The sequence below is a fragment of the Microbacterium meiriae genome (assembly GCF_040702565.1).
Classification (GTDB): domain Bacteria; phylum Actinomycetota; class Actinomycetes; order Actinomycetales; family Microbacteriaceae; genus Microbacterium; species Microbacterium meiriae.
In genome coordinates this window covers 784321-839781 of record NZ_JBFBLJ010000001.1, presented here as the reverse complement: position 1 = coordinate 839781, position 55461 = coordinate 784321, and the positions used below count along the sequence as shown (strand labels likewise).

The window sequence follows — 55461 nt, the reverse complement described above, 5'->3', positions numbered from 1 at the left end:
GGACACTGATGATCGAACTGCGCACCCCTGCCGAGATCGATGAGATGCGCGCGGCAGGCCGGTTCGTCGCCGAGACGCTGGCGACCCTGCGCGACGAGACGAAGGTCGGCACCAACCTCCTGGCGATCGACCGCCGGGCCCACGACATGATCCGCAAGGCGGGCGCCGAGTCCTGCTACATCGACTACCACCCGTCGTTCGGCGCGAGCCCGTTCGGCAAGGTCATCTGCACCTCGGTGAACGACGCGGTGCTGCACGGTCTCCCCCATGACTACGCACTCAAGGACGGCGACCTCGTCACCCTCGACTTCGCCGTCTCGGTCGACGGCTGGGTCGCGGATTCCGCGGTCTCCTTCGTCGTAGGCACGCCGCGGGATGAGGACCTGCGTCTCATCGACACCACCGAGCGCGCGCTGACCGCGGCGATCGAGACCTCGGTGGTCGGGCACCGCATCGGTGACATCTCCGCTGCCATCGCAGAGATCGCGCACGGCGAGGGGTACTCCATCAACACCGACTTCGGCGGGCATGGCGTGGGCCGCACGATGCACGGCGACCCTCACGTCGCGAACGACGGCCGCGCGGGCCGCGGGTTCCCGCTCCGCGCCGGCCTCGTGCTCGCGCTGGAGCCCTGGTTCCTCGCGACCACGGACGAGCTGGTCACCGACCCCGACGGGTGGACGCTGCGCAGCGCGGACGGGTCCCGAGGGGCGCACTCCGAGCACACCATCGCGATCACCGATGACGGGCCGATCATCCTGACGGATCGCTCGTTCCTCGGGGTGGACTGACCTCGGCCGCCGGGTCGGCGCGTTCCCAGGATGCGACCGGCCCCGGCACGACGGTGAACAGCGGGTGCGCCTTCGGGAGCGCCACATCCCCGTGCCGCTGAAGCACCTCAGGACTGCGCTCGGCGAGCTTCGCACGCAGGTGCTCCCATTCCCGCGCGAGCTGCCCCGCGGTGACCGGCATCGTCGGAACGGCAGGCTCCCGGCGCCGAATGCGCGTGCGGTCGAAACGGTAGCCGCGGGCGTCCGCCTCGTCGGCGACAGCGACGAGGTACGCGCCCACCGCGGCCAGCGGATCCGCTGCCTCCCGGAAGCGCTCGAGCTGCGGGTGTCGCTGATACCCCTTCGTGGCGTCGGCGAGCACCGCCTGCGCGAGCAGCGTCTCCCGCCAGCAGGCGACGAGACCCTGACGGTCGAGGTACTCAGGGTGCAGCGACCAGATCCTCATACGCGGCGGTAGCGGAACACATCGGTGAGATGGGGGAGGTCGAACTCCGCCTTCCCGCGCGTCTCGTCCGCGCCGTCCAGCACCGCCTCCAGGGCCGCCACCATCCCTGCACGCTCCGCGTCGTCAGCCACGAGGAGACTGCTCACCGTGCCCCAGCGTCGGAGGTAGACCTCGCGGCTGATCCGCTCCGTCCAGCGCACCTCCTCGTGGGCTTCCAGGACGAAGCCGGGGATGTCGGTCGCCGATGCGGAGGTGTCGTCGTCCGCGCCGACCGCGGGATGCGCCACCCGATGGCAGGCGAGATCCCACGCACAGGCGGGGTCGGCGCGATTCCAGAGCAGCCCGAGCGTCCCGTCGGCGACGAGTGCGCGGGCGATCTCGGCCGCCGCCGTATCCCGGTCGAACCAGTGGAACGCCTGCGCGACGCTGACGACATCGACGGAACCGTCCGGCACGGGGATGCTCTCCGCGGTCCCTGGCCGCGCCTCGACCGTCGGCAGCATCCGGGCGAGGACGGCGAGCATCGGCGCGGAAGGCTCGACGGCGATCACCCGCGCCGCACGCTCGACGAGCAGGCTGGTGAACTTGCCGGTGCCGGCGCCGAGGTCGAGCGCCGTGGCCACCGGCGCCGGAACGATGATGTCGGCCGCACGCTTTGGGAAGCCCGGTCGGTAGCGGTCGTACTCCTCGCCGATGCCTTCGAACGATCGCGCGCGTGTCACATCCACCATGTCTCGACGCTAACAGCAGTCGTTGCCGCAGACGGTCGCGGTGCGGTCAGTCGTCGGTCGGCGCGTCCGGAAGCAGATCGGGGCGGCGCAGCCGCGTGCGGACGAGCTGCTGCTCGCGCCGCCATGCCGCGATCGCCCCGTGGTTGCCGCTGAGGAGCACATCCGGTACCGCACGGTCACGCCAGACGGAGGGCTTGGTGTACGACGGGTACTCGAGGAGGCCGTCCTCGTGCGACTCCTCGACTAGGCTCTCCGGATTGCCGACGACCCCGGGGATGAGACGGCCGATGGCCTCGATCATCGCCATCGTCGCGACCTCGCCGCCGTTGAGCACGTAGTCTCCGAGGCTCAGCAGCCGGACCTCGCCACGCTCGGCGGCGTACTCGAAGACGCGCTCGTCGATGCCCTCGTAGCGCCCGCAGCCGAACACGAGGTGGTCGCGCCCCGCGAGCTCCCGCGCGGTCGCCTGGGTGAAGACCTCGCCCGCCGGCGACGGGAAGATGATGGTCGGCGGCGCGGCGGTATCCGCGGTGAGCTCGTCGAGGGCGAGCCCCCACGGCTCGGGCTTCATGACCATGCCCGCTCCTCCGCCGTACGGAGTGTCGTCGACGGTGCGATGGCGGTCGTGCGTCCAGTCGCGAAGATCATGCACCTGGAGGTCGAGCAGACCCGAGCCGCGGGCCTTGCCGAGCAGGGAGAGCGTCAGTCCGTCGAAGTACGAGGGGAAGATGGAGACGACGTCGATGCGCACGGGGGAACCGTATCAGCGGTCACTCGGCAGCGTCGGAGGCGGTGGTCTCGTCCTCCGACTCGGGAAGCTCCTCGAAGAGCCCGGCGGGAGGGGTGACGATGACCCGTCCGGCCGCGACGTCGACGGTGGGGACGATGGCCTCGACGAACGGGACCATCACCTCGTCCGTGCTCCCGCCCGACGACGGCTTCACGATCAGGAGGTCATGCGCCGGCAGGTGCTCGACGCGGACCACGCGGCCGACGACGACCTCGTCCCGCACGACGTCCAGGCCGACGAGCTGGTGGTCGAACCAGGCGTTGTCCTCGGTCTCGTCCTCGTCCTGGTCCATCCAGAGGATGGCGCGGACGAGGCTCTCGGCGGCGGTGCGATCGTCCACGTCCTCGAAGAAGACGACGGGGTTGCCGTTCATCACGCGGTATTCGCGGACGACGATCTCCTTGCCGTGCCACGAAGATGCCTCTGGCACCTGCAACGTGAACGCGGCCCCGGGGACGAAGCGCCGCTCCGGATTGTCGGTGTAGAGCTCGAGCTTCAGCGCGCCCTTGAGCCCGTGAGCCTTGACCAGGCGCCCGACGCGCAGTTGGTTACGGCCTTGGGTGCGGTCCTGCGACACCACGTCAGTCGTCCGCGACATCGACGCGGACACGACGCCCGTCGGCGAGTGCACTCACGAGGGTGCGCAGGGCCTTGGCCGTGCGGCCGCCGCGCCCGATCACGCGTCCACGGTCGTCGGGGTGCACACGCACCTCGAGCAGGTCGCCACGGGGCGACGAGGATTCGTGGATGCGCACATCTTCGGGGTGATCGACGATCCCCTTGACGATGTGTTCGAGCGCGGCGGCGAGCACGATGGATTACTCGGCGTCGGCGGCGGAAGCCTCAGCGGCCTCCGCGTCGGCGTCAGCGGCGGGGGCCTCCGCAGCGGGGGCCTCCTCCTTCTTCTCCGCCTTGGGCTTCACGACGGACTTCTTGGAGGCGTCGACCTCGAAGGCGGCCTTCGGCTCGGCGACCTTGAGGGTGGACTTGGCGTCCTTGTCGCCCTTGAAGGTGCCCCAGTCGCCCGTGATCTTGAGGATGGCGGTGACCTGCTCGGTCGGCTGCGCGCCGACGGAGAGCCAGTACTGCGCACGCTCGGAGTCGACCTCGATGAAGGAGGGCTCCTCGGTGGGGTGGTACTTGCCGATCTCCTCGATCACACGACCGTCGCGCTTGGTGCGCGAGTCGGCGACGACGATGCGGTAGTACGGCGCGCGGATCTTGCCCATGCGCTTGAGACGAATCTTGACAGCCACGATTCTCCTGAATGGTGTGGAAGGAAACGAACCGGTCGCCTGGAGCGTGGGGTGCACACCCGGCGGAAGCTCAAATGAGGAGGACGAGTGCTGGATAGAGGGTCGAGCACGTCGTCCGACCCTCTATTCTGCCAGATGCGCGCGCCGGGCGCGAAACCCGGCGACACGGCGTTGCGGAGTCGGCCCCGGCCCGTGTCAGACTGTCCCCGTGCAGCTCGACTTCGCCGCTTCGGCCCGCTCCACCGTCGGTCTCGAGTGGGAGATCATGCTCGCCGATCCCGAGACCGGTGATCTCGTCGGTCGCGCACCGGAGCTCCTCGCCGCACTGGAGGCGGAGAGCGAGGACGAGCGCCACACCGTCACCGGCGAGCTGCTCACGAACACCATCGAGGTGACCAGCGGGATCGGCGATTCCGTCGCGCACGCCATCGATGACATCGCGAACGCGATCGCGGCGGTGCGGTCGGCCACCGATCCGGCCGGCATCGAGCTGCTCTCCGCCGGAAGCCACCCCTTCGCCCAGTGGTACGACCAGTCGGTGACAGACAAGACCCGCTATCACAGCCTCATCGAGCGCACCCAGTGGTGGGGGCGCAACATGATGATCTGGGGTATCCACGTGCACGTGGGCGTCGACGAGCAGCGCAAGGTCTTCCCCATCATCAACGCACTGTCGGCGTATCTTCCCCATCTCCAGGCTCTGTCGGCGTCCAGTCCGTTCTGGGCCGGGGAGCGCACGGGGTACGCCTCCAACCGCGCGCTCGTCTTCCAGCAGCTGCCGACGGCGGGCTTGCCCTGGCCGCTCCGGGACTGGTCGGAGTTCGAGCGGTATCTGGACGACATGGTCCGCACCGGCGTGATGGCCGATGCCACCGAGGTGCGCTGGGACATCCGCCCCGCTCCGCGCTGGGGCACGATCGAGGTCCGCGCGTGCGACGGCCTCTCGACGCTCTCCGAGATGGCCGCGGTGGCCGCGCTCGTACAGGTCCTCGTCGAGCACTTCTCCCGACTTCTCGACGAAGGCGCGGCACTCCCCGATCTTCCGGCCTGGTTCCACCGCGAGAACAAGTGGCGCGCGGCCCGATACGGCCTGGACGCGCGCGTCATCGTCGACACGATCGGCACGCAGCGCCCCGTTCGCGAGCACCTGACCGAGAAGATCGAGGAACTGGCCCCGGTCGCCGTCGAGCTCGGGTGCGTCCGGGAGTTCGGCAGCATCGCGTCGATCCTCGACGGCGGGGCGAGCTATGCGCGTCAGCTCGCGGTCGCCGACGCCACGGACGGCGATCTCCGCGCCGTGGTCCAGCACCTCATCCGGGAGTTCCGGACCGGACCGCAGTCGTCGATCGAAGGCGAGTGACGCGGACGCGACTCAGTCCTCGACGAGTCGACGTGCGAGACCCTCGTCGAGCACCACATCCGTGATCAGCTCGGCGGCTATCGCCGCCCGCAGACTCGCGAGCTTGGGCACACCCGAAACGACGCACACGCGACGCGGCACCCGCCGGAGCCGGTCGAGTCCCGGCCCCGTCGCCCGCGCGTTGAGCCGGATGTCGCGCCAGGAGCCGTCGGCACGGAAGAAGACCGTCGCCACGTCGCCGATCGCATGGTCCTCCCGCAGACTGCGGTAGTCCTCCCGCCCGAGGTAACCGCCGACGTAGACGCGGCTGGGCACCTCCGCCGCCGGAGACCCGAGGCTGAACACGGCGATGTCCATCTTCGCCTGCAGATCGAGCACGCGGCGGGTGCTGCGCTCGCGCCACATAGCCTCCCGGGTGGCGGGGTCGTCGAAAAAGGCGGGCACGGGGAACTGCTGCACCTGCGCACCGAACGCGCTCCCGAAGCGCTGCAGGATGTCGCTGGAGTACTCCACACCGCTGGTCTGGGTGTTCCCGGCGCCGTTGAGCTGCACGAACGTCGTATTGTGCGTCTCCTTCTGGGTGAGACCGCGACTGACCGCGCTGATCGTCGATCCCCACGCCACGCCGACGATCATGTTGGAGTCGACGAACTGGGACAGGAGGCGTCCTGCGGTCAGCGCCACGCGCTCCAGTCGCTCGACCTCGCTCACGATCTCCGCCATCGGCACGACGTGCGCCACCACGCGGTGCCGATCCCGGATGCGCTGCTCGAGCATTCCCAGACGCTCCAGGGGGGAGTTGATCCGGATGTCGACGAGGCCGCTCTCCCGCGCGAAGCTGAGCAACCGTGACACGGACGACCGGGAGGTGCCGAGCTCCTGCGCGATGACCTCCATGGTCTTGTCCTGCATGTAGTACAGCTGCGCGGCCGTGAGCGCGGCGATCAGCTTCCCGTCGCGCGACGGTGCTCCGGATCCCGCCATGATGACCTCCTCTCCCTCGATCCTTGCACATATGTGCAGCCAGCTTGCGCGCGGCGTCACGGAGGTCGATGCTGGTGGCAAGCAAGGAAGAGAGGGTCGATGATGATCGATTCCACCCACACGTCCCCGGAGCGGGACGCGGTCCGCGCGCTCCGGGAATCCGGGCGCACCAGCGTGCTCGTCATCGGCGGCGGCATCAACGGCATCTCGACGTTCCGTGATCTGGCCCTGCAGGGTGTGGACGTCGTCCTGGTCGAACGCGGCGACTTCGCCTCCGGTGCCTCCGCGGCCTCGAGCCACATGATCCACGGCGGCATCCGCTACCTCGAGAACGGCGAGTTCCGCCTCGTCCGGGAGTCGGTGGAAGAGCGCAACGGCCTGCTCAAGATCGCCCCGCACTACGTCAAGCCGCTGCAGACGACGATCCCGATCTACTCCACGTTCTCGGGGATCCTCTCCGCTCCCCTCCGGTTCCTCACGCACAAGAGCGGGAAGCCGAAGGAGCGCGGCGCCTTCCTCATCAAGGTCGGCCTCACCATCTACGACACGTTCTCCCGCGACGGCGGCACCGTGCCCCGCCACCGCTTCCTCGGACGCAAGAAGTCCCTTGCCGAGCTGCCGTCGATGGACCCGAAGATCAAGTACACGGCCACGTACTACGACGCCTCGATGCACGATCCGGAGCGCCTGGCGCTCGACGTGCTGCAGGACGGCCGCGCGAGCCACCCGGGTGCGGTGGCTCTCAACTACGTCGAGGCGATCGGCCGCGACGGCGAGCAGATCACCCTCCGTGACCGCGAGAGCGGCACCGAGTTCACCGTGACCGCGGATGTCGTCGTGAACGCCTCCGGCCCGTGGACCGACCTCACGAACGACGCGCTCGGCACCGACACCCATTTCATGGGCGGCACCAAGGGCTCGCACATCGTGCTCGACCACCCGGAGCTGCTCGAGGCGACGCGAGGTCGCGAGATCTTCTTCGAGCACTCCGACGGCCGTATCGTGCTGATCTACCCGCTCAAGGGGCGCGTCCTCGTGGGCACCACCGACATCGACGCCGACCCGCGCGAGGTGCCGGTGTGCACGGAGGAGGAGATCGACTACTTCTTCGACCTCATCCACCACGTGTTCCCGTCGATCTCGGTGACCCGCGAGCAGATCGTCTACAACTTCTCCGGCATCCGGCCGCTCCCCCGCCACGAGGACACCGCTCCCGGATTCGTCTCGCGCGACTACCGCGTCGAGGTCGACCGCAAGGGCGCCGTCCCGCTGGTGAGCCTCGTGGGCGGCAAGTGGACCACGTTCCGCGCCCTGGGAGAGTCGCTCTCCGACACCGTGCTCGGCCTCCTCGGCCGCACGCGCACCGTCTCCACCGCCGGACGCGCGATCGGCGGCGGACGCGAGTTCCCGCGCACCGAGAAGGCGAAGCGGATCTGGATCCAGGAGAACCTCGCCGGCGCGGGCGCTCGGGCCGATCAGCTCCTCGCCCGTTACGGCACCGGAGCGGCGGCCGTCTGGGCGTTCGTCGAGCAGGGAGACGACGCCCCCCTCGCCGGCGGCGACCTGTCGACCCGTGAGCTGGAGTGGATGGTCAACGAGGAGATGGTCGCCCGTCTCGAGGACGTCATCCTCCGCCGCACCAGCATCGCCTTCACCGGTGGAGCGCAGGCAGAAGTCCTCGACGAGATCGCCGACGCCCTGGCACCGCTCCTCGGATGGGACCGAGAGCGTCACGACGCCGAGGTGGAGCAGACGCGCCTGCTGCTGAACGAGCGACACGGACTCGACATCCCGTCCCGCACCCGCGGCTGACGGGGCCCCGACCACCGCGCCCTCCTCGCGGTGCTACCCCATAAGGGGTCGGGGCAGAGGGGCCCCGACCCGCAAGAAAGGTCAACGAAGACATGACTGACGTCAATCTCGGTCTCTACTTCCTCTCGGAGCTCGTCGGCACAGCGATGCTGGTCCTGCTCGGCTGCGGTGTGGTGGCGAACGTCGCCCTGGCGAAGAACAAGGGCTTCGGCGGCGGCTTCCTGATGGTCAACTGGGGATGGGGTCTCGCGGTGTTCGCGGGTGTGCTCGTCTCGGCGTACTCCGGTGCCATCCTGAACCCGGCCGTCGGTATCGGCCTCTGGGTGCAGAACCTGCTGGATCCCGCCAAGGGCATCGACTTCACGATGTTCCTCACCGCGACCGGGGCGGAACTCCTCGGCGCGATCATCGGTGCCATCGTCGTCTGGCTCGCCTACAAGCAGCACTTCGACCAGGAGCCGGAGGCCGCCAACAAGCTCGGCGTCTTCTCCACCGGCCCCGCCATCCGCTCGTACGGCTGGAACCTCGTCACGGAGATCATCGGCACCTTCGTCCTCGTCTTCGTCATCTTCGCGTTCGCGGACTACGGCGACATCGAGGTCGGCACGCCCGGTGGCCTCGGCCCGCTCACCGCTCTTCCGGTCGCCCTGCTGGTGGTCGCGATCGGTGCATCGCTCGGTGGTCCGACCGGATACGCCATCAACCCGGCGCGTGACCTCGGTCCCCGCATCGCCCACGCGATCCTCCCGATCCAGGGCAAGGGTTCCAGCGACTGGTCCTACTCGTGGGTGCCCGTCGTCGGTCCGCTCATCGGTGGTGTCATCGCCGCCCTCGCCGCCCCCGGCCTTCTCAGCCTCGCCGGCTGATCCCCCTCAACCGCTCGGGAATTCAAAGGAGAACACATGGCTGACTACATCATCGCGATCGACCAGGGCACCACGTCGAGCCGCGCGATCATCTTCGACAAGAAGGGCAGCATCGTCGCCACCGGTCAGAAGGAGCACGAGCAGATCCTTCCCAAGGCCGGATGGGTCGAGCACGACGCCGCCGAGATCTGGCGCAATGTCCAGGAGGTGATCGGTCTGGCCCTCGGTCGCGCCGATCTCACCCGCCACGACATCGCCGCCGTGGGCATCACGAATCAGCGCGAGACCGCGGTCGTGTGGGACAAGACCACGGGCAAGCCGGTCTACAACGCCATCGTCTGGCAGGACACCCGCACGCAGGAGATCGTCAACCGCCTCGCGGGCGACGAGGGCGTCGACCGGTTCAAGTCGATCGTCGGGCTCCCCCTGGCGACGTACTTCTCCGGCACCAAGATCACCTGGATCCTGGAGAACGTCGAAGGCGCCCGCGAGAAGGCCGAGGCCGGAGACCTGCTCTTCGGCACGACCGACTCCTGGGTCCTGTGGAACCTCACGGGCGGCATCGACGGCGGCGTGCACGCGACCGACGTCACCAACGCCTCGCGCACGATGTTCATGGACCTCGAGACGCTGGAATGGCGCGACGACATCCTCGAGGCGTTCGGCGTGCCGCGCTCGATGATGCCGGAGATCCGCTCCTCCTCCGAGGTCTACGGTGCCGCCGAGAGCTCGTCGCTGTTGCGCGAGACGCCGATCGCCGGCATCCTCGGCGACCAGCAGGCGGCGACGTTCGGGCAGGCCGCCTTCCAGAAGGGCGAGAGCAAGAACACCTACGGCACGGGCTGCTTCCTCATCTTCAACACGGGCGAAGAGATCGTCCGCTCGAAGAACGGACTGCTCACCACCGTCGGCTACAAGCTCGGCGACCAGCCCACGCACTACGCGCTGGAGGGGTCGATCGCCGTCACCGGCTCGCTCATCCAGTGGCTGCGCGACCAGCTCGGCATCATCTCCTCCGCCCCTGAGGTCGAGGAGCTGGCCGAGAAGGTCGAGGACAACGGCGGCGTGTACATCGTCCCCGCGTTCTCGGGTCTCTTCGCGCCGTACTGGCGTCCGGACGCCCGCGGCGCGATCGTCGGCCTCACCCGCTACGCGAACAAGAACCACATCGCGCGCGCCGCCCTGGAGGCCGTGGCCTTCCAGACCCGTGACGTGCTCGACGCGGTCAACGCGGACGCCGGAGTGGATCTCAGCGAGCTCAAGGTCGACGGCGGCATGGTCGCCAACGACGCGCTCATGCAGTTCCAGGCCGACATCCTCGGTGTCCCGGTCGTGCGTCCGGTCGTGGCGGAGACCACGGCGCTCGGTGCGGCCTACGCGGCCGGTCTCGCGGTCGGCTTCTGGAGCGGTCTCGACGACCTGTCCGCGAACTGGCAGGAGGACCGCCGCTGGGAGCCCTCGCTCGACGCGGATGAGCGCGACCGTCAGCTGCGCCTGTGGCGCAAGGCCGTCACCAAGTCGATGGACTGGGTCGACGACGACGTGCGCTGATCACCGCATGACGAGGCGGGTCCGGGTTCTTCCCGGGCCCGCTTCGTCGTCTCCGGGCCGCCATCCGGTTCACCTGCACGATCCGAATACGGTTGCCCGCCCGTTCCAGCGGTTCCGTCGTGCACCCGTTCCCTGGTCGTGCAGACCGATCAGGGTCTCAGGAGGCTGCCGCGACGATGTCGAGGAACGCGCGCGCGGCGCTGCGCGGTGCCGCGGCGTCCCAGGCCAGGTGCTCGACACGGACCGGGCCATCCTGGACCGCCACCGTGTCGACGACCTCCCGATACCCCTGCACCACCCCGGGCGCGAGCAGGGTGACGGCGAGGCCCGCAGCGACCAGACCGATCAGACTCGCGGCCGTGTCGGATTCGAAAGCCACATCACGCCGCACCCGCGCGGCCAGGAATGCCGCGTCGGTCTGCGCTCGCCCCGACGTGCCGGCGGGGAAGTCGGCGAACGCGGAGTCCGCGAGGTCGCTCAGCTGCACCTCCCTCGCCCGGCCCAGCTCATGCCCGCGGGGCACCACGGCCACCAGCGGTTCCCGGGACAGCGCGCGGGAGGCGACCCCCTCGGGCTCCACGCCCTCCCGGAGCCCGAGGAATGCGGCGTCGAGATCGCCCTGACGAATCGCCGCCACGAGCGCATCGCTGTTCCCCTCACGGAGCTCCACGCGGATGGCTGGATGCGCGGCGCGATAGGCCACGAGGAGCGCCGGGACGTCGACAGCGCTCACCGTGGGGATGACGCCCAGTCGCAGCGTGCCCACCACCTTCCCGCTCGCCGCCGCCGCATCCTCCCGGGCCTGGTCTGCGGCGCGGACCGCCAGACGCGCGGGGCGGAGGAACGCCTCTCCGGCCTCGGTCGCGCGGACGCTGCGACTGGTGCGCGCGAACAGCCGCACGCCCAACTCGCGTTCGAGAGCGGCGACCTGGTGGCTGAGCGCCGACTGCGTGACATGACAGCGCTCCGCCGCGCGGGTGAACGAACCGGTGTCCGCCACAGCGACGACATACCGCAGATGCTGGAGCTCCATCCACTCATGATCTCGCTTCATAGATCGTGTGACAAGAATGCGTTGGACTCATACCCCGGGTGCGCGCACCCTGGAGACATGAACCGCCTCACCCTCACCCTCGTCACAGCTCTCGCCCCTGCGACGTGGGGTACGACGTACCTGGTGACGACGGAGCTGCTCCCCGCCGGACATCCGCTCCTCGCTGGCCTCCTCCGCTCGCTTCCTGCGGGTCTCCTCGCGGTGCTGCTGGCCCGCCGTCTGCCGCACGGGTCCTGGAGGGGCAAGGTGCTCGTGCTCGGGGCCCTGAACATCGGCGCGTTCTTCCCGCTGCTGTTCCTTGCGGCCGAACGCCTCCCCGGTGGGGTTGCCGCCGCCGTCGCCGGAGCGCAGCCGCTGATCGTGCTAGGGCTCGGAGCGATCGTGCTCGGGGAACGTGTCCGACCGGTATCCGCCGCCGCCGCCGTCGCCGGGGCAGCGGGGGTCGCCCTCGTCGTCCTCGGCCCTGCCGCCGCGCTGGACTTCTGGGGCCTCGTCGCGGCTCTCGGCGGCGTGACCGCCACCGGCCTCGGGATGATCCTCACCAAGCGCTGGGGCCGCCCCTCCGGCGTCGGTCCCGTGGCCTACGCGGGGTGGCAGCTCACGGCGGGAGGGCTGTTGCTCCTCCCCCTCACCTTCGTGGTCGAGGGCCCGCCTCCTGCCCTCGACGCGGGTGCGCTCCTCGGCTACCTCTGGCTCGCGACAGCGGGAGGGATCATCGCCTACACGCTCTGGTTCCGCGGTATCCAGCGCCTGCCCGTGATCGTGCCGGGCCTCCTCGCACTGCTCTCGCCGATCGTCGCGACGCTGCTCGGCGTGCTCATCGCCGGCGAGAGCTTCACCATGGTCCAGGTGGCGGGCATCCTGATCACGCTCGCCGCCCTCGTCGGCGGGCAGTTCGCGGCGCGGCCGCGAGGAACGCCGGCGACCGCGGTCAATCCCTCGGCCGCGCCCGTCGCCGTGCGCTGAGGTCCCGGCCGCTCAGCCCTTGCCGAACAGCTTCTGGATCTCGGCGAGGTCGGCCTCAGACGGTGTCTCCGCTCCCCCGCCGAGGCCGAAGCCCGAGCCGGTGGGTGCCGTGGAAGCCGCGAGGCCGGCGTTCTCCGCAGCGCGCTTCGCCGGGTTGCCGGAGCGGGAGCGGTTTCCGCCGCCGCCCTTGCCCTTCTTGCCGCGCTTCGACGAGGCCCCGGGCTTGCCCATTCCGGGCACCGGACCCATGCCCGGGATGTTCGGCGTGCCGCCACGAGCGACGGTCTTCATCATCTTCGCGGCCTGCTCGAAGCGCTGCACGAGCTGGTTGACGTCGGTGACGGTCATGCCGGAGCCGCGCGCGATGCGCAGACGACGGGAACCGTTGAGGATCTTGGGGTTGCGACGCTCGACCGGCGTCATGGAGCGGATGATGGCCTCGGTGCGGTCGATCTCGCGCTCGTCGAAGTCCTCGAGCTGCTGCTTCATCTGCCCCATACCCGGGAGCATCCCGAGCATCTTCTTCATCGAGCCCATCTTCTTCATCTGCTGAAGCTGCTCGAGGAAGTCCTCCAGCGTGAAGGCCTCGTTCGCGAGCTTCTCGGCGACCTTGCGCGCCTCGTCCTCGTCGAACGCCTGCTGCGCCTGCTCGATGAGGGTGAGGATGTCACCGAGGTCGAGGATGCGGCTGGCCATACGATCGGGGTGGAACGGCTCGAGGTCCTCCAGCCGCTCGCCCGTCGAGGCGAAGATGATCGGACGCCCCGTGACCGAGGCGACCGAGAGCGCCGCTCCGCCTCGGGCGTCGCCGTCGAGCTTCGAGAGGACGACGCCGGTGAAGTCCACTCCCTCCTGGAAGGCCTTGGCGGTGTTGACCGCGTCCTGACCGATCATCGCGTCGATGACGAAGAGCACCTCGTCCGGGTCGACGGCCTTGCGGATGTCGGCGGCCTGCTTCATGAGCTCGGCGTCGACGCCGAGGCGGCCGGCGGTGTCGATGATGACCACGTCGTGCTGCTGGCGGCGGGCGTGCTCGACGCCGTCGCGCGACACCTTGACGGGATCGCCGACGCCGTTGCCCGGCTCGGGCGCGTACACCGTGGCTCCGGCCTGCTCGGCGACCACCTGGAGCTGGTTCACCGCGTTCGGGCGCTGGAGGTCGGCGGCGACGAGGAGGGGCGTGTGCCCTTCGCCCTCGAGCTGCTTGGCCAGCTTGCCGGCGAACGTCGTCTTTCCCGAGCCCTGAAGACCGGCGAGCATGATCACGGTCGGCGCGGTCTTGGCGAACTGCAGGCGCCGCTGCTCTCCGCCGAGGATCTGGACCAGCTCCTCGTTGACGATCTGCACCACCTGCTGCGCGGGGTTCAGCGCCTTGTTGACCTCGTCGCCGAGAGCGCGCTCGCGCACCTTGGCGGTGAAGTCCTTGACGACCGCGAGCGCGACGTCGGCGTCGAGCAGAGCACGACGGATCTCGCGCACCGTGCCGTCGACGTCGGCGGCGGTGAGCTTTCCCTTCGTGCGCAGGTTGCGGAAGGTGTCGGTAAGCCGATCGGAGAGCGTGCCAAAGGTAGCCATGGTGCCTACGATTCTACGCGAGCGGAGCCTCCACGCTCAGCGCGGCACGGAGCAGTGTCTTGGCCCGCTGGTGACGCCCCCGGACCGTGGACGCGGGGACCCCGAGCAGTGCGGCCGCATCGGTCAGGCTGAATCCGTCCCAGTGCACCAGGCGGATGACCTCCGCGAGGTCGGGATCCAGGCGGGCGATGGCGTCGCGCACCTCCGCGCCCCCGTCCGCCGGCGGTGCCTGCAGCCGGGATCCCTCTCCCTCTCCCCGCACCCGTTCGTGCAGGGCGCGCCGACGCCTCTCACCGCGGGCGTGGTTGAGCAGGGTCTTGCGAGCGACTCCGAACAGCCACATCCGCGCCCGTTCGGGGTCGTCGGGCAGATGCCGGACGCGCCGCCAGGCGACGACCATCGTCTCGCCGAGCAGGTCGCCGGCGTCATCCGCCCCGACCCGACGCGCGAGGTAGGCCAGGAGATCCGGGGCGCACGCCTCGAACGCGCCGATCAGCGCCGCGTCGTCGGCACGGCTGCTCACTCGCCGCTCCAGGCTTCGTCGTCGCAATGCACCTGGGAGTGGGAGTCGGCTCCGGGGATCGGACCGAACCCGTGCTCCTCGAGTTCGGCGTGGAGCGCCTCGTTCAACGCGCCCTCATGAGCCATCCAGGCGCGGGTGTCCGCCGCATTCTGATCCGTCGTCGGAACACCCGCGGCCTCGTCGCCCTGCTCGAGCATCCGCAGTTGGCCGTCCACGTAGGGCGCGGCCTCCGCCTCCACATCCGCCGAGGCGAACCATTGATCGATCACACGATCGACATCGGCCTGGATCAGCGGGTTGTGCGTGTCCAGGCGGCTGAAGCGGATCTCGCACTCTCCCCAGGTCGGCGCGGTGAACCGGTAGCTCCGCGCGGGATCCTCGAGGCCGTCGCCCCAGAGCCAGTCGGAGGAGGCGGTGGCCACCCCGGCGCCGCCCACCAGGACCACCGCCGTGACCGCGGCGATCACACCGCGCGACCGGAGGCGGGGCCGAGCGCGCCCACGGGACGCGTCGATCATCGCCCGCAGCTCGTGTCCAGCGACGGCGGGGGTGGGCGGCGCCGAGCCGTCCAGCAGGTCGTCCAGCGGATCCGTGGTCATGGTGTCCTCCTCGTCAGGGATGCCTTCATCACTGACGTGTCCGGCCGACACCGATCCGTCCGCGCGTCACTCCCCCCAGGGCAGATCGTGCACGCGGGCGAGCGCCTCGCGGAGCACGGACTCCGGTGTGCCGCGGCCTGCCCCCTCCTCGGCCCAGACGCGCAGGGCGGACAGGACGGCGGCCGCCTGCGCCGCTCCCAGCACGTCCGCACGCATCACATCGATACCCGCCGCGCACGCCGCACGGGAGACCGCGGCGGCGAGGCGGGCCAGACGGACACCCGTCTCCCGCACCAGCTCCACCTCGAGCGCCATGGCCTCCGCATTCCGCAGCGCCAACGCCAACGGATCCGGGGCGAAATCGTCCACGATCCCCTGCAGGATCCCGCGCACCCGCGCCCCCGTGGCCTCGCGGCCGAGGTCGTCCAGCGCGGCGATCGCGACGCCGATGCGCTCGTCGATGCCGGACCACAGCACGTCGCTCTTCGACGTGAAGTAGTTGAAGAAGCTCGAACGGCTGACCCCCGCCCGCTGGGTAATGTCGGCGATGGAGGCGGCCTCGTACCCGCGCTCCAGGAAGAGCTCGCAGGCGGCCTCGGCGAGGGTCTCGCGCGAGGAAGCCTTCGGGCGGCCGGCGCGACCAGTCCGGTTCATGACTTCACGGTACCGCGCGGGACGCCGCGGCCCGGACGAGGATGTATTGTTGGACGCAATCCATGTATTCGAGGGAAGCGACGACGCATGCTCGACATCCTCACTCCCGGCTTCATGCCGACCCCCGTCCCCTATGAAGAGGGCTGGGCCCTGCAGCGCCGCGTGCACGCGGACGTGGTCTCCGGCGCCCGCCCGGACACCCTCATCCTGCTCGAGCACGCGGCCGTGTACACCGCGGGGAAGCGCACGGAGGACCACGAGCGCCCCCAGGACGGGACCCCGGTCATCGACGTCGACCGGGGCGGGAAGATCACCTGGCATGGGCCGGGGCAACTCGTCGGCTACCCGATCTTCCGGCTGCCGGAGCCGATGGACGTGGTCGCGCACGTGCGGCGTCTGGAGCGGATCCTCATCGAGGTGCTGCGCCCGTTCGGAGTCGACGGTCACCAGGTCGAGGGGCGGAGCGGGGTGTGGGTGCGTCGACCGCTGTCGGAGGACAAGGTGGCCGCGATCGGCGTGCGCGTGCAGCAGGGCGTCACCATGCACGGTTTCGCCATCAACTGCGACAACAGCCTCGCGCCCTTCCGCGACATCATCCCCTGCGGCATCACCGACGCCGGCGTGACCACGGTGAGCGAGGTGTCTGGCCGCGTGGTCGGCCCGCTCGACCTCGTCGACGCCGTGCAGGACGCCTTCCGCACCGCCCACGCACCCGACCTGACAGGAGTCCCGGCATGACCGCCGCCCCCGAGGGGCGCAAGCTCCTCCGCCTCGAGATCCGCAACGCCGAGACCCCGATCGAGCGCAAGCCCGAGTGGATCAAGACCAAGGCCAAGATGGGGCCGGAGTACTCGGCGCTGCATTCCCTCGTGAAGAGCGAGGACCTGCACACCGTGTGCCAGGAGGCCGGCTGCCCGAACATCTACGAGTGCTGGGAAGACCGCGAGGCGACCTTCCTCATCGGCGGGTCGCAGTGCACGCGCCGCTGCGACTTCTGCCAGATCGACACCGGCAAGCCCGCGGACTACGACACCGACGAGCCACGACGCGTCGCCGAGAGCGTGCAGCGGATGAACCTCCGCTACGCGACCGTGACGAGCGTGGCCCGCGACGATCTCCCCGACACCGGAGCCTGGCTCAATGCCGAGACGGTGCGGAAGATCCACGAGCTCAACCCGAACACCGGAGTGGAGCTGCTGGCGAACGAGCACAACGCCGACCCCGCCTTCCTCGGCCAGATCTTCGATGCACGCCCCGAGGTGTTCGCGCACAACGTGGAGACCGTGCCCCGCATCTTCAAGCGCATCCGCCCCGCGTTCCGCTACGAGCGCTCGCTGAACGTGCTCACGCAGGCTCGCGATGCCGGGCTCATCACGAAGTCGAACCTCATCCTCGGCATGGGCGAGGAGCCGGAGGAGGTCGTCCAGGCGCTGCAGGACCTCCACGACGCCGGCTGCGACATCATCACCATCACCCAGTACCTCCGCCCGACGCCGCGGCACCTTCCGGTCTCCCGGTGGGTGAAGCCCGCCGAGTTCGTCGAGTTCAAGGAAGAGGCGGAGCGGATCGGCTTCCTCGGGGTGCTCGCCGGACCTCTCGTGCGCTCCTCGTACCGCGCCGGGCGGCTCTGGGCGCAGTCGATGACCTCGAAGGGACGGGAGGTCCCCGCTCATCTCGCGCACATCGCGGACAGCGCCGACCTCGGGTTCGCGCAGGCCGTCTGACGGGCGGCGGTCAGTCGGCGCTCATCACCGACTGCACGCTGCCGTCGGAACCGAGGTTCACGAGCAGCACGTCGTCGGTGGCGCTGTCATCGAGCGCGTACTCCAGGACGGCGAACGGCTCGGAGCCACCGTGCTCGTCGGCGAGGATCGTCATGCTCATCAGGCGCATCGACCGGATGATGTCCACGGCCGCGTCCCCGGACACGTCGATGAGGACGTCGGGGAGGTCGTCGCCGAACACCTCCTGCTGCTGAAGGATGTACTCGGTCACCTCACTCGTGCGGTCGTCCACCTCGGCGAGCATTCCGCGGCGCGCGGTCGCGTCCACGTTCTCCAGACCGGCGATGAGTCCGGCGGCGATGTCGAGGGCGTCGGCGGAGACGTCGTCCTGGTCCGGAGCCGTCAGGTCCACGGTCACGCTCTGGTCGCCGAGTTCGACCGTCTCCGACCAGAAGATCGAGCCGTCGGGGCCCGACGACAGCAGTCCGAAGTAGTCGTGTTCGATCGCCATAACGCTATGAAACCAGCCTGGTGCTCGGGGCGGAAGCCCTGTGTCAGCCGACCAGCGCCTGCACGAACACGTGCGGCGTGAAACCGGTCAGATCGTCGATGCCCTCGCCCTGTCCGAGGAGTTTGACCGGGATGCCCGTCCGCTCCTGCACGGCGAGCACGAAGCCGCCCTTGGCCGAGCCGTCGAGCTTGGTGAGCACGAGCCCCGTCACGCCCGCGTGCTGCAGGAAGGTCTCCGCCTGCATCACACCGTTCTGTCCCGTCGTGGCGTCGAGGACGAGGAGCACCTCGCTGATCGGGGCCTGCTTCTCGACGACGCGGCGGATCTTGCCCAGCTCGTCCATGAGACCGCCCTTGGTGTGCAGCCGCCCCGCCGTGTCGATGATCGCGATCTCCATACCCTCGCGCTTGGCGTATTCGACGGTCTGGAAGGCGACGGAGGCCGGGTCCTGCCCCTCCTGCTGCGGGCGGACGATCGCCGCTCCCCCGCGCTGGGCCCAGGTGGCGAGCTGGTCGACGGCGGCCGCACGGAAGGTGTCGGCAGCCCCCACCACCACGCTCCGCTGGTAGCCGCGAAGGAACTTCGTGAACTTCCCGATCGTCGTCGTCTTGCCCACGCCGTTCACACCCACGACGAGGACCACGGCGGGCCGCTCGGTGAGCTTCAGAGTGGTGTCGAACTTCGCGAAGTGCTCCTCCAGGGTCTCCCGCAGCATGCGCTGGAGGTCCTTGGGGTCGGTGGTGCGGTACTTCGCGACCTTGTCGCGCAGTTCTTCGACGATGCGCTCGCTGATGTCGGGGCCGAAGTCCGCCGTGATGAGCGCCGTCTCCAGGTCTTCCCACGTCGTCTCGTCGATGGTGGGCTTCACGAACATGCCGCGCAGCGCGCGACCGAGAGACCAGGACTTCTCTGCCATGCGTCCAGCCTACGGGTAGCATCCAGGGATGCACCGCGCGCCGCTCCCGCACCGGGTGTTCCTGCACGGTGCCGGCAGACGCGGCACCACCGCGTGGCCCTCGTACACGCCGGAGTCCGGGACATTCCTCAGCTTCCCTCAGGACTCGACCATCGAGGGTCAGGCCGACGCCCTCGTCGAGGGAGAGCGTGACCGGACGCCGCTCGTGTTCGCGCACTCGATCGGCGCGGTGACCGCCGTCCGCGCCATCGCCGACGGCCTGCGGGTGTCCGGCCTCGTCCTCGTCGAGCCCGCCCTGTACGACATCGCCCGCGGTGAAGCTCCGATCGAGCGGCATATCGCGGTGGTGACGGAGGCACGGGCGAGGGTGACGCAGGGCGACCTCTTCGGCTTCTGGTCCATCCTGCGCCCGCTCATGTTCGGAGGCCCGTCCACCCGGGAGCGCTGGGAGGACGAGCGCGCGGTCGCGCAGCGGTGGGCGACCACGAACCTCCCCTGGGGTCACGGCATCCGGGAGCGTTGTCTCGCCGGCGTGCCGACCCTCGTGGTCACCGGCGGATGGAACGAGGAGTACGAGATCATCGCCAGCAGGCTCGTCGACGTCGGAGCCGACCACATGATGCTCCCCGGCTACGCTCACCGCCCGCAGGACCATCCCGACTTCCCGACTGTGATCACGGGCTTCGAACGCTCCCTCGCGATCTGACCCGGCCCCGTCCGTCCGGTCACAGCTTCGGAGACCGCGGGCGACACGCCGGATCCGACCATCGACACGCCGGATGAGGGCCATGATCTCCGAAGCTGTGCGCGCCGAGGGAGGGCGGCAGGACTCAGACGGCGGCGGCGGCGCGGTCGCCGACGCGCTGACCCACCACGGCCGAGACGCCATCCTGACGCATCGACACGCCGTAGAGCGCGTCGGCGATCTCCATCGTCCGCTTCTGGTGCGTGATGACGAGGAGCTGGGAGCTCTCCCGCAGCTGCTCGAAGACGGTGAGGAGCCGGCCCAGGTTCGCGTCATCGAGGGCGGCCTCGACCTCGTCGAGGATGTAGAACGGGCTGGGACGCGCCTTGAAGATCGCCACCAGGAGCGCCACCGCGGCCAGCGACCGCTCCCCGCCGGACAGCAGCGACAGCCGCTCGATCTTCTTCCCGACGGGGCGGACCGAGACCTCGATCCCCGTCGTCAGCATGTTGTCCGGATCGGTCAGCGAGATGCTGCCGGTGCCGCCGGGGAACAGCAGCGGGAAGACCTGGCCGAACGCCTCCTTGGTGTCCTCGAACGCGCTGGCGAAGATCGTCTGCATGCGCTCGTCGAGGTCGGCGATGATGGTCAGCAGATCCTGCCGGGTCTGCGTCAGGTCCGTGAGCTGCGTGGTGAGGAACGCGTGACGCTGCTCCAGGGCGGCGAACTCCTCCAGTGCCAGCGGGTTGACCCGCCCGAGCTGCGCGAGCTTCCGCTCCGCGTCCGCGAGACGCCGCTGCTGGATGCGGCGGTCGAACGGGATCGCGGTGTCGTCGAGCAGCTCGCCATCGGCCGGCTCCGCCCCGGGATCCCGCGACACGAGCTGGTCCGGCCCATACTCGGCGACGAGCACGTCCTCGTCGAGCGCGAGTTCCGAGGACACGCGCTCCAACAGGCTGTTCAGGTGGAGCTTCTTCTCGTGGATCTGCAGTTCCAGGCCGTGAACGCTCTCCGTGAGCCCGGCCAGACGCTCCCGCAGCGACGACTCCTGGGCGCGCAGCGCGACGAGCTCCTCGTTCTGCGCCGACCGGGCGGCTTCCGCCTCCGCGAGAGCGACGCGGGCTTCGGTCACGGAGCGGTCGAGGGAGTCGAGGATGCGCGGCAGCTCGTCCACGACTCCGGATGCCGCCTCGCGCTGCGCCCGGCGGATGACGGCGCGTCGGGCGGCCTCTGCCGCGGCGTCCCGCTCCTGCTCGCGCTGCCGCTCCAACGCGGTCACCCGGGACTGCGCCGCCCGGACCCGCTCCCGCAGGGTCTCGACCTCCAGACGAGCACGGACCTCGCCCTCGCGGGCGCTCTCCAGTGCCTCCAACAGACCGTCGCGCGCCGAGGCGTCGAGCACCGGACGCGGCGCGGCGACCGCGGAGTCGAGCTCCGCCTTCGCGGCCTCCGCCTTCGCCTCCGCGTCGGCCACGGCGGCCAGCGCCTGGGCGAGTCCGGTCTCCAGGCGATCGCATTCGGCGACAGCGGCCTCGTGACGCACGGTCACCTTGTTGAGCTGCTCCGCGTGCGTCGCGAGGGCGGCGTCGTGCTCGCGCAACGCGCGCAGCGCGTCCTTCGCCTGACGCCGCGTCTCCTCCACGGCCTCGTCGGCGTCGATACGCGCCTCACGGAGGGAGTCGACGACGATCTGGATCTCGGTGAGCCGCTCGGTCGCGGCGTCCCGCTCCGCCGCGAGTTCGAGGCGCGAACGCTCCCCTCCGGAACCCGTGCGCAGGGTCTGAGCGGTGATGACGTCGCCGCCGGTGGTCACGATCGTGGTCGAGGTGTCGCCTCTCGCGTCGAGAATGCGCCGCGCGGCACGCGCCGCATCGAGGTCGTCGGCGATGAGAACGTGCGCCAGGATGCCGAGGATCCCGTCCGGCGCGGTCACCGTCTCCGTCGCGGCGATCACGCCGTCGACGGCCGGGGGTATCGGCTGCTCCCTCGGGGCATCGGCGAGCACGAAGTCGACCACGCCCCGGCGGCGCTCTGCGGCCTCCGCCGCGAGGATGAACGCATCCTCCGCGGAACCGACCAGCACACCCTCGGCCAGCGGACCGAGGACGGCCGCGATCGCGGCTTCGTATCCCGCCCGCACCTGCACGGCATCACCGACGAGACCGCGGACCCCTGGACCCCCCTCGGCGACGATCTCGGCGGCGCCTCCCGACAGCGACAGGGCACTGCTCAGGGCGGCGGCCTTCGCGGTGAGGGCGTCGACCTCGCGCTCGGCGGCATGCAGCCGTTCGCGCAGGCTCTCCCGTTCCGCCTCCGCCGCCGTCGCCGCACGCTGAGCGCTCTCGTAGGCCGCGGCGTACTCGACGGCCGTGCCCTCGGGGGCCTCGGCGTCGCCGATCGCCTCCAGGGCTTCTTCGGCCTCTCGTCGCCGGGCGTGCGCGGCTTCGAGGGCGTTCTCCTGGCGGAGCACGGCGCCGCGGACGGCGGCCAGGGCCGATGCCGCCGCATCGGCGTTCCCGCGGAGCGAGGACAGTCGCATGTCGTACTCGGAGACGAGCGCGCTCTGCTCCGCGATGTCCACGTCGAGCGTGTCGAGCTCGGCGCGGGCGTTCACGACCTCGCGACTCGCCGCAGCCGCGGCGTCCTGCGCATCGCCGAGGCCGGACGAGATCGTCTCGATGTCCTCCTTTGCCTCGTCGATCGTCGCCTGTGTGACGGTCACCGCGGTCACGGCCGCGTCGTCTTCCTCGGACCCGAGAAGCGCGAGGCGCTGGTTGGCGAGAGTGTAGAGCCCGCGCACCCGCTCCTGCACCTGCTCGAGCCCGAAGGCGACGCTGCGCGCCTCGTCGACGGCGATCGAGTTCTGGTTCTTCTCCAGCCGAGCGATCCCGGCGCGCACGGTCTCGGCCTGGTCGGACAGCACCAGGCGCTCGGTGTGCCGCTCCTGCTCGGTCCGGGTGTGGTCGGCGAGGGCTGTGCGCAGCGCAACGACGTCGTCGGCGAAGAGTCGGGCCTTGGCATCGCGGACGACGGCGGCGATGGTCTGCGCCTCGCGCGCGATCTCGGCCTGGCGGCCGAGCGGCTTGAGCTGGCGGCGGATCTCCCCCGCGAGATCGCTCAGACGCGTGAGGTTGGCCTCCATCGCGTCGAGCTTGCGCAGCGTCTTCTCCTTGCGCCGACGGTGCTTGAGGATGCCCGCCGCCTCCTCGATGAAGCCGCGTCGATCCTCCGGCGAGGCCTGGAGCACCGTGTCGAGCCGTCCTTGACCCACGATGACGTGCATCTCGCGGCCGAGGCCGGAGTCGCTGAGCAGCTCTTGCACATCGAGGAGACGGCAGCCCTCCCCATTGATCGCGTATTCGCTGGAGCCGTTGCGGAACAGCGTGCGGCTGATGGTCACCTCGGCGTATTCGATGGGCAGCGCGCCGTCCGCATTGTCGATGGTGAGCTGCACCTCGGCACGCCCGAGGGGGCCGCGGGTCGACGTGCCGGCGAAGATGACGTCCTCCATCTTCCCGCCGCGGAGCGTCTTCGCTCCCTGCTCCCCCATCACCCAGGCGAGGGCGTCGACGACGTTGGACTTGCCGGAGCCGTTCGGTCCGACGATGCACGTGACGCCGGGCTCGAACACGAAGGTCGTCGGCTGTGCGAACGACTTGAACCCCTTGAGCGTCAGGCTCTTCAGGTGCATGGGGCGACCGCTCGTCCGGGGAGATTCACGCCGCTACGCTACCGGAATCCCGCGGAACGGCCGGTATCCCGCGCGGTCGTCACGGACCCCGGCTCGATCGCGACACGCCGGTGCTAGCACGAAATGCTTGACGATCTCCTGTGAGTTTCGCTACGGTGGCCTCCGGATCGCCACACGAAAGGAGGTTACCGATGATGATCACTCAGCACACCGCAGAGGTCTTTGGCCTCGCCGCGCCTGCGCACTCTGCGCCGCGCCACGCGGCATCGGTGACCGCCGGCGTCCGTCACGGCTCGCTCGGCTAGAACCGCAGCCTGGGAACGCAGACCCGATCCGGGTCTTCTCCCGCCTGTTCTGTCGCGTCCCACCCTCTGATCCCCTCGGATCATGGATCCCCGCCTCCGGCCTCCGCATTCCGCGGCTCCACAGGCGCTGCTCTCGTCCGCACCCGTCGCGGCCGACGACTCGGTCCTGACGTGGTGCTTCCGCACCCCATCCCTCCCTTTCGAAGGAACCATCGTGAACATCACGCTGTCACGCAGCACCACCCATCCGCCCGATACCGAGGACCGCGAGGTCCTCCAGATCCCCCGCGACGACGAGCTGCGTCAGCTCGGCATCGCGGACCGCCTCTCGCTCCGGATCGGCCTCTGGCTGTTCCAGCGGGCGCAGCGGCCCCGGCGTCCGCGCCGGTCGTGGACCGTCGATCCCGGCGACCTGTTCCTCGTCGGAGAGCAGCGTCACCGCTCGGCTGCGGAGGCGCACGCCCTCCTCATGCACGACATGCAGCGCGGAATGCGCTGACAGACGATGACGACCGCATCGACGCCGACCCGGCGTCCGTCCGTACAGCTGCGGACGGACGCCGGGCCACCCGGCACCTCCTCCTCCCTCCGACACGAAGGACCCGACATGACGACCGCCGCACTGACGATCACGCCGCTGATCGTCCCGGCCACCCTCGCCGATGCGAACGCCGCGGACTTCCGCGCCTACGGCGCCCTCAATCGACAGATCTGCGACGAGCAGGTCGGCCTCCCCGACCTCGCCCCGGACGCCGCGCAGATGCTGCCCAACTGGCAGGACGACTCCGATGCGCTGGACCTCGGATTCGTGGCGCGCGAGGGGGACGACATCATCGGCATGGTGACGGTGTCCTTCGCACAGGAGGAGGACGCGCACGCCGCCGAGCTCGACCTCCTCGTCCCGGCCGCCCACACCGGGCGTGGTGTCGAGGACGCGCTGCTCGACCGCGCCGAGACCGAGGCCAGGGAGCGCGGCCGGAGCGTCCTGCAGATCTGGACCCTCCACCGCCCCGAGGAGGCCGACCGCATGCTCCAACCGCGCACGGGATGGGGGCGCATCCCGGCGACAGCGCTGAGCGACGTGGTCGAAGCCCGCGGCTTCACGCTGGAGCAGGTGGAGCGCAACAGCGAGCTCGACCTGCGTGCCGACCCGGAGCCCCTGCGCCGCGCGTTGGGCGCGGCGCTCACGGCGGCGGGTCCGGACTACCGCGTGGTCGAGTGGGAGCTGCCCACCCCGCCGGAGTTCCGCGACGGATACGCCGCGGTGCTCGCCCGACTGTCGACCGACGCCCCCAGTGGCGACATGGACTTCGTCGCCGAGGTCTACGACGCCGATCGGGTCGTCCGCCGCGATGCTCGTCTCACGGGCGCCGGCCAGACGGTGTCCGTGGTCGCCGTGGAGCATGTCCCGTCCGGCACCCTCGTCGCGTACAACGAGCTGCTGATCGGTGCGGAGAAGACCGGGACCACCCACCAGTTCGGGACGCTGGTCGCCAAGGACCACCGCGGCCATCGCCTCGGAACGATCGTGAAGTGCGCCAACCTCCTGCGGTGGCGGGAGCTCGTCCCGGATTCGGACGTGGTCTCCACGTTCAACGCGGAGGAGAACCGGCCGATGCTCGACATCAACGAGGCGATCGGCTTCGTCCCCGTGTCGTACGCGGGCGCGTGGCAGAAGAAGATCTGAGGACGAGCGGTAGCCGTCATCCTCTCGGATGACGGCTACCGCTCAGCTTCATCCGCCTGACCGACGACACCGGCACAGGTCTCCGGCGAGGCTGGGAACATGAACACTCCCGTGATCGAGGCCCACGCCCTCGTGAAGACCTACGGCGTCACACACGCCCTCGCCGGAGTCGACCTCACCGTGCACCGCGGCGAGTCCGTCGCCATCATGGGAGCGTCGGGGTCGGGCAAGACCACACTCCTGCACGTGCTGGCGGGCATCACCGCCCCGGACAGCGGGCGCGTGGTCTTCCACCCGTCCACCGGAACGCCCATCGAGGTGACCGCGCTCGGCGAGGCGGCGCGCTCCCGGCTGCGTCGCGAGCGATTCGGGTTCGTCTTCCAGCAGGGACTGCTGATCCCCGAGCTGACGGCAGTGGAGAACGTCGCCCTCGCCTCGATGATCAACGGCGTCGCGAAGAAGGACGCACTCCCCCACGCGGCGTCGTGGCTCGCGGCACTGGGGCTCGGCGGCATGGAGGAACGGCGCATCGGCGAGCTGTCGGGAGGACAGGCCCAGCGCGTGGCCATCGCCAGAGCCCAGGCCACGGGTGCGGACCTCGTCTTCGCCGACGAGCCGACCGGCGCCCTGGACTCGCACACCTCCGCCGAGGTCATGGACGCGCTCCTGTGGTCCACGACCGGACAGGGCCGCACCCTCATCGTCGTCACGCACGACGCCGACGTCGCCGCCCGCTGCACCCGCACGGTCGCTGTCCGGGACGGCCGCATCCTCGGTTCGGCGGTGAACGCGTGAACCTCTCCGTCCTCGGCCTGCTCCTGCGTCCCGCTCCCGGACAGCGGAGCGTTCTCGCGCTCCCGATCGTCGCCTTCGCGGTCGTCACGACCCTCGTCCTCACCGTCGTCGGCGGGGCCCAGGCCTTCTGGACCTGGACCGACGACGAGGCCGTCCTGTACCAGGCGCTCGCCGCCATCGCCCTGGTCCTCCTGGTCGTGCCGCTGGCCTCGCTCGGCGGCGCCGCCGCCCGCTTGTCCGCCCGACGCCGCGACGAACGTCTCTCCACTCTGCGTCTGCTCGGGGTGACTCCGGGCGGGGTGACGACGGCGACCGTCGTCGAGTCCGTCCTCGTCGCCGCCACCGGCGCGATCATCGGTGTCGGCGGCCATCTGGCCCTGAGCCCGCTCATCGGTCTGATCCCGTTCCGTGGCGAGCCGCTCGGCCTGCCTGCGGTCGTGCTCCCTCCGGTGATGATCGCCGCTGTCGTGGCCGGCGTGCTCGTGCTCGCCGCCGGAAGTGCCGTCGTGGGGCTGCGCCGCGTCGTCATCTCGCCACTCGGAGTCCGAACGCGCACGGCGCCGACGAACGTGCACTGGGTCCGGGCCGTCATCGCGGTGGTGGGCATCGCCTTCGCGTTCGTGCTCGTCAAGGTCTTCCCGATGATCGGCGGGATCGTGGCGACGATCGCGGTGCTCGCGGCGACGTTCGCGCTCGCCCTCACGGTCCTGAACGTGCTCGGCCCGTGGGTGCTGAAGGTGTCGGCGGGACGTCAGCTTCGGCGGGCGGAGCGTCCCGAACGTCTGCTGGCCGCACGCCTCGTGCTCGACGCTCCGAAGGCAGCCTGGCGTCAGGTCGGCGGGATCGCGATGGCGAGCTTCATGGCCGTCTTCGCCGGCACCGGCGTCGCCCTCCTCGACACGATCGGGGCCGGTGACGATCCCTCCAGCATCGCGCTCGCGGAGGACATCCGCACCGGGCTCATCATCACCCTCGTCGGCTCGTTCCTCATGGTGGCCGCCTCCGTCGGTGTGAATCAGGCCTCGGACGTGCTCGACAAGAGCGACCTGCACCGGAGCCTGCACCACCTGGGTATGCCCGTCGAGACCGTGGACCGCGCGCGCCGTCGCGCGATCATGTCGCCGCTGCTGGTCACGGCGGTGGGATCCGCACTGTGCGCTGCGGTGCTCGTGTTCCCGCTGGTGGGGATCGCGCTGATCGTCGCGCCCCTCTCGCTGATGACGATCGCGACCGTCGTCGCCGTCGGCATCGGAGTCGTGTGGGCGAGCACCTGGGCGACCCGCCCGCTGCTGGATCGTGCTTTCGCTCCGGCGTGAGGCGGTGGCGGACCGGGTGCGAGCCTCTCCAGGAGGCGTCAGCACCCCGACGAACTCGGTCCGTCAACGACGATGCGGGGCTGCGGGTGACGAGTGTCACCTTCGCCGAGGATGCATTCGACCGATCAAGCGACCTGCAGCCGGCTATCGCCGGCGACGTACTCGACGACGAGGTCTCCGCCGACAGCTTCAATGTACTTTCGAACCGTGCCGATGCGCGCGCTGTCGAGATCGCCATTCTCGATCTTCGAGACCTGACGTTGACCAACGCCGATGCGCTCGGCGAGCTGAGCTTGGCTGAGTCCGAGTCGCTCACGGAGTTCACGCAGCCGGTACGCGCGCACCTCGCCCAGCATCCGTTCCTTATGCGCGTCGACACGTGGACGGTTCGCAGGACGCCTCTCGAGCAGCCGCTCCGGGGTGAGAGCCATCATGATCACTTCCTCTTAACCTTGTCGTTCTCTGTCTTCGTCTTCATCCGGGCCAGATGCTCGGCGAATCGAGCGTCTGCGATCGGGATGTTCTCCCGGTACCACTTCTTCCAGTTGCCGGCCTTGTCACCGGCGACCAACATGATCGCCTGCCGCTGGGGATCGAAGGCGAACAGCACCCGAAGTTCCGACTTGCCGGACGAGCCTGGGCGAAGCTCCTTCATGTTCTTGTACGAAGACCCCTTCACCGTGTCGACGATGGGGCGTCCCAGCTGGGGACCGTGTTCTTGGAGGAGCTCGATGGCAGCGATGACCTGATCGTAGGTGTCGTCATCCAGGTTCATCACCCAATCCTCGATCAACCCAAGATCGACGGTCCACATGCTCCACAGTCTAGACCCTGCATGGTCTATCGGCAACGGGAAGTCACCGCGCATCGGCCCGGGTCAGCGCCTCCGCTGGCAGCGCGGGCAGAAGTGCGAGGAGCGGTTCATGAAGGCGGCACGGGTGATCGGCGTGCCGCAGCGCGGGCAGGGCTTCCCCCCGCGACCGTAGGCGTTCAGCGAGTGCGCGAAGTAGCCGGCCTGCCCGTTGACGTTGACGTACTGGGCATCGAAGCTCGTGCCGCCCTCGGCGAGAGCCTTCTGCAGGACCGACCGCACCTCGGCGAGCAGGCGATTCACGGCCCGGGTCGGCAGAGCGTCGGCCGGTGTCTCCGGATGGATGCGGGCCGCCCACAGCGACTCGTCGGCGTAGATGTTGCCGATGCCGCTCACGACACCCTGGTCCAGCAGCACCCGCTTGATCGCGCTGTGCCGCCGGGCGAGGGCAGCACGGAAGACCGCGTCGTCGAAGAACGGGTCGAGCGGGTCACGCGCGATGTGCGCCACCTGCGTCGGGATCCGGGAGGGACCGTCGGGGACGAGGGCATCGACGGCCAGCGATCCGAAGGTGCGCTGATCGGCGAACACGATCGCGAGCTCGCCGTGTCGCGGGTGCTCAATGCTCAGACGGATCCGCTCGTGCCGCTCGGATGGAGCGTCCGGCGCGCGGAGCAGCATCTGGCCGCTCATGCCCAGATGCGCGATCAGAGCGGAGTCGTCGGAATCGAGCGGCAGCCAGAGGAATTTGCCCCGCCGCGCGGCCGCGGTGAAGCGGCGACCCTCCAGACGATGGACGAAGTCCACGGCTCCGGCGGTATGCCGAGTGAGAGCGCGTTCATCGAACACGCTCACGCCGGTGATGACGGCGTCCACCGCGGCCGGGGCGAGGCCCGAGCGGACGACCTCGACCTCGGGGAGCTCAGGCACGTTCGCTGAGGGTGCGCCAGGCGCTGAGTGCCGCCGCCATCTCCGCCGTCTTCTTGCTGCTGCCGGCACCCGTCATGCGAACGTCGCCGACGGCCACGGTCGCGGTGAAGCGCCGGTCGTGGTCGGGGCCGCTGGCCTCGACCGAGTACTGCGGCGGCGTGGCGCCGAGGCGTGCCGCGAGCTCCTGCAGGCTGGTCTTCGGGTCCATCGCCGCGCCGTACCGCTCGGGGTCGGCGAGCAACGGCTCGGTCAGACGCAGGACGAGCGCCGTCGCGGCCTCGGGCCCGGCGGACAGGTAGGTGGCGCCGATGACGGCCTCCATGGTGTCCGCGAGGATCGAGTCCTTGTCGCGACCACCGGTCTGCTCCTCACCGCGTCCGAGCAGCAGGTGACTGCCCAGATCGATGCCGCGAGCGACCTCCGCCAGGGCGACCGTCGACACGACGCTCGCACGACGCTTCGCCAGCTCCCCCTCGTCGAGCTCGGGGTGCCGTGTGAACAGCATGACCGTGACGGCCTGCCCCAGCACCGAGTCGCCGAGGAACTCGAGACGCTCGTTGTGCGGGATGCCGCCGTGCTCGTACGCGTAGGAGCGGTGGGTGAGGGCCAACTCCAGAAGCTCCGCGTCGATATCGACGCGGAGCTTGTCTGGGAGAGGCCTCGTCCCCCCGGGGACCTCCGTCACGGTTCGCGACTCAGACGTCGGCGACCTTGCGGCCCTTGTACTCGAGGAAGAGCTCGGTGCCCTGCGAGTCGGTGACGACCTTCGCCTGGTGCGGACGGCTGTAGACGACCTTGCCGTTCTCGATGGTCTTGACGAGCGCGGGGGCCTCCGCCTTCCACTGCGCGCGACGCGAGCGGGTGTTCGAACGGGAGACCTTGCGCTTCGGGGGGTTACCAGCCATGACTAGCTCTCTTCTTTCTCGGCGGCACCGCGTTCTGCCGTGCCGTCCTGGTCTGTGATCTGCTGGAGCGCGCTCCACCGAGGATCGATGGGAGCGGCCTGCTCCGTTCCGGTGCTCTCGGTCAGCCTCTCGCCTGTGACCGGGTCGAGCCCGAGGCAATCCGGCTGACACACCGGCTGAAAAGGAAGGGCCAAAACGGCCGCATCCCTGACGAGAGTTTCAAGATCCACGTGGTCGTCTTGAACCTCGAAGTCAGTTTCTTCCTCACCAGGATACGCGAAAAGCTCCTGGAACTCGACTTCGACGGGCCGGGCGATGTCGGTGAGGCATCGACCGCACACGCCGACGTACTCGCCCTCCGCCTCTCCGGTGACGAGGATGCCCTCGTGGACGGACTCCAGGCGCACGTCGAGATCGAGCTCCGAGCCCGCTTCGAAGGAGACGATGCCCTCCCCCCACTGCTCCGTCAGGGGCACCGAGAAGGAGTGCTCGCGCATCTCCCCCGGGCGCCGGACGATGTCACGGACGGGGAGGACGAAAGGGCTGTTGAGTCGGGAACGCACCCCGCCATGCTACCCGGGTCACCGGAGAGGAGGGCCGGGAGACCGCCGGGAGCGGGACGCGGATCAGATCCCGCGCGCGCCGGTGTCGAGGAACGAGGCGACCGCCGGCGGCACGAAAGGCGACACGTCTCCACCGAGGCTCGCGACCTGCCGCACCAGGGAGCTCGAGACCATCGCATGCGCGGGGTCAGGGAGCAGGAAGACGGTCTCGATGTCGGCGAGGTGCCGGTTGACGATCGCCATCGGCGACTCGTACGCCACGTCGACCTGCGAGCGGATCCCCTTCACGAGCACGCCGGCGTTCACATCGCGCGCGTAGTCGACGAGCAGACCCATGCTCCAGGACCCGATGACGATGTCGCCCGCCATGCCGTCCTCGGCGATCGAGCGCTCCAGGAGTGCCAGCCGCTGCGCGATCGGCAGCATCGCCTCCTTGCCCGGGTTGTGCACCACGAGCACGTGCAGCTCGTCGTAGAGGGCGGCCGCACGCCGGATCACGTCGAGGTGACCCAGGGTCGGCGGATCGAAGGAACCCGGGACGACGGCGATCCGGCTGCTCATGGCATCCAGCCTAGGGCACCCGGAACGGCGATCAGTTCTTCGCGAGCGCCGCGCGATCCTCGTCGGTGACGCGCCGTCCGATGGCCTCCCGGAGCCCGGGATGCGCCGCCAGCTCGGGGTCGATGGCGAGGATGTCCTCCGCGAGCTCGCGAGCCCGGGTGATGAGGGCGGCATCCTTGACGACGCGCAGCAGTTTGAGGGACGACCGCACACCGGCCTGTGCCGCGCCGAGCACGTCGCCCTCGCCGCGGAGTTCGAGGTCGACCTCGGCCAGCGCGAAGCCGTCGAGGGTGGCGGCGACCGCGTCGACACGCTCACGGGCCACCGATCCGGCCTCGGCCTCGGTCACAAGCAGGCAGAGTCCCGGGACGCCGCCTCGCCCCACCCGACCGCGGAGCTGGTGCAGCTGGGAGACCCCGAAGCGGTCCGCGTCCAGCACGATCATCGTCGAGGCGTTGGGGACGTCCACGCCCACCTCGATCACGGTCGTCGCGAGGAGGAGGTCGATCTCCCCGCGAGCGAAGGCCTGCATGACGGCGTCCTTCTCCTCGGAGGGCATCTTCCCGTGGAGCACCGCCCGCCGGAGCCCGCCGAGGGTCGGATGGGTGGCCAAGGCCTCGTCGAGCTGGACCACGCCCCAGCGGGGGCCCTTGCCGCCCTCGGGGGCGAGCAGCGCCTGCTCCCCCGCCTCGGCCGTCTTCGCTGCGGTGTCGATGGCCGCGCAGACAGCGAACACCTGCCGGCCCTGCGCGATCTCCTCCGCTGCCCGTTCCCACACCCGGTTGAACCAGCCGGGATGCTCGGCCAACGGCGCGACGTACGACTCGATGCCGGCGCGGCCGGCCGGCATCGTGCGGATGACCGAGGTGTCGAGGTCGCCGAAGACCGTCATCGCGACCGTCCGCGGGATGGGCGTCGCGGTGAGGACGAGCGCGTGCGGGCTGGATCCCTTCGCACGCAGCGCCTCCCGCTGCTCGACCCCGAACCGATGCTGCTCGTCGACCACGACCAGCCCGAGGTCGGCGAACGTGGTCTTCTCCCCGAGGAGCGCATGGGTGCCGACCACGATCAGCGCCTGGCCGGAGGCGACGCGCAGCGCGGCCTTGCGACGGTCGGCAGCCGGCATCTGCCCGGTGAGCAGGGTCGGCATCAGCAGGGGGGCGAGCTGCGGACCGAGCATCTTCGTGATCGAACGCAGATGCTGCCCCGCGAGGACCTCCGTCGGCGCGATCAGAGCCGCCTGTCCCCCGCTCTCGGCGACCTGCAGCATCGCCCGCAGGGCCACCAGCGTCTTTCCCGAACCGACCTCGCCCTGCACCAGTCGGTTCATCGGCCAGGAGCCGACGAGGTCGTCTGCGATCTGTGCACCGACCGTCTCCTGGTCGGGCGTGAGCGTATAGGGCAGGGCGGCGTCGAAGCGTTCCAGGAGGCCGCCTGGGGTCGCCGGCCGCGAGGTGGCGGCCAGAGCCCGCACCGCGTCACGCTGCTGGAGCAGGGCCGTCTGCAGGGTCAGCGCCTCGTGCATGCGCAATGTGCGCACCGCGGGATCGATGTCGTTGCGGGAGCGCGGGCGGTGGATCGCCTCGAGCGCCTCCCGCGCCGTCAGCAGCTCCTCGCGGGTGCGGATCTCCGGGGTCAGCGGGTCCGGCACGGTCCGGAGGTCGTCCAGGACACGACCGACGAGCCGAGCGATCTGCCACGTCTGGATCGCGGAGGTGGCCGGGTAGATCGGGATCGGTACGGCTGCCCTGGCATCGGCACGCCGCCGCGCCGCGTCCTCGTCGTCGAACAGTTCGTACTCCGGGTGGGCGAACTGGGTCATCCCGTTGAACTCGCCGACCTTGCCGGAGAACACGCCACGGCGTCCGACCGCCAGATCCTTGGAGCGCCATTCCGCTGCGCCGACGTTCTTCGCGAAGAAGGTCAGCGACATGCGCCCGACGCCGTCGCCGATGACGACGTCGACCATGGCTCCCGGCCGGTTGCGCATCCGACGGAAGCTCGACGAGAGGACCTCCGCCACGATGGTGACGGTCTCCCCGATGGGGAGGTCGCGGATGGGGGTGAGCTCGCCGGGGTCGGCGTACCGACGCGGATAGTGCGCGAGCAGGTCGCCGACGGTCTTCATGCCGAAGGCGCGGTCGAGCGTCTTGGCCGGCGCCGCACCGAGGGCCTCCTCCAGCGAGGATTCGAGCGTGAGCGACATGCTCCGAGTCTAGGGAACCGCACGGACACGACCGCCCGCGCCCTGTCGTATCGTGAACGGGTGACGAGGATCATCGCCGGAACGGCACGCGGCACCCGGCTCGACGTCCCCGGTGCCGGGACACGGCCGACGAGCGATCGCGTGCGCGAGTCGCTGTTCGGCGCCCTGGAGTCGCTCGACGCGATCGCGGGTGCCAGGGTACTCGACCTCTACGCGGGCTCCGGCGCGCTCGGGCTCGAGGCCCTGAGCCGCGGCGCCCGAAGCGCCGACCTCGTGGAGCGCAACCGGCAGGCGGCAGCCGTCGTACGCCGCAACGTCGCGGCAGTGACGAAGGCATCCGGCGCCGCGTCCGCGAAGGTCCAGGAGGCGACCGTCCGGGCGTTCCTCGGCCGAGCGTCCGGGTCGTACGACCTCGTGTTCACGGATCCGCCGTACGACATCGACGACGAGGCGATGGACGGTGACCTGGCCGCCCTCGCTCCGCTGCTCAGCGACGACGCCGTCGTGGTCGTCGAGCGTGCCCGCCGTTCCCCGACCCCCGACTTCACGGCGGCCGGGCTCCGCGTGTTCCGGGAGAAGACCTACGGCGACACCACCCTCTGGTGGGCCGAGCCGGACCGCGACGAGCCGGCGTCCGCAGCCGTTCAGCCGGAGACGGAGTCCCAGTCCCGGTAGGGATCCCAGCCGCTGACATCCACAGGACGGTCGTCGCAGAGCAGGTCCTCGTCGCCGCGCGACCGCACGACACCGATCGCGCGGAACCCCGGCGGCAGCACGCCGTCCGGGAACGTCGCGAGCAGTGCATGGTCCTCACCGCCCGCGAGCGCCCGCTCCGGGTTCGCGCCGAGCGCCGCGCCGTCCAGCGCGAGGGTGACGCCGGAGGCCTCCGCAAGGCGACGCGCATCGAGGGCGAGGCCGTCCGAGACGTCCATCATCGCGGTCGCGCCGGCGGCCGCCGCGGCGACGCCGAGGCCGATGGGCGGGGATGGTCGCAGCTGCGCGGCGACCGCGGCGCTCTCCCCCGCCGCGAGGGCCGCAGGATCGACCGGCATCGGCGTCTCGCCGTCCCGGAAGCGTCCGAACAGCACCGCCAGTCCGTGCGCGGCATGGCCCAGCTCCCCCGCCACGGCGACGACGTCGCCCGATCGCGCCCCCGCCCTGGTCACCGGCGGGCGGCCTTCGAGGTCGCCCAGTGCCGTCACGGCGACCGTGAGCACCTCGGACACCGTGAGGTCGCCGCCGACGACCGCGCACCCGGGGGCCAGCGCCGCGCAGGCCTCGCGGAAGCCGTCAGCCAGGCGCTCCACGAAGGACAACCGGAGCTCACGCGGCACGGCGAGAGCCACGAGAAGGGCGGTGGGACGCGCGCCCATGGCGGCGATGTCGGCGAGGTTGACCGCCGCCGCCTTCCACCCGAGGTCGTAGCCGCTCGTCCAGGCGAGGCGGAAGTCCGGCCCGTGCACGAGGGTGTCGGTCGTCGCGACGACGGAGGCGGAGGGAGCCGCGATGACGGCGGCGTCGTCACCCGGCCCGAGGAGCGTGTGCGCGCCGGGCGCGGTGCGCTGGAGGATGGCGCGGAGGATGCGGCCCTCCGAGAGATCTCCCAGGCGCGGATCGTCGGAGTCGGGTCGGGAGGGCATGTCGTCAAAGGTAGCCTGGATGCATGCTTCGTTCCCGCCGCCTCGCTGCCGTCGCGGGGTCGATCGCCCTCGCCGCCGGACTCGCCGGATGCTCCACCACCGTGCACCTCGAGCCTGCGGAGGACGCGAACGACCCGGCCTGCGCGAACGTCTCCGTGCTCCTGCCGGACACCGTCGGCGGCTACGAGCGGGTGTGGACCGACGCGCAGGCGACAGGCGCGTGGGGCGATCCCACGGTCGTCCTGCGTTGCGGCGTGGAGCCCCCCGCCCCGTCCGACCTCGTCTGCACCACCCTCGGTGGCGTCGACTGGTTGGTCCTGGAGCAGGAAGACGAGCGCCAGCGCCTCGTCACCTACGGTCGGGAGCCGGCCATCGAGGTCATCATCCGCCGCGGCGAGCAGGTCGACTTCCAGTCGATCGTCGACAGCCTCTCGTCGAACATCCAGTCCGGACTCGCACCGGCCACCGCGCAGTGCACGGACCGGGTGGAGTTCCCCGCGAGCTGAGCGCCTGCGGGGAACGCCGATGTCAGCGGCGCAGACCCGCCTCGACCAGTTCGGTGATGAGATCGCCGTAGCTCAGCCCTGACGCGACCCAGCACTTCGGGAACATCGAGATGGGCGTGAATCCGGGCATGGTGTTGAGCTCGTTGACGACGAGCTCGCCGTCCGGGGTGAGGAACATGTCGACGCGGGCGAGGCCACGACCGTCCACCGCCTGGAAGGCACGCACGCCGGCTTCCTGGACGGCCGCCACCTCCGCCTCGCTCAGCTCCGCGGGGCACACCACATCGACGCCGTCGCCACCGAGGTACTTGCCCTCGAAGTCGTAGAAGCCGCGGTCGGTCAGCACGATCTCCCCCGGAAGGGAGGCGCGGACGCCGTCGGCGGTCTCCAGGACCGCGACCTCGATCTCCCGCCCGGTGATCCCGGCCTCGATGAGGACCTTGTCGTCCTCGGCGAAGGCGATGGCGAGGGCCGCATCGAGCTCCTCCGGAGCCGTCACCTTCGAGACGCCGACGCTCGATCCGGCGCGCGCCGGCTTGACGAAGACGGGCAGGCCGAGCTCGACGGCACGGCGGCGCACGGCCGCAGGGTCGACGTCCCACTCGCGGCGGCGCACGGTCACGCCCGGTGCCACCGAGATGCCGGCGGCCCGCAGCGCGATCTTCATGAAGTGCTTGTCCATGCACAGCGCCGAGTCGAGCACGCCGCCGCCGGCATAGGGCACCTCGAGCGTGTCGAAGTAGCCCTGGATGGTGCCGTCCTCGCCGTGGGGTCCGTGCAGGATCGGCAGCACGACGTCGATCTCGCCGAGCCCCTCGGTCGCGCCGCCGGGGTGCACGACGCGCAGGGTGCGGTCGCCGCCGGGTTCCGGCCAGAGCACCCGGGTGCCGTTGTCCACCACCTCCGGGAGATGCGCGGCGTCGAGCGGGAACTTCGCCGGGTCGTCGTCCTCCAGGACGAAGGCGCCCTCGCGGGTGATCCCCACCGGGATCACGGCATACCGGTCACGATCGATCGCGCCCAGCACTCCCCCCGCCGTTGCGGAACTGATCGAATGCTCGCTGGAGCGCCCTCCGAAGAGCACCACCACCGTCTGCTTGTCCATGGTTGGTCCTCTCCCCCTGCGGGGTGTCGTCGTCCGTCGTCAGATGCGGGGCGATGTCCCGGGGATCCATCTTGCCGTCGAGCACCATCTTCACCTGCTCCACGATCGGCATGTGCACATCGGCTTCGCGGGCGAGCTGCAGCACGGGGGCGACCGAGGCCAGACCCTCCGCGGTCTGCTGCATCTGCTTCACCACATCCTGGAAGCTGTATCCCTGTCCGAGCAGCCGCCCGGCGGTGTTGTTGCGGCTCAGCGGCGACTGACACGTCGCGATGAGGTCGCCGAGCCCCGCCAGTCCCTGCAAGGTCTCCGGCTGGGCACCGTTCGCCACCGCGAAGTCGGTCATCTCGACGAGGCCGCGGGTGATGATCGAGGCCTTCGTGTTCTCGCCGTAGCCCACGCCGTCGACGATCCCGATGGCGACGGCGATGAGGTTCTTGAGCACCCCGCCGAACTCCGTGCCGATGACGTCGGTGTTCACGAACGTGCGGAAGTAGGAGTTGCGCGCGGCGCGGGCCACGACGTCCGCCGTCTCCTGGCTGCGCGACGAGATCACGGCCGCGGTCGGCTGCTCCCGCGCGATCTCCAGCGCGAGGTTGGGGCCGGAGGCGACGGCGACCCGGTCGGGATCGCACTGCAGCTCCTGCTGGATCACCTGACTCATGCGCAGTCCGGTGCCACGCTCGACGCCCTTCATGAGGCTGACGATCTTCGCGTCGCCCGAAGCGATCAGCGGGCGCAGCGCCTTGAGGTTCTCCCGCAGCGACTGACTCGGCACGGACAGGTAGACCTGGTCGACGCCCTCGAGGGCGGTCGCCAGCTCATGCGTGGCCGCCATCGTGCGGGGTAGGTTGATGCCGGGCAGGTAGCGCGAGTTGCGCTTCGCCTCATGGATCTCGTGCGCCAGCTCCGCACGGCGCGCCCACATCGTCACGTGGGCGCCGCCGTCGGCGAGGATCTTGCCGAACGTGGTGCCCCAGCTGCCGGCGCCGATCACGGCGACGCGGGGTCCGGCCGGCGCGGTTCTCTTAGGGGTCAAGGCGTCCGGTCTCCTTCTGGCCGTGGCTCGCCGGATTCCAGCGCTCCGCGGGGGCCTTCTCGCCGCGCACCTGCTCCAGCAGCGCGGTGATCGCGTTCATGAGGCGGTTGGTGGCCTCCGTCAGCGCCGCCGGCTCGCCGGCGCGACCGCGGAGGTCGGACACGTCGACGGGGTCGCCGATGATCACGGTGACGGGCTTCCGGAGCGGCCAGAGGCTCAGCCCCTTCTGGTAGCGGCCCATGATCGCCTGAGTCCCCCACTGGGCCATGGGGATGAGCGGGATGCCGTCGGCGAGGGCGAGCCGCACCGCTCCCGACTTGCCGCGCATCGGCCACATGTCGGGGTCTCGGGTGAGCGTGCCCTCCGGGTACACGATGACACCGCGACCGTGCTCCACGAGAGCCGCCGACTGGGCCATCGTCTGCTTCGCGGAGGACGCCGAGGACGTGCGCGCGACCGGGATCATCCCCGTCTTGCGCAGGAACCATCCGAGGACGGGCACCCGGAAGAGGCTCTCCTTGGCCATGAACCGCGGGGCGCGCCCGATCCGCCAGACCGCCATGGCGACGATCAGCGGATCGAACTCCGAGTAGTGGTTCGGCGCGAGGACGAATGAGCCCTCGCGCGGCAGCTTCTCCGCACCGACGATCCGGATCTTCGCGATCAGCGACACCACCGGGACGACGATCGCCGCGAGCGGCCAGAAGACGCTCGGACGCGTCTTCTCCGGAGACCGGGACGCCATCGGGCTCACCGGATGACGTCGAAGTCGGCGCCGAGCGCGTCGAGCTTGGCGAGGAACTTCTCGTATCCGCGGCTCAGGATGTCGACCCCCGACACCTTCGACTCGCCCGTGGCCGTCAGCGCCGCGATCACGTGGCTGTAGCCGCCGCGCAGATCGGGGACGACGATGTCGGCGCCGTGGAGCGGCGTCGGGCCCGTGATGACGGCGGCCTGCTCCAGGTCACGACGCGGCACGCGCCGCGGGCCGTCCTGCAGCCCGCGCGGGTGCACGACGATGTCGGCGCCCATCTTGACGAGCGCCTCGGTGAAGCCCATGCGGTTCTCGTACACGGTCTCGTGCACGACGGAGCGGCCGTGCGCCTGGGTGAGCGCGACCACGAGCGGCTGCTGCCAGTCGGTCATGAACCCGGGGTGCACGTCGGTCTCGATCACGACCGGCTTGATGTCGCCGTCGCGACGGAAGAGGATGCCGTCCTCCTGGATGTCGAACCAGCCGCCCGCCTTCCGGAAGACGTTGAGGAAGGTGAGCATCTCCTGCTGCTTCGCGCCGCCGACGAAGATCTCGCCGTCGGTGGCCAGAGCGGCCGAGGCCCACGAGGCCGCCTCGTTGCGATCGAAGATCGACCGGTGGTCGTAGCCGCGGAGCTTCTCGACGCCCTCGATGAGGATGACGCGGTTCGGCTCGTAGGAGATGATCGCGCCCATCTTCTGCAGGACGGCGATGAGGTCCATGATCTCGGGCTCGATCGCCGCGTTGCGCAGCTCGGTGATGCCCTCCGCCCGTACAGCGGTGAGGAGCACCTGCTCCGTGGCGCCGACGCTCGGGTACGGGAGGTGGATGTTGGCACCGTGCAGACGGGCCCCGCCGGTCGAGAGGCGGATGCCGCTGGGGAGCTTCTCGACGATCGCGCCGAACTTCCGCAGCGCGTCCAGGTGGAAGTCGATCGGCCGGTCGCCGATGCGGCAGCCGCCGAGGTCGGGGATGAACGCCTGGCCGAGGCGGTGCAGGAGCGGACCGCAGAACAGGATCGGGATCCGGGAGGCGCCCGCATGCGCGTCGATCTCCTCGAAGTGGGCCGACTCGACGTCGCTGGGGTCGAACACCAGGGAGCCGGGCTCGTCACCCTCCGACACGCGGACGCCGTGCACCTCGAGCAGCGAGCGCACCACGGCGACGTCGCTGATGGCCGGCACGTCGCGCAGGACGCTCGTGGTCTCCCCGAGCAGAGACGCGACCATCGCCTTGGTGGCGAGGTTCTTCGCGCCCTTGACGTCGACGCGTCCGCGCAGCGGACGGCCTCCGCGGATGGCGAGGACGTCTCCGGTCAGCGCGGGGACGTCGTCGGAGAGAGCGTCGCGCACGGGTGTCGTCATTCGGGGCCTCACTTCATTCATCGGGGGCGGGGTTACCCCTGGCTCCCCCGCCCCCTCCGTCTCACTGGACGGGGAGGGTCCGCGGCCGCCACGACTCGCGACGGGCCTCGAACTGCGCGATCTTGTCTTCGTTGCGCAGCGTGAGCCCGATGTCATCGAGCCCTTCGAGGAGCCGCCATCTAGTGTAATCGTCGATCCCGATGTCGGCCTGGAAGCGGGCCTCCGCGCCTCCGGTGGGGTCGCCGATGGCGGCGGTGCGCGCCTCGAGGTCGACCGTCATGCGCGCGCCGGGATCGGCGTCCATGATCGCCCAGAACCGCTCCAGATCCGCCTCGGAGATGGTCGCCGCGAGGAGGCCCTGCTTGCCCGCGTTGCCGCGGAAGATGTCGGCGAACCTCGGGCTCAGCACGACCTTGAAGCCGAAGTCGCGAAGGGCCCAGACGGCGTGCTCACGGCTGGAACCGGTACCGAAGTCCGGCCCGGCGACGAGGACGGAGGCCCCCTGATACGGCGCCTGGTTGAGCACGAACTCCGGGTCCTGCCGCCAGCCGTGGAACAGCGCGTCCTCGAAGCCCGTCTTGGTGACGCGCTTGAGGAACACCGCGGGGATGATCTGGTCGGTGTCGACGTTCGACCGCTTCAGCGGCGCGGCGATCCCCGTGTGGGTGGTGAACTTCTCCATGGTCAGGCCTCCAGATCGCTCGGGCTGGACAGGGTGCCGCGGATGGCGGTCGCCGCCGCGACGAGCGGCGACACGAGGTGCGTGCGGCCGCCCTTGCCCTGGCGCCCTTCGAAGTTGCGGTTCGAGGTGGAGGCGCAGCGCTCCCCCGGGGCGAGCTGATCGGGGTTCATGCCCAGACACATCGAGCATCCTGCGAAGCGCCACTCCGCCCCGAAGTCCTTGATGACCTGATCCAGGCCCTCGGCCTCGGCCTCCAGTCGCACGCGGGCGGAACCGGGGACGACCATCACCCGGACGCCGTCGGCCTTCTTCTTGCCCTGGATGATGGAGGCGAAGGCCCGGAGGTCCTCGATGCGGCTGTTCGTGCACGAGCCCATGAACACCGCGTCGACCGGCACCTCCTTCAGGGGCGTGCCCGGCGTCAGGTCCATGTACTCCAGCGCCCGCTCGGCGGCGGCCCGCTCGTTCGGGTCGGCGATCTCCGCCGGGTTCGGCACCGAGGCGGAGAGCGAGCTGCCCTGGCCGGGGTTCGTCCCCCACGTCACGAACGGCTCCAGCTCGTCGGCGTCGATGAAGACCTCGGCATCGAAGGTCGCGCCCTCGTCGGTCGGCAGCGTGCGCCAGTAGGCGACCGCGTCGTCCCAGTCCTGGCCCTTCGGCGCGTGTGGACGCCCCTCGAGGTAGGCGAACGTCGTCTCGTCCGGAGCCACCATGCCGGCGCGGGCCCCCGCCTCGATCGACATGTTGCAGATCGTCATGCGGCCCTCCATGGAGAGCGCGCGGATCGCGCTGCCGCGGTACTCGAGCACGTAGCCCTGACCGCCGCCGGTGCCGATCTTGGCGATCACGGCGAGGATGATGTCCTTCGCCGTGACGCCGGGACGCAGCGTGCCCTCGACGTTGATGGCCATCGTCTTGAACGGCTTCAGCGGCAGCGTCTGGGTCGCCATGACGTGCTCGACCTCGCTGGTGCCGATGCCGAACGCCATCGCGCCGAACGCGCCGTGCGTGGACGTGTGCGAGTCGCCGCAGACCACGGTGATCCCGGGCATGGTGAGGCCGAGCTGCGGGCCGACGACGTGGACGATCCCCTGCTCCGCGTCCCCCAGGGAGTGCAGACGCACGCCGAACTCGGCGGCGTTGCGGCGCAGCGTCTCGATCTGCGTGCGGCTGGTCAGGTCGGCGATGGGCTTGTCGATCTCCCACGTCGGCGTGTTGTGGTCCTCCGTGGCGATGGTCAGGTCGAGCCGGCGGAGCGGCCGTCCCTCGCTGCGGAGGCCGTCGAAGGCCTGCGGGCTGGTGACCTCGTGCACGAGGTGCAGGTCGATGTAGATGAGGTCGGGCTGGCCGTCCTCGCCCTTGACGACGAGGTGGTCGTCCCAGACCTTCTCGGCGAGCGTCCTGGGGCGTGCGGAATCCGCACCGGCGGTGGTGGTCATGGCGTGTCTCCTGTGGATGGCGGTTCGGCCCACGATGGACTCCGCGACGAGGAGGGGCTCAGATCGAGGTCTCGCCGCGGCCGCTAAGAAGGAGCACGGTCCGCATGACGTCAGGTTACCACCGCTCGGACACGCCGAGACACGCCGTGACACTCTGTTGCTCACCCGATCGACCGAGAGGCCCCCGCATGACCGTCGAGACCGCCCGCTTCGCCACCCGCGCCGTCCACGCCGCGAGAGGCCGAGCCGCTGCCGCCTCCCGCGTGACGCCGATCTACCTGACGGCGGGCTTCGAGTTCGACGACTTCGATCACGCCGCCGACCACTTCGGTACCGGCACCGGATTCGGGTACACGCGCACCGGCAACCCCACGGTGCACGCGGTGGAGCGGCAGCTCGCGAGCCTGGAGTCCGGTGCCGACGCCGTGCTCGTGGCCAGCGGACAGGCCGCGGTGACGACCGCCCTGCTCTCGGTCGTGGGGGCGGGCGATCACATCGTGTCCTCGACCCACATCTACGAGGGCACCCGCGGGCTGTTCCTGGACAACCTCGCCAGACTCGGCATCGAGACGACGTTCGTGGACGACATCGCGGACCCGGATGCCTGGCGCGACGCCGTGCGCCCGACGACCAGGGCGCTGTTCGCGGAATCGCTCGCGAACGCGCGGAACGACATCCTCGACGTCGCGGCGGTGAGCGCGGTGGCCGACGAGATCGCCGTTCCGCTGATCGTCGACAACACCCTGGCCACCCCGGCTCTCCTCCGGCCGCTGGAGCACGGCGCGGCCATCGTGGTGCACTCGGCGTCGAAGTTCCTCGCGGGTCAGGGCGCGGTTCTCGGCGGCGTGGTGATCGATGACGGCCGATTCGATGCCGACCGCGCCGGGCACAACGCCCCGCACCTCGTGCTGCCGGGACGGGGCGGCGCCCCCAGCGTCTTCGCCCGGCACGGCGGCCGCGCGCGCATCGGGTACGCCAGAGAGTCGGTGGCTCCGCGGTTCGGTCCCTCGCCCTCGCCCCTCAACGCGTTCCTGATCGGCCAGGGCACCGAGACGCTCGGCCTGCGCGTGGAGCGGCAGTCGCAGAACGCCCTCGCCGTCGCACGCTGGCTCGCCGCGCATGACGCCGTGGAGAGCGTGGACTACGTCGGCCTGCCCACGCACCCGCACCACGAGACCGCGGTGCGTTACCTCGACGGCGGCTTCGGTTCGATCTTCACCTTCACGTTGCGCGGGGGTCTCCCCGCGGCCCGTCGCTTCGTGGAGGAGGTGTCCGTCTTCACGCACATGACCCACATCGGCGACGTGCGGTCGCTCGTGCTGCACCCGGGCACCACCAGCCATGCGCAGCGCACCGACGAGGAGCGCCGGATCCTCGGTGTGGGCCCCGGCACCCTCCGACTGTCGATCGGCATCGAGGACGTGGACGACCTGATCGGCGATCTGGCGCGGGTGCTCGAGAGCGTCCGGGAGACGGTGGCATGAGCCGCCTGCAGCACTTCGGGTGGTTCCTCGCCCGGGGCTTCGGCCCTCAGGGGTGGGGCTATCCATCCCTGGACTGGGACTACGACTGGACACGACCGGAGATCTACCAGGAGGCCGCGCGCACCCTCGAGCAGGCCGGATTCGACCTCGTGATCGTCGAGGACAGCCCCTCCCTCGGCTCAGCGGACACGATCGATCTGCGCGTGCGTCACGCGTTCGGCGGCCCGAAGCACGATCCCCTGCTGCTCGCGCCGTACCTCTTCCAGGCGACCCGTCACCTCGGGGTCGTGCCGACCGTGAATCCGGCGGCCTCGCTGCCGTACACGTCGGCGCGCCAGTTCGCGACGCTGCAGCATCTGAGCGGGCACCGGCTCGGCCTCAACGTGGTCACCGACACCGGCAGCGCCCGTCACTTCTCCGCGGCCCCGCAGCTCGGCCACGACGAGGCGTACGACCGTGCCGAGGAATGGCTCGCCGGCATCCGCGCGCTCTGGCGGAGCTGGGACGAGGGCGCCCTGGTCGCCGACCCCGCCTCCGGCGTCTATGCGGACGGCACCCGCATGCGCCCGGTGCAGCACCGCGGGGCGCACTACGACTTCGACGGCCCCTTGAACGCCCTGCCCTTCACGGACGGGGAGCCGACCATCGTCTCCCCCGGCGGCTCGGGGCGCGGCCTGGCGTTCGCGGGTGCCAACTCGGACGTCCAGCTCGCGCTCGCACCGCTGCACGAGAAGGCGGTACGGGAGTATCGGCAGCGCGTGCACGACGCCGCGATCGCCCGGGGACGCCGTGCCGAGGACGTCAAGATCCTCTTCGCGATCCAGCCCGTGATCACGGCGTCCGCCGAGGAGGCCGACCGGATCGTGGCCGCCTCCGCACGCCCGGACGACGCCGCACTCGCGCAGATCGCCCGGAAGCAGTCGAGTGATCTGGAAACCGATCTCACGGCCCTCGATCTGGACCGTCCCCTCGACCCTTCGGTCTTCGGAGCCCATGTCTCCCGCGGGAGCATCCAGCGGCTGATCGGCGACCGCGGAGAGGATGCCCCGCTCCGCGCGCACCTCACCGCACTCGCCCGCACCGGCCGGCTGCACGACCGCAGCGGTTTCGTGGGCACCGCAGAGGAGTTCGCCGATCTCGTCGAGGAGCTCGGTGAGTGGGGCAACGACGGCGTGCTGCTCTGGGGCGACTTCCACCCCGTGACCCTGCACCGCACGCTCGACGAGCTGGTGCCGATCCTCCGCCGCCGCGGGCTGCTCCGGCGCGAGTACGCGGACGGCGGCCTGCAGGCCAACCTGCAGGCGTTCTGACCCGCTCCGCGCGGACTCAGTCTCCGACGTGAGCGACGCGCTTCTCCGCTCGCTCCTCCCTGGACGACGCGATCAGGCTCGCGATCGTCGCGACCGTCATCGACACGAGGATCACGCCGAGCGACACCATGTTGTCGATGTCGGGCACCCACTCCACGTGCTCGCCGCCGTTGATGAACGGGAGCTCGTTGACGTGCAGCGCGTGCAGGATCAGCTTGATGCCGATGAACCCGAGGATGACGGCGATGCCGTAGTGCAGGTAGCGGAGGCGGTCCAGGAGGTCGCCGAGGAGGAAGTAGAGCTGGCGCAGCCCCATGAGGGCGAAGATGTTCGCGGCGAAGACGAGGAAGCCGTTCGTCGTGATCTCGAAGATCGCGGGGATCGAGTCGATCGCGAAGATGAGGTCCGTGACGCCGATCGTGATGAACACGATGATCATCGGCGTCCACATGCGCGTCCCGTCGACGGTCGTGCGGATCTTCGAGCCGTCGTAGGTCTCGCTGATGTCGATCCGACGGCGGAGCAGCCGGACGATGAAGTTCTCGCGCTTGACGTCGTCCTCGTGCTCGCCCTCCGGCATCGCCTGCCGGATGGCGGTGTAGACGAGGAAGGCGCCGAACAGGTAGAAGATCGGCGAGAAGTTCTCGATGATCGTCACGCCCACGAGGATGAAGAGCCCGCGCAGGACTAGCGCGATGATGATCCCGACCATCAGCACCTGCTGCTGCAGACGTCGCGGCACCGCGAACTGCGCCATGATCAGCACGAAGACGAACAGGTTGTCGACGGAGAGGCTGTACTCCAGCGCCCACCCGGTGATGAAGTCCCCGGCGTTCTGCCATCCGCCCACATTGCCCAGCAGCACCGCGAAGAGCAGCGCGAGGCCCACGTAGAACACGACCCACAGCGTCGACTCCTTGGTGGAGGGGATGTGCGGGCGCAGCCGGATGAGGAGCAGGTCGCCGATCAGGATGATCGTGAGGACGACCATCGACGTGATCTCGAACCAGACGGGGATGTCCACGGGCGCTGTGCACCTTTCGCGAGGGGTCGGGAATGAGTCGAAAGTCTCTCCCCCGCAGATGTGCGGCGCGCGCCCGGAGCAGCGGTGTCGATGCTCGTGATGACGTTACGCGCGGATTCGGGATACTCCCTCTCGCCCGGGCCATGCTACCGGAGGTGGGAGCCGCGCGGACGAGGAAGTCCCCACCCGCTGCGGATCCGATGCCGTGCTGAGACGATGGGTCATCCGCCGACACTCTCGAGGGAGAGACACCGAACGGAACCAGGATGCCCGCGCAGACGAGTGACCAGCGATGGGCCGCCCAGGCGGCGGCCGGCGATCAGAGCGCCTTCCGCGCGCTGTACCGCGCCCACGTGCGCCCCGTGTACTGGATCGCCCACGGGATCCTGGGCTCCCCCGCCGACGCGGAGGACGTGGCGCAGGAGACCTTCGTGGTCGCCTGGCGGAAGCTTCCGGATCTGGAGCTGCAGGGAGAGTCGATCCTCCCCTGGCTCGCGACGATCTGCCGCTTCCAGTCCGCGAACCGGCTGCGCCAGCGCCGTCGCGACCAGGCGCACACGACGGACGCGGCGGACGATCAGCTCCCGGACGTCGTCAGCGTCGAGGAGCAGGTGATCACGGCGGCGCTCGCCGCGAGGATCGCCGCGGAGGTGGGCACCCTGAGCGAGCTCGACCGGGAGATCTTCCGGCTGTGCGCGTCCGAGGGCTACGCGTACCAGGCCGCCGCCGACGAGCTCGGCGTGACGCACGCCGTCGTCCGGAACCGTCTCTCACGCGTGCGCACCCAGCTGCGCGGCGCCGTCAAGGAAGTGAGGGACGCATGAACCACCAGACCCCGCAGGAGAGCCTCCCGCCACTGTCGGACGCGACCGTCGCCCGGATCGAGGAGGCCGTCTTCACCGAGATCCGCAGCGAGCGGCGCCCGCTGTCTCCGCGAACCGAACGCGCCCGGAACCGTCGACGCCGATGGCTCACCGCCGGAGGGATCGCGGCGGCCTTCGTCGTCGGGGTCCTGGTGACCCCGCCGATCCTCGGCGCCGTCGGAGGCGGCGGCTCGTCCGTATCCACAGCGGACGGCACCGCGGGCTGGTCGACCGACGAGGCGGGCTCGTCCGTGCCGGACCGCGCCGTCGAAGGGGCGACCCTTCCCGGCACCGTCGGATCGGACGCCGCGGCGTCTGCCGAGGACGCCCGTGACATCGTCACCACCGCCCAGGCGTCGGTGCAGGTGCGGGACGTCGCCGACGCCGCATCCGCCATCGGCGATCTCGCCGTCGAGCACGGCGGCTACGTCGAGAGCACCGAGGTCGGCCGAGCGGTCTCGTCGGATGCCCCCGCCGAACCGGCTCCCGCGGATTCCGGGTACGGCTGGATCACGATCCGCGTCCCCGCCGACGATCTGACCACGGTGATCGCCGCCCTCGGCGACACCGGTGAGGTGCTGTCGTCCTCCGTCACGAAGCAGGACGTCACCGCCACGACGATTGACCTCCGCGCCCGCGTGGAGTCGACCCGTGCGTCAGTGCAGCGGCTCACGGAGCTCATGGGGCAGTCGGGCACTGTCGCCGATCTCATCGAGGCCGAAGTCGCGCTCACCGATCGCCAGGCGCAGCTCGAGTCGTACGAACAGCAGCTCGCCGCGCTGGAGGACCAGGTGGCCCTGTCGTCGCTCACCGTGGAGCTGTCCCGCAGCGGCACCGCGGCGTCGGCAGACCCCGCCGGCTTCGGCGACGGTCTGCTGGCCGGGTGGAACGGGCTCGTGGTCTCACTCAACGCCCTGGTGATCGCGGTCGGCTTCCTCCTCCCCTGGCTCGCGGTGGTCGCTGTCGTCGTGCTGGTCGTCTGGCTCGTCCGCCGCAGCCGCCGGCGACGGGAAGCGGCGTCCACTTCGCCCCGCACGGAGGAATAGCGCGCAGTTCCGGGGTATACAAGAACTCTTGTGCGCATCCGGGTCGCTGCTTAGCCTTCGGAGCGTGGAAGACATCTCCGTGATCACCGCCGTGCATCACCCGTTGCGGCGCCGCATCTACGACTATCTGCTGCTGTACGGCACCTCGCAGGTGACCGGCCTCGCCCGTGCGCTCGACAGCCAGGTCGGCAGCATCAGCCATCACCTCAGGATGCTCGAGCGGGCCGGGATCGTCGAGCGTGCCGCCGATCCGACCGGCGACCGGCGCACGAGCTGGTGGACCGTCGCCCGGCGCGGCCTCACCTGGTCGGTGGAGGACTTCGTCGACTCCCCCGCCGATGCCCTTCTCGCCCGGGAAGCACAGCGGCAGGGCATCCGCATGCAGATCGACCGCCTCCAGCGCTGGCACCGACGCCGAGGGGAGCCCGCCGTCGCGGCCTACGACGCCTCCAACACGGAGACCACCGCGTGGGCGACCCCGGAGGAACTGCGCGACCTCTCCGCGCGCGTGCTGGACGTGGTGCGGGACTGGCAGGCCTCGATCGACGAAGGCGACGGCCAGGCGCGCACGCCCGTCTTCTTCTTCGCTCACGCGTTCCCCACGGAGCCGTGATGACCGCGCTCACCCCGCCCCTCGAGCTCACCAGTCCTCCTCCGTTCCGGCGTGACCGGATGGTGCACGCGTGGATCGGCGTGAAGGCTCTGTCCGACGCCGGCGACGCCGTGTGGACGATCGCGTTGGCGTGGACGGCCGTGCAGATCGCCTCCCCCGCCGTCGCCGGACTCATCGTCGCCGCCGGCACGGTTCCGCGCGCGATGGTGCTGCTCTTCGGCGGGGTCATCGCGGATCGCGCCGACGCCCGCCGGGTGATGATCGCCTGCAATGCGGTGCGTGTGGGGGTGCTCGTCGCCGCCGCCGTGTGGACGGTCTCGCATGCGCCCACCGTGCCCGTCCTGCTCGCCGCCGCCGTGGCGTTCGGGGTGTGCGACGCGTTCTACGAACCCTCCGCCGGCACCATCGGGCGACAGCTGGTACGCACCGACGATCTCCCCTCCTACGCGGCCGTCATCCAGACGGCGTCGCGCCTCGGCACGATGGGGGGCGCCGCACTGGGCGGCCTGCTCGTCGCCCAAGCCGGTCTCGCGGGGAGCGCATCCGCGAACGCGGTGACCTTCGCCCTGGTCGTCGGGTTCCTGGCGATCGTCCTGCGCCCGCGGTTCCGGCTCGCCCGGGCCCCGCGCACCTCGTCCCTGCGCGCGATCGGCGCGGCGTTCGCCCACCTCGGAGCGAACCCCACGACGCGCACTCTCGTCATCGCCCTCTCCGGACTCAATCTCGCCGTGGGCCCCGCCATCGGCATCGGCCTGGCTCTGCGGGCGCACGACGAGGGTTGGGGGGCTCCCGCGGTCGGCCTCTTCGAGGGCCTCCTCGGCCTCGGCGCCGCCGTGGGGGCTGCCGCGGTCGCGAGATGGCGGCCGCGCCACGAGGCGCGGAGCGGGTTCGGCGCGCTCCTCGTCCAGGGAGCGGGAATCGTCGCGCTCGGGTTCGGCCCCGTCTGGACCGTGGCCGTCGCCGCCACCGTCGTCGGCGCCACCGCGGGCTACGCCTCCGTGCTGCTGAGCGCGACCTTCGCCGCGACGGTGGACACCGCCTTCCTCGGTCGGATGGGGTCCCTCACCCGGCTCGGCGACGACTGCCTGATGCCGCTCGCGATGGCGGGCTTCGGCGCGCTCGCGACGGTCACCGCCGTCTGGGTGCCGTTCGTCGTGGCCGGTGGAGCGATGACGGCGCTCATGCTCGTACCGCTCCGGGCTCGTGCGTTCCGGACCCTGTCGCTGCGCGCGGACGACTGACGCGCACGCTCGGGAACGGCGAAAGCCCCCCGGAGAACCGGAGGGCTTTCGACGTGTTGTGTGACCCCAGCGGGATTCGAACCCGCGTTACCGCCGTGAGAGGGCGGCGTACTAGGCCGCTATACGATGGGGCCGTCTTGCGGAGCTTTTCCGTTCCGCGACAACCGTTCAAGTATGCCACGGCGATTCTCACTGCGCCAAATCGAGGCCAGTCCACCCGAGATCCCGGGCGTGGCGCGCCGATTTCCGTTTGCCGCAGACCCCGGGAAGGAGTTGACTCGTCTCATGCGCGTCACCAAGTTCGAACATGCCACCCTCCGCCTGGACCAGAACGACGACACCCTCCTGATCGATCCGGGATCCTTCACAGCCCCGCTGCACGACCTCAGCGGACTGGTCGCCATCGTGCTCACGCACGAGCACCCCGACCACTGGACGCCGGAGCACCTCGACCGGATCCTCCGCGCGGCCCCCGGGACCCCGATCTTCGGGCCGGAGGGCGTGGCGAAGGCGGCGGAGGGCTACGAGGTCACGGTCGTCTCCCCCGGCGACACCGTGGAGGTCGGCGCCTTCACTCTGCGCTTCTTCGGTGGCACGCACGCAGTGATCCACTCCTCGATCCCGACGATCGACAACGTGGGCGTGCTCGTCAACGACACGTTCTACTACCCCGGCGACTCCTATGCGGTACCGGAAGGCGTCGAGGTCGGCACCCTCGCCGCGCCGCTCGGAGCCCCGTGGCTCAAGATCGGGGACGCCATCGACTACGTCCTGGCCGTGAAGCCCCGACGGGCGTTCGGCACGCACGACATGACCCTGTCCGTGATCGGCAAGAACATGCACCGGCAGCGGCTGCAGTGGGCGACCGAGCAGGGCGGCGGCGAGTTCCTCGTGCTCGAGCCCGGCGACACCGTCGATCTGTGAGCGGACCACGCCGCCTCCTGCCCGCCCCGACCCCGCGACTCGCCTTCCGGGAGATGATCGCGGACGATCTCGACGACATGGCGGCGCTCCTGGGTAATCCGGAGGTCATGGCGTACTACCCCGCGCCCAAGTCGCGAGCGGAAGCCGCCGAGTGGATCGCGCGGATGCAGCAGCGCTACCGCGAGGACGGCCACGGTCTCTGGATCATCGAGACGCACGACGGCGATTTCCTCGGCGACTGCGGCCTCACCTGGCAGTCGGTGAACGGCGCTCCCGTGCTCGAAGTCGGCTACCACGTCCGCGCCGATCGCCAGCGCCGAGGCTATGCCACCGAGGCCGCACGCGCCTGTGTCGACCTCGTCGCGCGGACCTTCGCTCCCACGCTCCTCACCGCCATCATCCACCCCGCGAACGAGGCGTCCCGCGGTGTGGCGGAGAAGCTCGGCATGACCCACATCGATGACGATCGCGCCCATCCGTGGATCGTGCGCACGGTGATGGGCATGACCGTGGAGGCCGCGACCTAGCCCTGAGCGCCACGCACCCGCAGGTCACGCGCGAGGTGGTCGCGCTGCTCGATGAGGAGTCGTCGCAGCGCCGCCGGGGCCTCGGGGCTGGCCGACAGCCAGGAATCGACGAGATCCAGCGACGAACGGGCGGGGAACAGCCCGATCACCAGCCGACGAGCGATCTCGATGCTCCGGTCCGTCCACGCGGTCCCGATCCGCGCGAAGTATTCCTCGTCGTAGGACTCGATGAGGTCACGGCGGCCACCGGCGCGGAAGCCGCCGATCTCGGCATCGAGGTGGTCGTTCGTCAGCGACTGGTCTTCCCACGCGGCGGTCCAGGCGGCCCCGCGTACCGCCGCGTCGGGGACGGAGGCGCGGGCGCGGCGGGCGGCGGTGCGTCCGTCGCCGGTGTCGTCCCTCTCCTCCTCGGCCGCGATGTCCGAGGCGTCGGCGTGACCGGTCGTGACGAGGGCTGTGAGGAGCTGCCAGCGCAGATCGGGATCCACGACGAGGCCCTCCGGCACGTCGCCGTCGAGCAGGGCCCGGACCTCCGCGTGGTGGACGTCATCGAACGCCGAGGCGGCTGCCAGCGCACGCGCCCAGGAGAGCTGGGAGTCGCTGCCGGCGTCCGCCTGCTGCAGTGCCGCCCACGTCGCCTCGGTCCAGGCGCGCTGCTCCGCGGCGCGTCGGTCGTCGGGGACGAAGTGCCGCAGCGCGAACCCGGCGTCGAGGAGGGCCGCAGCCAGCAGACCGCCGTTCGACTCCCGCGGTGCGTGCGCGCTCACGATCGCGACGAAACGGGCGGCATCGAGCTCGCCGTCCCGGGTGGCGTTCCACAACGACGACCACACGAGCGCCCGGGCGAGCGGGTCCTCGATGTCCGAGAGGGATTCCTCGACGGTGCGGAGCGACCGCTCGTCCAGGCGCGCCTTCGCGTACGTGAGGTCGTCGTCGTTGAGCAGCACGAGATCGGCCTCGGGGACCTCGATCTCGACCCGCTCCCCGATCAGATCCAGCTCCCGCTGCTCCCGACGCACGATCCGGCCGTCCACGCGGTCGTACAGTCCGATCCGCAGGCGGTGCGGACGGACGTCGTCCTGGACGAGGTGCTGTGCGCCGTCGGCGTCGGTCTCCACCCAGATGGTCGAGACGCCCGTCGTCTGCAGCCAGGCGCCCGCCCAATCGGTCATGTCCCTGCCGGACACCGCGCTGAGCTCGACGAGGAAGTCATCGAGGGTGGTGTTGCCGAACGCGTTGGCCGCGAAGTACCGCCGGGCGCCTTCGAAGAACGCCTCGTCGCCCACGAACGCGACGAGCTGCTTCAGCACCGAGGCGCCCTTGGCGTAGGTGATGCCGTCGAAGTTCAGCTTCGCGGCCTCCAGGTCGGGGATGTCGGCGACGATGGGGTGCGTCGTCGGCAGCTGGTCCTGCTGATAGGCCCAGGCCTTGCGCCGCATGGCGAACGTCACCCACGCGTCGTGGAACCGGGTGGCCACCGCCGAGGCGTGCGATCCCATGTAGTCGGCGAAGGACTCCTTGAGCCAGAGGTCGTCCCACCACGTCATCGTGACGAGGTCACCGAACCACATGTGCGCCATCTCGTGCAGGATCGTGTTGGCCCTGCCGGCCCGCTGCGCCTCGGTGGCAGCACCACGCGAGAGGTAGCCTTCCGTGAAGGTGACCAGGCCGGGGTTCTCCATCGCGCCGAGGTTGTACTCGGGGACGAAGATCTGGTCGTACTTGCCCCACGGGTAGGGATAGGCGAAGGCGTCGGTGAAGAAGTCGAGCCCCTGCCGGGTGACCTCGAGGATCTCGTCGGCCTCGAGGTGCTCGACGAGCGAGCGGCGGACGAGCACGCCGAGGGCCACTCGCTGCTCGTCTCTGGTCCACTCCCCGTCGACACGGGCGTACGGGCCGGCCGCGACCGCCGTGATGTAGCTGGAGATCGGCAGCGTGGGGGCGAACTGCACGCGCTGGACGCCGACGCCGAGGTCGACGTGGGCCGGCGACTGGTTCGAGAGCACCTCCCACCCGGACGGCGCGTCAATGACGAAGGTGTACTCCGCCTTCATGTCCGGCTGCTCGAAGCAGGCCATCACGCGACGGGAGTCCGCGGGCTCGTACTGCGTGTAGAGGTAGGTGCGGTCGTCAGCCGGGTCGTGGAACCGGTGCAGGCCCTCCCCCGACCGGCTGTAGGCGCCGACCGCTTCGATGCGCACGACGTTCGACGCCGCGAGGTCGTCGATCGTGAGGCGCGCCCCGTCGTAGACGACGTCCCGCTCCTCCCCGTTCACCTCGACGCGCCGGACCTCCTCGCCGATGAAGTCCAGCCACGTGCTCTGGACCGTCGCATCGAACTCCAGGACCGTCGTCGTCGGGAAGCCCGTGCGCGCCCGCTCCGGGGCTCCGGTCAGGTCCAGCTCGACGCGGATGCGGTGCAGGGTGATCGCGGAGGATCGCGCCGCGGTCTCCTCACGGGTCAGGTTCGCGGTGTGCATCCCTCCATCCTGGCATCTTCCCGAGGTCAGCTGGGGAGCTCCCGCGGCCTCATCCGCGCCGCCCGGCACCGCGCCGGTTGACCTTCCGCGACGTCTCGGGCCCGCCCAGCAGCCGCCGGATCGCCGTCTCCGGGGTCACATCGAGGTCGAGCGTCCTCCCCCGGCCGTACTGACGGAACACCCGAGGGTCGATGTAGCTGTTGCGGGCGACGGCAGTCGTGTTGCCCAGGGCGGTCGCCGCCGCCTGCACCGCGAGGCGCTCGGCCTGGTTCCGCTGTCCGCGGCGGTCGAGGACGCCGATGCGCGCCAGGGCGTCTGCGGCGATGATCGTGCCGTGGAGGGTGCGGAAGTCCTTGGCGGAGAAGCTGGCCCCCAGCACGTCCTTGAGGTACGTGTTGACCTCGGCGGGCGTGATCTTCACCCGCCGCCGGCCTTTCCGGTAGGCCAGGAGGAAGGCGGTGGAGGCGCCGCTCGCGAAGTCGGTGAGGGCATCGGCGAGGGATTCGTCGGTGATCTCGATCGCGGCGGTCTGTCCGCTCTTCGCCGGGAAGGACAGGGCGACATCGCCGCCGTCGATGCGGACGTCGCGGCGGCGGAGCGTGGTCAGGCCGCGGCTGCCGTGGCGCGCCAGGTAGCGTTCCGAACCGATCCGCAGCGCGGCGTCGTCGAGCAGGCGGAAGGCGATCGCGAGGGCTCGCTCCTTCGTCTGGCCGTCCTCCTTGAGAGCCTTGGTGACCTGCGCGCGGGCGCTGGGCAGGGCCGCGGCGAGGTCCAGTGCGCGGACGAACTTGCGACGGTCGCGGGAGACCCGCCAGAGCGGGTGGTAGAGGTACTGCTTGCGACCGGCGGTGTCGATCCCCACGGCCTGGATGTGCGCGAGCGGGTCGGCCGCGATCCACACGTCCTGCCACGCCGGCGGGATCACCAGGTCGCTGATGCGTTCGCGATCCGCCTCGGGCGCAGGCTCCCCCATCGGATCGACGTACCGGAATCCCGAGCTCGTCCGCTTCCGCGTGAAGCCCGGGTCCTGACCGGGTACCACTCGCACCAGTCGCGCCATGCGTCTCTCCTCCCGCCGTGCAGCTCCTCCGAGTGTGGAGTGACCCCGGTCTCGGCGGGAAGGGAGTGGCGTCTCACCCCGCCGGCGTGCTATCCGCGTCGGCGTCCTTCGCGAAGACCGCCCGCATGTGGTCGCTGGTGAGGAAGTCAGCGATGCCGATCATGATCAGGCTGAAGACGATCTGCTCGGTGACCATCCAGACGGGATAGAGACCGGGGATCGCCGCCATGACGAGCGTGATGACCGGGAAGATCTGCGCGAACAGCCGCAGTCGGAGGTAGGCCCAACGCCATCCGCGGCGCGCACGCCACGCGAAGTAGAACAGCGTCGCCGTCATCGCCAGCACCACGAGCGTGCGCATCCACACGGCGAAGGGCACGCTGTCCCCGTCCGCGGCGAGCACGAGCGCGACCACGACAGCGCCCACCCCGAGCACCAGCTCGGCGACGAGGAGCCAGAGGATCCAGGTGAAGGCACGGACCGTCCTGGGGTGAGTGCGGCCGGCGTCGCTGATCAGCACGCCGGCCTGCCGCCCACCCGCGATCCGGTCGAGACGGAGGAAGAGCGGTTCGAGGGCCATGCTCGGAGCCTAGACCGGCGGCGTCCGCTCGACCTCGTCCGTTCGATGGACCTCGACGCCGCCGTTGGCCGCTTCCGGGAGCACCCGCTCCAGCACCATCGCCAGCACGCCGACGGCGAGACTGCCCGCCACCATGACCGCGATGAACCACCCGCTGACGCCGACGCCGAGGAGCACCCCCGCGACGAGCGGGCCGAGGATCGCTCCGCCCTGGAAA

Annotated in this window: 58 protein-coding genes and 1 tRNA gene (1 of these 59 only partly in view); 23 read left to right on the top strand and 36 right to left on the bottom strand. The window is 70.2% G+C overall.

The features are described from left to right. Positions 1-8 precede the first annotated feature (8 nt). Positions 9-791 carry a type I methionyl aminopeptidase gene (gene map / locus AB0310_RS04030; RefSeq protein ID WP_280567943.1) on the top strand — a complete coding sequence of 261 codons (783 nt, stop codon included), beginning with the start codon at positions 9-11 and terminating at the stop codon, positions 789-791. Here map and AB0310_RS04025 read toward each other — a convergent pair. The 6 genes from AB0310_RS04025 to rpsP are packed head-to-tail and all read right to left on the bottom strand — an operon-like array spanning position 754 to position 4013. Beyond that, positions 754-1236, bottom strand: a complete 483-nt coding sequence (locus AB0310_RS04025) for a pyrimidine dimer DNA glycosylase/endonuclease V (RefSeq protein ID WP_187663989.1) — start codon at positions 1234-1236, stop codon at positions 754-756. The two genes, map and AB0310_RS04025, sit on opposite strands and share 38 nt — an antisense overlap. After that, a complete protein-coding gene (locus tag AB0310_RS04020; protein WP_366236631.1) occupies positions 1233-1967 on the bottom strand; it encodes a class I SAM-dependent methyltransferase in 735 nt (244 codons plus the stop codon). The genes AB0310_RS04025 and AB0310_RS04020 overlap by 4 nt, the downstream gene beginning before the upstream one ends. A 46-nt stretch (positions 1968-2013) precedes the next feature. Next, a complete protein-coding gene (gene trmD / locus AB0310_RS04015) occupies positions 2014-2718 on the bottom strand; it encodes a tRNA (guanosine(37)-N1)-methyltransferase TrmD (protein ID WP_280567952.1) in 705 nt (234 codons plus the stop codon). 19 nt (positions 2719-2737) lie between these two features. Further along, on the bottom strand, positions 2738-3355 hold the full coding sequence (gene rimM / locus AB0310_RS04010; RefSeq protein ID WP_366236630.1) for a ribosome maturation factor RimM: 618 nt from the start codon (positions 3353-3355) through the stop codon (positions 2738-2740). Then, positions 3339-3569, bottom strand: coding sequence for an RNA-binding protein (locus AB0310_RS04005; protein WP_025103341.1), 231 nt, complete (start codon positions 3567-3569; stop codon positions 3339-3341). Before AB0310_RS04005 ends, rimM begins: the two co-directional genes overlap by 17 nt. Before the next feature lie 6 nt (positions 3570-3575). Beyond that, positions 3576-4013, bottom strand: a complete 438-nt coding sequence (gene rpsP / locus AB0310_RS04000; RefSeq protein ID WP_280567961.1) for a 30S ribosomal protein S16 — start codon at positions 4011-4013, stop codon at positions 3576-3578. A 208-nt stretch (positions 4014-4221) separates the two neighbouring features. On the opposite strand from rpsP, the gene AB0310_RS03995 reads away from it, so the two are divergent. Next, a complete protein-coding gene (locus tag AB0310_RS03995; protein WP_366236629.1) occupies positions 4222-5373 on the top strand; it encodes a glutamate--cysteine ligase in 1152 nt (383 codons plus the stop codon). 12 nt (positions 5374-5385) lie between these two features. Here AB0310_RS03995 and AB0310_RS03990 read toward each other — a convergent pair whose 3' ends face one another. After that, a complete protein-coding gene (locus AB0310_RS03990) occupies positions 5386-6357 on the bottom strand; it encodes a sugar-binding transcriptional regulator (protein ID WP_187663983.1) in 972 nt (323 codons plus the stop codon). A gap of 102 nt (positions 6358-6459) precedes the next feature. Here AB0310_RS03990 and AB0310_RS03985 point away from each other — a divergent pair, with 102 nt between their 5' ends. The 3 genes from AB0310_RS03985 (at position 6460) to glpK (ending at position 10586) form a co-directional block, all read left to right on the top strand. After that, complete coding sequence (locus tag AB0310_RS03985) at positions 6460-8169, top strand: glycerol-3-phosphate dehydrogenase/oxidase (protein ID WP_187663982.1); 1710 nt, start codon at positions 6460-6462, stop codon at positions 8167-8169. Between the two features lie 92 nt (positions 8170-8261). Then, the gene (locus AB0310_RS03980; protein ID WP_187663981.1) at positions 8262-9035 is read left to right on the top strand and encodes an MIP/aquaporin family protein; all 774 of its coding nucleotides are present in this window, start codon (positions 8262-8264) and stop codon (positions 9033-9035) included. Between the two features lie 36 nt (positions 9036-9071). Beyond that, positions 9072-10586, top strand: coding sequence for a glycerol kinase GlpK (gene glpK, locus AB0310_RS03975; RefSeq protein WP_187663980.1), 1515 nt, complete (start codon positions 9072-9074; stop codon positions 10584-10586). A 157-nt stretch (positions 10587-10743) separates the two neighbouring features. On the opposite strand, the gene AB0310_RS03970 is transcribed toward glpK, so the two are convergent. Continuing rightward, positions 10744-11619 carry a LysR family transcriptional regulator gene (locus AB0310_RS03970; RefSeq protein WP_366236628.1) on the bottom strand — a complete coding sequence of 292 codons (876 nt, stop codon included), beginning with the start codon at positions 11617-11619 and terminating at the stop codon, positions 10744-10746. Positions 11620-11697: 78 nt separating this feature from the next. On the opposite strand from AB0310_RS03970, the gene AB0310_RS03965 reads away from it, so the two are divergent. Then, positions 11698-12606 carry an EamA family transporter gene (locus AB0310_RS03965; protein ID WP_366236627.1) on the top strand — a complete coding sequence of 303 codons (909 nt, stop codon included), beginning with the start codon at positions 11698-11700 and terminating at the stop codon, positions 12604-12606. Positions 12607-12618: 12 nt separating this feature from the next. Here the strand turns inward: AB0310_RS03965 and ffh are convergent, their stop codons facing one another. The 4 genes from ffh to AB0310_RS03945 all read right to left on the bottom strand — a co-directional run bounded on the left by ffh (position 12619) and on the right by AB0310_RS03945 (position 15957). After that, positions 12619-14181: a signal recognition particle protein gene (gene ffh / locus AB0310_RS03960; RefSeq protein WP_366236626.1), complete on the bottom strand. Its 1563-nt coding sequence runs from the start codon at positions 14179-14181 to the stop codon at positions 12619-12621. Between the two features lie 13 nt (positions 14182-14194). Continuing rightward, the gene (locus tag AB0310_RS03955) at positions 14195-14704 is read right to left on the bottom strand and encodes an RNA polymerase sigma factor (protein WP_232089225.1); all 510 of its coding nucleotides are present in this window, start codon (positions 14702-14704) and stop codon (positions 14195-14197) included. Next, positions 14701-15303, bottom strand: a complete 603-nt coding sequence (locus AB0310_RS03950) for a hypothetical protein (protein ID WP_187663976.1) — start codon at positions 15301-15303, stop codon at positions 14701-14703. The genes AB0310_RS03955 and AB0310_RS03950 overlap by 4 nt, the downstream gene beginning before the upstream one ends. A 66-nt stretch (positions 15304-15369) precedes the next feature. After that, positions 15370-15957: a TetR/AcrR family transcriptional regulator gene (locus AB0310_RS03945; protein WP_366236625.1), complete on the bottom strand. Its 588-nt coding sequence runs from the start codon at positions 15955-15957 to the stop codon at positions 15370-15372. 87 nt (positions 15958-16044) lie between these two features. On the opposite strand from AB0310_RS03945, the gene lipB reads away from it, so the two are divergent. Next, positions 16045-16695, top strand: a complete 651-nt coding sequence (gene lipB, locus AB0310_RS03940) for a lipoyl(octanoyl) transferase LipB (protein ID WP_187663974.1) — start codon at positions 16045-16047, stop codon at positions 16693-16695. Further along, the gene (gene lipA / locus AB0310_RS03935) at positions 16692-17681 is read left to right on the top strand and encodes a lipoyl synthase (protein ID WP_366236624.1); all 990 of its coding nucleotides are present in this window, start codon (positions 16692-16694) and stop codon (positions 17679-17681) included. Before lipB ends, lipA begins: the two co-directional genes overlap by 4 nt. 10 nt (positions 17682-17691) lie before the next feature. On the opposite strand, the gene AB0310_RS03930 is transcribed toward lipA, so the two are convergent. After that, positions 17692-18192: a DUF2004 domain-containing protein gene (locus AB0310_RS03930; protein ID WP_363444190.1), complete on the bottom strand. Its 501-nt coding sequence runs from the start codon at positions 18190-18192 to the stop codon at positions 17692-17694. Between the two features lie 43 nt (positions 18193-18235). Then, the gene (ftsY, locus tag AB0310_RS03925; protein ID WP_025103328.1) at positions 18236-19108 is read right to left on the bottom strand and encodes a signal recognition particle-docking protein FtsY; all 873 of its coding nucleotides are present in this window, start codon (positions 19106-19108) and stop codon (positions 18236-18238) included. 28 nt (positions 19109-19136) lie between these two features. Here ftsY and AB0310_RS03920 point away from each other — a divergent pair, with 28 nt between their 5' ends. Continuing rightward, positions 19137-19814 (top strand): alpha/beta hydrolase, encoded by a 678-nt coding sequence (locus tag AB0310_RS03920; RefSeq protein ID WP_366236623.1) that lies wholly within the window; start codon positions 19137-19139, stop codon positions 19812-19814. Positions 19815-19938: 124 nt separating this feature from the next. On the opposite strand, the gene smc is transcribed toward AB0310_RS03920, so the two are convergent. Further along, positions 19939-23484, bottom strand: a complete 3546-nt coding sequence (gene smc, locus AB0310_RS03915; protein ID WP_366236622.1) for a chromosome segregation protein SMC — start codon at positions 23482-23484, stop codon at positions 19939-19941. A gap of 519 nt (positions 23485-24003) precedes the next feature. Here smc and AB0310_RS03910 point away from each other — a divergent pair. The 4 genes from AB0310_RS03910 to AB0310_RS03895 all read left to right on the top strand — a co-directional run bounded on the left by AB0310_RS03910 (position 24004) and on the right by AB0310_RS03895 (position 27587). After that, complete coding sequence (locus AB0310_RS03910; RefSeq protein ID WP_187663970.1) at positions 24004-24288, top strand: hypothetical protein; 285 nt, start codon at positions 24004-24006, stop codon at positions 24286-24288. Between the two features lie 108 nt (positions 24289-24396). Then, complete coding sequence (locus AB0310_RS03905; protein WP_187663969.1) at positions 24397-25476, top strand: GNAT family N-acetyltransferase; 1080 nt, start codon at positions 24397-24399, stop codon at positions 25474-25476. Positions 25477-25575: 99 nt separating this feature from the next. Next, a complete protein-coding gene (locus AB0310_RS03900; RefSeq protein WP_187663968.1) occupies positions 25576-26271 on the top strand; it encodes an ABC transporter ATP-binding protein in 696 nt (231 codons plus the stop codon). Beyond that, complete coding sequence (locus AB0310_RS03895) at positions 26268-27587, top strand: FtsX-like permease family protein (protein ID WP_187663967.1); 1320 nt, start codon at positions 26268-26270, stop codon at positions 27585-27587. The genes AB0310_RS03900 and AB0310_RS03895 overlap by 4 nt, the downstream gene beginning before the upstream one ends. A gap of 125 nt (positions 27588-27712) precedes the next feature. Here the strand turns inward: AB0310_RS03895 and relB are convergent, their stop codons facing one another. The 8 genes from relB to AB0310_RS03855 all read right to left on the bottom strand — a co-directional run bounded on the left by relB (position 27713) and on the right by AB0310_RS03855 (position 33563). After that, the gene (gene relB, locus AB0310_RS03890) at positions 27713-28021 is read right to left on the bottom strand and encodes a type II toxin-antitoxin system RelB family anti-toxin (RefSeq protein WP_366236621.1); all 309 of its coding nucleotides are present in this window, start codon (positions 28019-28021) and stop codon (positions 27713-27715) included. A gap of 2 nt (positions 28022-28023) precedes the next feature. Further along, positions 28024-28401, bottom strand: coding sequence for a type II toxin-antitoxin system RelE/ParE family toxin (locus AB0310_RS03885; protein ID WP_366236620.1), 378 nt, complete (start codon positions 28399-28401; stop codon positions 28024-28026). Positions 28402-28464: 63 nt separating this feature from the next. Continuing rightward, entirely contained in the window at positions 28465-29328 is an 864-nt protein-coding gene (gene mutM, locus AB0310_RS03880) for a bifunctional DNA-formamidopyrimidine glycosylase/DNA-(apurinic or apyrimidinic site) lyase (RefSeq protein ID WP_259951669.1), read from the bottom strand. Beyond that, complete coding sequence (gene rnc, locus AB0310_RS03875; RefSeq protein WP_060923098.1) at positions 29321-30013, bottom strand: ribonuclease III; 693 nt, start codon at positions 30011-30013, stop codon at positions 29321-29323. The genes mutM and rnc overlap by 8 nt, the downstream gene beginning before the upstream one ends. Before the next feature lie 10 nt (positions 30014-30023). Next, positions 30024-30233 (bottom strand): 50S ribosomal protein L32, encoded by a 210-nt coding sequence (gene rpmF / locus AB0310_RS03870; RefSeq protein WP_013586329.1) that lies wholly within the window; start codon positions 30231-30233, stop codon positions 30024-30026. Positions 30234-30235: 2 nt separating this feature from the next. After that, positions 30236-30730 (bottom strand): YceD family protein, encoded by a 495-nt coding sequence (locus AB0310_RS03865; protein WP_025103319.1) that lies wholly within the window; start codon positions 30728-30730, stop codon positions 30236-30238. Between the two features lie 129 nt (positions 30731-30859). Then, a complete protein-coding gene (gene coaD, locus AB0310_RS03860; RefSeq protein ID WP_187663965.1) occupies positions 30860-31357 on the bottom strand; it encodes a pantetheine-phosphate adenylyltransferase in 498 nt (165 codons plus the stop codon). A 31-nt stretch (positions 31358-31388) separates the two neighbouring features. Beyond that, positions 31389-33563 (bottom strand): ATP-dependent DNA helicase RecG, encoded by a 2175-nt coding sequence (locus AB0310_RS03855; protein ID WP_366236619.1) that lies wholly within the window; start codon positions 33561-33563, stop codon positions 31389-31391. A 60-nt stretch (positions 33564-33623) separates the two neighbouring features. On the opposite strand from AB0310_RS03855, the gene rsmD reads away from it, so the two are divergent. After that, a complete protein-coding gene (rsmD, locus tag AB0310_RS03850) occupies positions 33624-34238 on the top strand; it encodes a 16S rRNA (guanine(966)-N(2))-methyltransferase RsmD (protein ID WP_259951674.1) in 615 nt (204 codons plus the stop codon). Here rsmD and thiL read toward each other — a convergent pair. Continuing rightward, positions 34208-35203 (bottom strand): thiamine-phosphate kinase, encoded by a 996-nt coding sequence (gene thiL, locus AB0310_RS03845; RefSeq protein WP_366236618.1) that lies wholly within the window; start codon positions 35201-35203, stop codon positions 34208-34210. The two genes, rsmD and thiL, sit on opposite strands and share 31 nt — an antisense overlap. 23 nt (positions 35204-35226) lie before the next feature. Here thiL and AB0310_RS03840 point away from each other — a divergent pair, with 23 nt between their 5' ends. Then, positions 35227-35709: a DUF3515 family protein gene (locus tag AB0310_RS03840; protein ID WP_187663961.1), complete on the top strand. Its 483-nt coding sequence runs from the start codon at positions 35227-35229 to the stop codon at positions 35707-35709. A gap of 22 nt (positions 35710-35731) precedes the next feature. Here AB0310_RS03840 and AB0310_RS03835 read toward each other — a convergent pair whose 3' ends face one another. The 6 genes from AB0310_RS03835 to leuC form a co-directional block, all read right to left on the bottom strand. Continuing rightward, on the bottom strand, positions 35732-36814 hold the full coding sequence (locus AB0310_RS03835) for a D-alanine--D-alanine ligase family protein (RefSeq protein WP_366236617.1): 1083 nt from the start codon (positions 36812-36814) through the stop codon (positions 35732-35734). Then, a complete protein-coding gene (locus AB0310_RS03830; RefSeq protein ID WP_187663959.1) occupies positions 36714-37853 on the bottom strand; it encodes an NAD(P)H-dependent glycerol-3-phosphate dehydrogenase in 1140 nt (379 codons plus the stop codon). The genes AB0310_RS03835 and AB0310_RS03830 overlap by 101 nt, the downstream gene beginning before the upstream one ends. Continuing rightward, a complete protein-coding gene (locus AB0310_RS03825; RefSeq protein ID WP_187663958.1) occupies positions 37843-38598 on the bottom strand; it encodes a lysophospholipid acyltransferase family protein in 756 nt (251 codons plus the stop codon). The genes AB0310_RS03830 and AB0310_RS03825 overlap by 11 nt, the downstream gene beginning before the upstream one ends. A 5-nt stretch (positions 38599-38603) precedes the next feature. Then, entirely contained in the window at positions 38604-39971 is a 1368-nt protein-coding gene (murA, locus tag AB0310_RS03820; RefSeq protein ID WP_280569504.1) for a UDP-N-acetylglucosamine 1-carboxyvinyltransferase, read from the bottom strand. A gap of 61 nt (positions 39972-40032) precedes the next feature. Then, on the bottom strand, positions 40033-40653 hold the full coding sequence (gene leuD, locus AB0310_RS03815) for a 3-isopropylmalate dehydratase small subunit (RefSeq protein WP_025103309.1): 621 nt from the start codon (positions 40651-40653) through the stop codon (positions 40033-40035). 2 nt (positions 40654-40655) lie between these two features. Then, positions 40656-42092, bottom strand: coding sequence for a 3-isopropylmalate dehydratase large subunit (gene leuC, locus AB0310_RS03810; RefSeq protein ID WP_025103308.1), 1437 nt, complete (start codon positions 42090-42092; stop codon positions 40656-40658). 188 nt (positions 42093-42280) lie between these two features. Here leuC and AB0310_RS03805 point away from each other — a divergent pair, with 188 nt between their 5' ends. Together AB0310_RS03805 and AB0310_RS03800 are read left to right on the top strand one after the other, a co-directional pair. Further along, positions 42281-43576 carry an O-acetylhomoserine aminocarboxypropyltransferase/cysteine synthase family protein gene (locus AB0310_RS03805; RefSeq protein WP_366236616.1) on the top strand — a complete coding sequence of 432 codons (1296 nt, stop codon included), beginning with the start codon at positions 42281-42283 and terminating at the stop codon, positions 43574-43576. Further along, a complete protein-coding gene (locus AB0310_RS03800; protein WP_366236615.1) occupies positions 43573-44886 on the top strand; it encodes an LLM class flavin-dependent oxidoreductase in 1314 nt (437 codons plus the stop codon). Before AB0310_RS03805 ends, AB0310_RS03800 begins: the two co-directional genes overlap by 4 nt. A 16-nt stretch (positions 44887-44902) precedes the next feature. On the opposite strand, the gene AB0310_RS03795 is transcribed toward AB0310_RS03800, so the two are convergent. Next, complete coding sequence (locus AB0310_RS03795) at positions 44903-45910, bottom strand: TerC/Alx family metal homeostasis membrane protein (protein ID WP_366236614.1); 1008 nt, start codon at positions 45908-45910, stop codon at positions 44903-44905. A gap of 266 nt (positions 45911-46176) precedes the next feature. Here AB0310_RS03795 and AB0310_RS03790 point away from each other — a divergent pair, with 266 nt between their 5' ends. From AB0310_RS03790 to AB0310_RS03775, 4 genes are all read left to right on the top strand, one after another. Then, a complete protein-coding gene (locus AB0310_RS03790) occupies positions 46177-46734 on the top strand; it encodes an RNA polymerase sigma factor (protein ID WP_187663951.1) in 558 nt (185 codons plus the stop codon). Continuing rightward, the gene (locus AB0310_RS03785) at positions 46731-47819 is read left to right on the top strand and encodes a DUF4349 domain-containing protein (RefSeq protein WP_366236613.1); all 1089 of its coding nucleotides are present in this window, start codon (positions 46731-46733) and stop codon (positions 47817-47819) included. Before AB0310_RS03790 ends, AB0310_RS03785 begins: the two co-directional genes overlap by 4 nt. Before the next feature lie 64 nt (positions 47820-47883). Continuing rightward, positions 47884-48432 carry a helix-turn-helix domain-containing protein gene (locus AB0310_RS03780; RefSeq protein WP_280569523.1) on the top strand — a complete coding sequence of 183 codons (549 nt, stop codon included), beginning with the start codon at positions 47884-47886 and terminating at the stop codon, positions 48430-48432. Beyond that, positions 48432-49673, top strand: coding sequence for an MFS transporter (locus AB0310_RS03775; protein ID WP_268776390.1), 1242 nt, complete (start codon positions 48432-48434; stop codon positions 49671-49673). The genes AB0310_RS03780 and AB0310_RS03775 overlap by 1 nt, the downstream gene beginning before the upstream one ends. Before the next feature lie 61 nt (positions 49674-49734). On the opposite strand, the gene AB0310_RS03770 is transcribed toward AB0310_RS03775, so the two are convergent. Then, a tRNA-Glu gene (locus AB0310_RS03770) sits at positions 49735-49807 on the bottom strand. A 151-nt stretch (positions 49808-49958) separates the two neighbouring features. Here AB0310_RS03770 and AB0310_RS03765 point away from each other — a divergent pair. Beyond that, a complete protein-coding gene (locus AB0310_RS03765) occupies positions 49959-50597 on the top strand; it encodes an MBL fold metallo-hydrolase (protein WP_366236612.1) in 639 nt (212 codons plus the stop codon). Then, positions 50594-51124 (top strand): GNAT family N-acetyltransferase, encoded by a 531-nt coding sequence (locus AB0310_RS03760; protein ID WP_366236611.1) that lies wholly within the window; start codon positions 50594-50596, stop codon positions 51122-51124. The genes AB0310_RS03765 and AB0310_RS03760 overlap by 4 nt, the downstream gene beginning before the upstream one ends. Here the strand turns inward: AB0310_RS03760 and pepN are convergent. From pepN to AB0310_RS03740, 4 genes are all read right to left on the bottom strand, one after another. Further along, positions 51121-53604 (bottom strand): aminopeptidase N, encoded by a 2484-nt coding sequence (gene pepN, locus AB0310_RS03755; RefSeq protein WP_366236610.1) that lies wholly within the window; start codon positions 53602-53604, stop codon positions 51121-51123. The two genes, AB0310_RS03760 and pepN, sit on opposite strands and share 4 nt — an antisense overlap. Before the next feature lie 49 nt (positions 53605-53653). Further along, positions 53654-54664 (bottom strand): DNA topoisomerase IB, encoded by a 1011-nt coding sequence (locus AB0310_RS03750; RefSeq protein ID WP_259951698.1) that lies wholly within the window; start codon positions 54662-54664, stop codon positions 53654-53656. A gap of 73 nt (positions 54665-54737) precedes the next feature. Then, entirely contained in the window at positions 54738-55244 is a 507-nt protein-coding gene (locus AB0310_RS03745) for a hypothetical protein (RefSeq protein ID WP_071328486.1), read from the bottom strand. A gap of 9 nt (positions 55245-55253) precedes the next feature. Further along, on the bottom strand, positions 55254-55461 hold the final stretch of the coding sequence (locus tag AB0310_RS03740; RefSeq protein ID WP_366236609.1) for an MFS transporter. 1067 nt of this gene lie beyond the right edge of the window; 208 of the gene's 1275 nt are visible here — the last part of the coding sequence; its start codon lies beyond the right edge, outside the window — the gene reads right to left on this strand; its stop codon occupies positions 55254-55256.

Coding starts and splice junctions, on each gene's coding strand:
- map (WP_280567943.1), top strand. CDS start 9: ATGATCGAACTGCGCACCCCTGCCGAGATCGATGAGATGCGCGCGGCA.
- AB0310_RS04025 (WP_187663989.1), bottom strand. CDS start 1,236: ATGAGGATCTGGTCGCTGCACCCTGAGTACCTCGACCGTCAGGGTCTC.
- AB0310_RS04020 (WP_366236631.1), bottom strand. CDS start 1,967: ATGGTGGATGTGACACGCGCGCGATCGTTCGAAGGCATCGGCGAGGAG.
- rimM (WP_366236630.1), bottom strand. CDS start 3,355: ATGTCGCGGACGACTGACGTGGTGTCGCAGGACCGCACCCAAGGCCGT.
- AB0310_RS03990 (WP_187663983.1), bottom strand. CDS start 6,357: ATGGCGGGATCCGGAGCACCGTCGCGCGACGGGAAGCTGATCGCCGCG.
- AB0310_RS03985 (WP_187663982.1), top strand. CDS start 6,460: ATGATCGATTCCACCCACACGTCCCCGGAGCGGGACGCGGTCCGCGCG.
- AB0310_RS03980 (WP_187663981.1), top strand. CDS start 8,262: ATGACTGACGTCAATCTCGGTCTCTACTTCCTCTCGGAGCTCGTCGGC.
- glpK (WP_187663980.1), top strand. CDS start 9,072: ATGGCTGACTACATCATCGCGATCGACCAGGGCACCACGTCGAGCCGC.
- AB0310_RS03970 (WP_366236628.1), bottom strand. CDS start 11,619: ATGGAGCTCCAGCATCTGCGGTATGTCGTCGCTGTGGCGGACACCGGT.
- AB0310_RS03965 (WP_366236627.1), top strand. CDS start 11,698: ATGAACCGCCTCACCCTCACCCTCGTCACAGCTCTCGCCCCTGCGACG.
- ffh (WP_366236626.1), bottom strand. CDS start 14,181: ATGGCTACCTTTGGCACGCTCTCCGATCGGCTTACCGACACCTTCCGC.
- AB0310_RS03950 (WP_187663976.1), bottom strand. CDS start 15,303: ATGACCACGGATCCGCTGGACGACCTGCTGGACGGCTCGGCGCCGCCC.
- AB0310_RS03945 (WP_366236625.1), bottom strand. CDS start 15,957: ATGAACCGGACTGGTCGCGCCGGCCGCCCGAAGGCTTCCTCGCGCGAG.
- lipB (WP_187663974.1), top strand. CDS start 16,045: ATGCTCGACATCCTCACTCCCGGCTTCATGCCGACCCCCGTCCCCTAT.
- lipA (WP_366236624.1), top strand. CDS start 16,692: ATGACCGCCGCCCCCGAGGGGCGCAAGCTCCTCCGCCTCGAGATCCGC.
- AB0310_RS03930 (WP_363444190.1), bottom strand. CDS start 18,192: ATGGCGATCGAACACGACTACTTCGGACTGCTGTCGTCGGGCCCCGAC.
- ftsY (WP_025103328.1), bottom strand. CDS start 19,108: ATGGCAGAGAAGTCCTGGTCTCTCGGTCGCGCGCTGCGCGGCATGTTC.
- AB0310_RS03920 (WP_366236623.1), top strand. CDS start 19,137: ATGCACCGCGCGCCGCTCCCGCACCGGGTGTTCCTGCACGGTGCCGGC.
- smc (WP_366236622.1), bottom strand. CDS start 23,484: ATGCACCTGAAGAGCCTGACGCTCAAGGGGTTCAAGTCGTTCGCACAG.
- AB0310_RS03905 (WP_187663969.1), top strand. CDS start 24,397: ATGACGACCGCCGCACTGACGATCACGCCGCTGATCGTCCCGGCCACC.
- AB0310_RS03900 (WP_187663968.1), top strand. CDS start 25,576: ATGAACACTCCCGTGATCGAGGCCCACGCCCTCGTGAAGACCTACGGC.
- relB (WP_366236621.1), bottom strand. CDS start 28,021: ATGATGGCTCTCACCCCGGAGCGGCTGCTCGAGAGGCGTCCTGCGAAC.
- AB0310_RS03885 (WP_366236620.1), bottom strand. CDS start 28,401: ATGTGGACCGTCGATCTTGGGTTGATCGAGGATTGGGTGATGAACCTG.
- rpmF (WP_013586329.1), bottom strand. CDS start 30,233: ATGGCTGGTAACCCCCCGAAGCGCAAGGTCTCCCGTTCGAACACCCGC.
- AB0310_RS03865 (WP_025103319.1), bottom strand. CDS start 30,730: ATGCGCGAGCACTCCTTCTCGGTGCCCCTGACGGAGCAGTGGGGGGAG.
- coaD (WP_187663965.1), bottom strand. CDS start 31,357: ATGAGCAGCCGGATCGCCGTCGTCCCGGGTTCCTTCGATCCGCCGACC.
- AB0310_RS03855 (WP_366236619.1), bottom strand. CDS start 33,563: ATGTCGCTCACGCTCGAATCCTCGCTGGAGGAGGCCCTCGGTGCGGCG.
- thiL (WP_366236618.1), bottom strand. CDS start 35,203: ATGCCCTCCCGACCCGACTCCGACGATCCGCGCCTGGGAGATCTCTCG.
- AB0310_RS03840 (WP_187663961.1), top strand. CDS start 35,227: ATGCTTCGTTCCCGCCGCCTCGCTGCCGTCGCGGGGTCGATCGCCCTC.
- AB0310_RS03835 (WP_366236617.1), bottom strand. CDS start 36,814: ATGGACAAGCAGACGGTGGTGGTGCTCTTCGGAGGGCGCTCCAGCGAG.
- AB0310_RS03825 (WP_187663958.1), bottom strand. CDS start 38,598: ATGGCGTCCCGGTCTCCGGAGAAGACGCGTCCGAGCGTCTTCTGGCCG.
- murA (WP_280569504.1), bottom strand. CDS start 39,971: ATGACGACACCCGTGCGCGACGCTCTCTCCGACGACGTCCCCGCGCTG.
- leuD (WP_025103309.1), bottom strand. CDS start 40,653: ATGGAGAAGTTCACCACCCACACGGGGATCGCCGCGCCGCTGAAGCGG.
- leuC (WP_025103308.1), bottom strand. CDS start 42,092: ATGACCACCACCGCCGGTGCGGATTCCGCACGCCCCAGGACGCTCGCC.
- AB0310_RS03805 (WP_366236616.1), top strand. CDS start 42,281: ATGACCGTCGAGACCGCCCGCTTCGCCACCCGCGCCGTCCACGCCGCG.
- AB0310_RS03800 (WP_366236615.1), top strand. CDS start 43,573: ATGAGCCGCCTGCAGCACTTCGGGTGGTTCCTCGCCCGGGGCTTCGGC.
- AB0310_RS03790 (WP_187663951.1), top strand. CDS start 46,177: ATGCCCGCGCAGACGAGTGACCAGCGATGGGCCGCCCAGGCGGCGGCC.
- AB0310_RS03785 (WP_366236613.1), top strand. CDS start 46,731: ATGAACCACCAGACCCCGCAGGAGAGCCTCCCGCCACTGTCGGACGCG.
- AB0310_RS03775 (WP_268776390.1), top strand. CDS start 48,432: ATGACCGCGCTCACCCCGCCCCTCGAGCTCACCAGTCCTCCTCCGTTC.
- AB0310_RS03765 (WP_366236612.1), top strand. CDS start 49,959: ATGCGCGTCACCAAGTTCGAACATGCCACCCTCCGCCTGGACCAGAAC.
- pepN (WP_366236610.1), bottom strand. CDS start 53,604: ATGCACACCGCGAACCTGACCCGTGAGGAGACCGCGGCGCGATCCTCC.
- AB0310_RS03750 (WP_259951698.1), bottom strand. CDS start 54,664: ATGGCGCGACTGGTGCGAGTGGTACCCGGTCAGGACCCGGGCTTCACG.
- AB0310_RS03745 (WP_071328486.1), bottom strand. CDS start 55,244: ATGGCCCTCGAACCGCTCTTCCTCCGTCTCGACCGGATCGCGGGTGGG.